Source organism: Streptomyces sp. ISL-94 (assembly GCF_018614075.1).
In the GTDB taxonomy this organism is placed as follows: domain Bacteria; phylum Actinomycetota; class Actinomycetes; order Streptomycetales; family Streptomycetaceae; genus Streptomyces.
On record NZ_JAGGOZ010000069.1, the window covers coordinates 1 to 55,395 of the forward strand.

Annotated in this window: 51 protein-coding genes and 4 pseudogenes (1 of these 55 only partly in view); 20 read left to right on the forward strand and 35 right to left on the reverse strand. The window is 71.8% G+C overall.

Annotated features, from left to right (window positions below):
• Both J7E94_RS21595 and J7E94_RS35475 read right to left on the reverse strand, forming a co-directional pair.
• Positions 1–1,199 (reverse strand): MFS transporter (locus J7E94_RS21595; protein WP_215017906.1); only part of this gene is annotated, 1,199 nt, incomplete at its 3' end.
• A gap of 38 nt (positions 1,200–1,237) precedes the next feature.
• Positions 1,238–1,819: a TetR/AcrR family transcriptional regulator gene (locus tag J7E94_RS35475; protein WP_215017908.1), complete on the reverse strand. Its 582-nt coding sequence runs from the start codon at positions 1,817–1,819 to the stop codon at positions 1,238–1,240.
• 124 nt (positions 1,820–1,943) lie between these two features.
• Between J7E94_RS35475 and J7E94_RS21605 the strand changes: the two genes are divergently transcribed.
• The gene (locus tag J7E94_RS21605; RefSeq protein WP_215017910.1) at positions 1,944–2,111 is read left to right on the forward strand and encodes a DUF6126 family protein; all 168 of its coding nucleotides are present in this window, start codon (positions 1,944–1,946) and stop codon (positions 2,109–2,111) included.
• Between the two features lie 108 nt (positions 2,112–2,219).
• On the forward strand, positions 2,220–2,792 hold the full coding sequence (locus J7E94_RS21610; protein WP_215018052.1) for a DUF6328 family protein: 573 nt from the start codon (positions 2,220–2,222) through the stop codon (positions 2,790–2,792).
• Between the two features lie 21 nt (positions 2,793–2,813).
• Here the strand turns inward: J7E94_RS21610 and J7E94_RS21615 are convergent, their stop codons facing one another.
• The 3 genes and pseudogenes from J7E94_RS21615 to J7E94_RS21625 form a co-directional block, all read right to left on the reverse strand.
• Entirely contained in the window at positions 2,814–3,053 is a 240-nt protein-coding gene (locus J7E94_RS21615; RefSeq protein WP_215017911.1) for a DUF6158 family protein, read from the reverse strand.
• Positions 3,054–3,086: 33 nt separating this feature from the next.
• Positions 3,087–4,253: pseudogene (locus J7E94_RS21620) on the reverse strand (enoyl-CoA hydratase-related protein); the annotation flags it as partial.
• Between the two features lie 115 nt (positions 4,254–4,368).
• Complete coding sequence (locus J7E94_RS21625; protein ID WP_308345416.1) at positions 4,369–5,277, reverse strand: LysR family transcriptional regulator; 909 nt, start codon at positions 5,275–5,277, stop codon at positions 4,369–4,371.
• A gap of 182 nt (positions 5,278–5,459) precedes the next feature.
• Here J7E94_RS21625 and J7E94_RS21630 point away from each other — a divergent pair, with 182 nt between their 5' ends.
• A complete protein-coding gene (locus J7E94_RS21630; RefSeq protein WP_215017915.1) occupies positions 5,460–5,990 on the forward strand; it encodes a DUF6817 domain-containing protein in 531 nt (176 codons plus the stop codon).
• 6 nt (positions 5,991–5,996) lie between these two features.
• On the opposite strand, the gene J7E94_RS21635 is transcribed toward J7E94_RS21630, so the two are convergent.
• Positions 5,997–9,356 (reverse strand): TIM-barrel domain-containing protein, encoded by a 3,360-nt coding sequence (locus J7E94_RS21635; RefSeq protein WP_215017918.1) that lies wholly within the window; start codon positions 9,354–9,356, stop codon positions 5,997–5,999.
• A 409-nt stretch (positions 9,357–9,765) separates the two neighbouring features.
• Here J7E94_RS21635 and J7E94_RS34785 point away from each other — a divergent pair, with 409 nt between their 5' ends.
• From J7E94_RS34785 to J7E94_RS21645, 3 genes are all read left to right on the forward strand, one after another.
• The gene (locus J7E94_RS34785) at positions 9,766–10,152 is read left to right on the forward strand and encodes a hypothetical protein (protein ID WP_251057028.1); all 387 of its coding nucleotides are present in this window, start codon (positions 9,766–9,768) and stop codon (positions 10,150–10,152) included.
• A complete protein-coding gene (locus J7E94_RS34790; protein WP_308345417.1) occupies positions 10,100–10,636 on the forward strand; it encodes a hypothetical protein in 537 nt (178 codons plus the stop codon). Before J7E94_RS34785 ends, J7E94_RS34790 begins: the two co-directional genes overlap by 53 nt.
• Positions 10,637–10,717: 81 nt before the next feature.
• Positions 10,718–10,921: a hypothetical protein gene (locus J7E94_RS21645; protein WP_215017921.1), complete on the forward strand. Its 204-nt coding sequence runs from the start codon at positions 10,718–10,720 to the stop codon at positions 10,919–10,921.
• Here the strand turns inward: J7E94_RS21645 and J7E94_RS21650 are convergent.
• A complete protein-coding gene (locus J7E94_RS21650) occupies positions 10,918–11,697 on the reverse strand; it encodes an NAD(P)H-dependent oxidoreductase (RefSeq protein ID WP_215017923.1) in 780 nt (259 codons plus the stop codon). The two genes, J7E94_RS21645 and J7E94_RS21650, sit on opposite strands and share 4 nt — an antisense overlap.
• 139 nt (positions 11,698–11,836) lie before the next feature.
• Here J7E94_RS21650 and J7E94_RS21655 point away from each other — a divergent pair, with 139 nt between their 5' ends.
• The 4 genes from J7E94_RS21655 to J7E94_RS21670 all read left to right on the forward strand — a co-directional run bounded on the left by J7E94_RS21655 (position 11,837) and on the right by J7E94_RS21670 (position 14,061).
• Positions 11,837–12,685 (forward strand): helix-turn-helix transcriptional regulator, encoded by an 849-nt coding sequence (locus tag J7E94_RS21655; RefSeq protein ID WP_215017925.1) that lies wholly within the window; start codon positions 11,837–11,839, stop codon positions 12,683–12,685.
• Positions 12,686–13,042: 357 nt separating this feature from the next.
• Positions 13,043–13,219 (forward strand): hypothetical protein, encoded by a 177-nt coding sequence (locus J7E94_RS21660; RefSeq protein ID WP_215017927.1) that lies wholly within the window; start codon positions 13,043–13,045, stop codon positions 13,217–13,219.
• A 19-nt stretch (positions 13,220–13,238) separates the two neighbouring features.
• Positions 13,239–13,565 carry a hypothetical protein gene (locus J7E94_RS21665; RefSeq protein WP_215017929.1) on the forward strand — a complete coding sequence of 109 codons (327 nt, stop codon included), beginning with the start codon at positions 13,239–13,241 and terminating at the stop codon, positions 13,563–13,565.
• A 1-nt stretch (position 13,566) separates the two neighbouring features.
• Positions 13,567–14,061: a hypothetical protein gene (locus J7E94_RS21670; protein ID WP_215017931.1), complete on the forward strand. Its 495-nt coding sequence runs from the start codon at positions 13,567–13,569 to the stop codon at positions 14,059–14,061.
• Positions 14,062–14,599: 538 nt separating this feature from the next.
• On the opposite strand, the gene J7E94_RS21675 is transcribed toward J7E94_RS21670, so the two are convergent.
• On the reverse strand, positions 14,600–15,397 hold the full coding sequence (locus J7E94_RS21675; RefSeq protein WP_215017933.1) for a maleylpyruvate isomerase family mycothiol-dependent enzyme: 798 nt from the start codon (positions 15,395–15,397) through the stop codon (positions 14,600–14,602).
• Positions 15,398–16,225: 828 nt separating this feature from the next.
• On the opposite strand from J7E94_RS21675, the gene J7E94_RS21680 reads away from it, so the two are divergent.
• Positions 16,226–17,104, forward strand: a complete 879-nt coding sequence (locus tag J7E94_RS21680) for a helix-hairpin-helix domain-containing protein (protein ID WP_308345418.1) — start codon at positions 16,226–16,228, stop codon at positions 17,102–17,104.
• Here the strand turns inward: J7E94_RS21680 and J7E94_RS21685 are convergent.
• The 3 genes from J7E94_RS21685 to J7E94_RS21695 all read right to left on the reverse strand — a co-directional run bounded on the left by J7E94_RS21685 (position 17,094) and on the right by J7E94_RS21695 (position 19,320).
• Positions 17,094–17,327, reverse strand: coding sequence for a hypothetical protein (locus J7E94_RS21685; protein WP_215017935.1), 234 nt, complete (start codon positions 17,325–17,327; stop codon positions 17,094–17,096). The genes J7E94_RS21680 and J7E94_RS21685 overlap by 11 nt on opposite strands.
• 143 nt (positions 17,328–17,470) lie before the next feature.
• Positions 17,471–18,139 carry a response regulator transcription factor gene (locus J7E94_RS21690; protein ID WP_215017937.1) on the reverse strand — a complete coding sequence of 223 codons (669 nt, stop codon included), beginning with the start codon at positions 18,137–18,139 and terminating at the stop codon, positions 17,471–17,473.
• Positions 18,136–19,320, reverse strand: coding sequence for a sensor histidine kinase (locus J7E94_RS21695; RefSeq protein ID WP_215017939.1), 1,185 nt, complete (start codon positions 19,318–19,320; stop codon positions 18,136–18,138). Before J7E94_RS21695 ends, J7E94_RS21690 begins: the two co-directional genes overlap by 4 nt.
• 277 nt (positions 19,321–19,597) lie before the next feature.
• Here J7E94_RS21695 and J7E94_RS21700 point away from each other — a divergent pair, with 277 nt between their 5' ends.
• A complete protein-coding gene (locus J7E94_RS21700; protein WP_215017941.1) occupies positions 19,598–21,811 on the forward strand; it encodes an MMPL family transporter in 2,214 nt (737 codons plus the stop codon).
• 128 nt (positions 21,812–21,939) lie between these two features.
• On the opposite strand, the gene J7E94_RS21705 is transcribed toward J7E94_RS21700, so the two are convergent.
• From J7E94_RS21705 to J7E94_RS21715, 3 genes are all read right to left on the reverse strand, one after another.
• Complete coding sequence (locus J7E94_RS21705) at positions 21,940–23,733, reverse strand: ABC transporter permease/substrate binding protein (RefSeq protein ID WP_215017944.1); 1,794 nt, start codon at positions 23,731–23,733, stop codon at positions 21,940–21,942.
• On the reverse strand, positions 23,733–24,794 hold the full coding sequence (locus J7E94_RS21710) for a glycine betaine/L-proline ABC transporter ATP-binding protein (protein ID WP_215017947.1): 1,062 nt from the start codon (positions 24,792–24,794) through the stop codon (positions 23,733–23,735). Before J7E94_RS21710 ends, J7E94_RS21705 begins: the two co-directional genes overlap by 1 nt.
• Positions 24,795–24,973: 179 nt before the next feature.
• Positions 24,974–25,915 carry a SigB/SigF/SigG family RNA polymerase sigma factor gene (locus J7E94_RS21715; RefSeq protein ID WP_215017949.1) on the reverse strand — a complete coding sequence of 314 codons (942 nt, stop codon included), beginning with the start codon at positions 25,913–25,915 and terminating at the stop codon, positions 24,974–24,976.
• A 147-nt stretch (positions 25,916–26,062) separates the two neighbouring features.
• On the opposite strand from J7E94_RS21715, the gene J7E94_RS35995 reads away from it, so the two are divergent.
• Entirely contained in the window at positions 26,063–26,596 is a 534-nt protein-coding gene (locus J7E94_RS35995; protein ID WP_215017951.1) for a helix-turn-helix domain-containing protein, read from the forward strand.
• Between the two features lie 178 nt (positions 26,597–26,774).
• On the opposite strand, the gene J7E94_RS21725 is transcribed toward J7E94_RS35995, so the two are convergent.
• On the reverse strand, positions 26,775–27,593 hold the full coding sequence (locus J7E94_RS21725; RefSeq protein ID WP_215017953.1) for a GntR family transcriptional regulator: 819 nt from the start codon (positions 27,591–27,593) through the stop codon (positions 26,775–26,777).
• Between the two features lie 115 nt (positions 27,594–27,708).
• On the reverse strand, positions 27,709–29,421 hold the full coding sequence (locus tag J7E94_RS21730; protein WP_374224482.1) for an IucA/IucC family protein: 1,713 nt from the start codon (positions 29,419–29,421) through the stop codon (positions 27,709–27,711).
• A gap of 107 nt (positions 29,422–29,528) precedes the next feature.
• On the opposite strand from J7E94_RS21730, the gene J7E94_RS21735 reads away from it, so the two are divergent.
• Both J7E94_RS21735 and J7E94_RS21740 read left to right on the forward strand, forming a co-directional pair.
• Entirely contained in the window at positions 29,529–31,043 is a 1,515-nt protein-coding gene (locus J7E94_RS21735) for an IucA/IucC family siderophore biosynthesis protein (RefSeq protein ID WP_215017957.1), read from the forward strand.
• A gap of 33 nt (positions 31,044–31,076) precedes the next feature.
• Positions 31,077–31,760 carry a class I SAM-dependent methyltransferase gene (locus J7E94_RS21740; protein WP_215017959.1) on the forward strand — a complete coding sequence of 228 codons (684 nt, stop codon included), beginning with the start codon at positions 31,077–31,079 and terminating at the stop codon, positions 31,758–31,760.
• Positions 31,761–31,804: 44 nt separating this feature from the next.
• On the opposite strand, the gene J7E94_RS21745 is transcribed toward J7E94_RS21740, so the two are convergent.
• Positions 31,805–32,992 carry a cytochrome P450 gene (locus tag J7E94_RS21745; RefSeq protein ID WP_215017961.1) on the reverse strand — a complete coding sequence of 396 codons (1,188 nt, stop codon included), beginning with the start codon at positions 32,990–32,992 and terminating at the stop codon, positions 31,805–31,807.
• A 146-nt stretch (positions 32,993–33,138) separates the two neighbouring features.
• On the opposite strand from J7E94_RS21745, the pseudogene J7E94_RS36000 reads away from it, so the two are divergent.
• Positions 33,139–33,720 (forward strand): annotated as a pseudogene (locus tag J7E94_RS36000) (FAD-binding oxidoreductase); the annotation flags it as partial.
• 448 nt (positions 33,721–34,168) lie between these two features.
• On the opposite strand, the gene J7E94_RS34800 reads toward J7E94_RS36000, so the two are convergent.
• From J7E94_RS34800 to J7E94_RS21785, 8 genes are all read right to left on the reverse strand, one after another.
• On the reverse strand, positions 34,169–34,885 hold the full coding sequence (locus J7E94_RS34800; protein WP_251057030.1) for a hypothetical protein: 717 nt from the start codon (positions 34,883–34,885) through the stop codon (positions 34,169–34,171).
• Between the two features lie 13 nt (positions 34,886–34,898).
• Positions 34,899–35,573 (reverse strand): pentapeptide repeat-containing protein, encoded by a 675-nt coding sequence (locus J7E94_RS21755; protein WP_215017964.1) that lies wholly within the window; start codon positions 35,571–35,573, stop codon positions 34,899–34,901.
• Between the two features lie 60 nt (positions 35,574–35,633).
• Positions 35,634–35,873, reverse strand: coding sequence for a multiple cyclophane-containing RiPP AmcA (gene amcA, locus J7E94_RS21760; protein WP_215017966.1), 240 nt, complete (start codon positions 35,871–35,873; stop codon positions 35,634–35,636).
• A complete protein-coding gene (gene amcB / locus J7E94_RS21765) occupies positions 35,851–36,969 on the reverse strand; it encodes a cyclophane-forming radical SAM peptide maturase AmcB (RefSeq protein WP_215017969.1) in 1,119 nt (372 codons plus the stop codon). Before amcB ends, amcA begins: the two co-directional genes overlap by 23 nt.
• A gap of 65 nt (positions 36,970–37,034) precedes the next feature.
• On the reverse strand, positions 37,035–37,205 hold the full coding sequence (locus tag J7E94_RS21770) for a hypothetical protein (RefSeq protein WP_215017970.1): 171 nt from the start codon (positions 37,203–37,205) through the stop codon (positions 37,035–37,037).
• Positions 37,202–37,420 (reverse strand): hypothetical protein, encoded by a 219-nt coding sequence (locus J7E94_RS21775; RefSeq protein WP_215017972.1) that lies wholly within the window; start codon positions 37,418–37,420, stop codon positions 37,202–37,204. Before J7E94_RS21775 ends, J7E94_RS21770 begins: the two co-directional genes overlap by 4 nt.
• Positions 37,417–37,626: a hypothetical protein gene (locus tag J7E94_RS21780; RefSeq protein WP_215017974.1), complete on the reverse strand. Its 210-nt coding sequence runs from the start codon at positions 37,624–37,626 to the stop codon at positions 37,417–37,419. Before J7E94_RS21780 ends, J7E94_RS21775 begins: the two co-directional genes overlap by 4 nt.
• Positions 37,627–37,789: 163 nt before the next feature.
• A complete protein-coding gene (locus J7E94_RS21785; RefSeq protein WP_215017976.1) occupies positions 37,790–38,971 on the reverse strand; it encodes a helix-turn-helix domain-containing protein in 1,182 nt (393 codons plus the stop codon).
• A gap of 183 nt (positions 38,972–39,154) precedes the next feature.
• Between J7E94_RS21785 and J7E94_RS21790 the strand changes: the two genes are divergently transcribed.
• Positions 39,155–41,179, forward strand: a complete 2,025-nt coding sequence (locus J7E94_RS21790) for a DUF4231 domain-containing protein (RefSeq protein ID WP_215017978.1) — start codon at positions 39,155–39,157, stop codon at positions 41,177–41,179.
• A gap of 138 nt (positions 41,180–41,317) precedes the next feature.
• On the opposite strand, the gene J7E94_RS21795 is transcribed toward J7E94_RS21790, so the two are convergent.
• The 5 genes from J7E94_RS21795 to J7E94_RS21815 are packed head-to-tail and all read right to left on the reverse strand — an operon-like array spanning position 41,318 to position 47,181.
• The gene (locus tag J7E94_RS21795) at positions 41,318–41,800 is read right to left on the reverse strand and encodes a hypothetical protein (RefSeq protein ID WP_215017981.1); all 483 of its coding nucleotides are present in this window, start codon (positions 41,798–41,800) and stop codon (positions 41,318–41,320) included.
• Positions 41,800–43,998, reverse strand: coding sequence for a hypothetical protein (locus J7E94_RS21800; protein ID WP_215017983.1), 2,199 nt, complete (start codon positions 43,996–43,998; stop codon positions 41,800–41,802). The genes J7E94_RS21795 and J7E94_RS21800 overlap by 1 nt, the downstream gene beginning before the upstream one ends.
• Positions 43,995–44,156 carry a hypothetical protein gene (locus J7E94_RS21805; RefSeq protein WP_215017985.1) on the reverse strand — a complete coding sequence of 54 codons (162 nt, stop codon included), beginning with the start codon at positions 44,154–44,156 and terminating at the stop codon, positions 43,995–43,997. Before J7E94_RS21805 ends, J7E94_RS21800 begins: the two co-directional genes overlap by 4 nt.
• Positions 44,153–45,739: a hypothetical protein gene (locus tag J7E94_RS21810; protein WP_215017987.1), complete on the reverse strand. Its 1,587-nt coding sequence runs from the start codon at positions 45,737–45,739 to the stop codon at positions 44,153–44,155. The genes J7E94_RS21805 and J7E94_RS21810 overlap by 4 nt, the downstream gene beginning before the upstream one ends.
• A complete protein-coding gene (locus J7E94_RS21815; protein ID WP_215017990.1) occupies positions 45,739–47,181 on the reverse strand; it encodes a site-specific integrase in 1,443 nt (480 codons plus the stop codon). The genes J7E94_RS21810 and J7E94_RS21815 overlap by 1 nt, the downstream gene beginning before the upstream one ends.
• 120 nt (positions 47,182–47,301) lie before the next feature.
• Between J7E94_RS21815 and J7E94_RS21820 the strand changes: the two genes are divergently transcribed.
• Both J7E94_RS21820 and J7E94_RS21825 read left to right on the forward strand, forming a co-directional pair.
• Entirely contained in the window at positions 47,302–48,018 is a 717-nt protein-coding gene (locus tag J7E94_RS21820; RefSeq protein WP_215017992.1) for a BBE domain-containing protein, read from the forward strand.
• An 8-nt stretch (positions 48,019–48,026) separates the two neighbouring features.
• On the forward strand, positions 48,027–49,157 hold the full coding sequence (locus J7E94_RS21825; RefSeq protein WP_215017994.1) for a hypothetical protein: 1,131 nt from the start codon (positions 48,027–48,029) through the stop codon (positions 49,155–49,157).
• On the opposite strand, the gene J7E94_RS21830 is transcribed toward J7E94_RS21825, so the two are convergent.
• The 3 genes and pseudogenes from J7E94_RS21830 to J7E94_RS21840 all read right to left on the reverse strand — a co-directional run bounded on the left by J7E94_RS21830 (position 49,111) and on the right by J7E94_RS21840 (position 50,840).
• On the reverse strand, positions 49,111–49,503 hold the full coding sequence (locus J7E94_RS21830; RefSeq protein ID WP_215017997.1) for a hypothetical protein: 393 nt from the start codon (positions 49,501–49,503) through the stop codon (positions 49,111–49,113). The two genes, J7E94_RS21825 and J7E94_RS21830, sit on opposite strands and share 47 nt — an antisense overlap.
• A gap of 79 nt (positions 49,504–49,582) precedes the next feature.
• Positions 49,583–50,166 (reverse strand): annotated as a pseudogene (locus J7E94_RS21835) (HXXEE domain-containing protein).
• Positions 50,163–50,840 (reverse strand): AEC family transporter, encoded by a 678-nt coding sequence (locus J7E94_RS21840; protein WP_215017999.1) that lies wholly within the window; start codon positions 50,838–50,840, stop codon positions 50,163–50,165. The pseudogene J7E94_RS21835 and the gene J7E94_RS21840 overlap by 4 nt, the downstream one beginning before the upstream one ends.
• Here J7E94_RS21840 and J7E94_RS21845 point away from each other — a divergent pair.
• Positions 50,794–51,249, forward strand: a pseudogene (locus J7E94_RS21845) (LuxR C-terminal-related transcriptional regulator); the annotation flags it as partial. The gene J7E94_RS21840 and the pseudogene J7E94_RS21845 overlap by 47 nt on opposite strands.
• A 75-nt stretch (positions 51,250–51,324) precedes the next feature.
• On the opposite strand, the gene J7E94_RS21850 reads toward J7E94_RS21845, so the two are convergent.
• Together J7E94_RS21850 and J7E94_RS21855 are read right to left on the reverse strand one after the other, a co-directional pair.
• On the reverse strand, positions 51,325–52,737 hold the full coding sequence (locus J7E94_RS21850) for an extracellular solute-binding protein (protein WP_215018001.1): 1,413 nt from the start codon (positions 52,735–52,737) through the stop codon (positions 51,325–51,327).
• A protein-coding gene (locus J7E94_RS21855) for a vWA domain-containing protein (protein WP_215018005.1) crosses the window boundary here: on the reverse strand, positions 52,734–55,395 show its 3' portion. It continues 50 nt past the right edge of the window; only the last 2,662 of its 2,712 coding nucleotides appear in the window; its start codon lies beyond the right edge, outside the window; the stop codon is at positions 52,734–52,736. Before J7E94_RS21855 ends, J7E94_RS21850 begins: the two co-directional genes overlap by 4 nt.

The window sequence follows — 55,395 nt, forward strand, 5'->3', positions numbered from 1 at the left end:
ACCACTGCTAGAAACCGCCCCTCGTCCGCGGGGGCGGCGGAGATCAGCGTGACCGAGGCCACGGTGGTCGCGAGTCCGGCACCCAGACCCATGATCGTGAGGGCGGCCGCGAAGGCCGGGTAGCCGAGCTCGGTGAACTGCTGGAAACCCCAGGGCAGGGCCATGCCGGCGGCCAGCACGACCAGTCCGGGGCCGAGCACGTGACGGATCGCGAAGCGCTGCATGAGGGTGGGGGCCGCCATCGAGGCGCAGATCAGCGCGAGCGGCGCCGGCAGCAGGCGCAGGCCGGCCTCGAGCGGGGTGTAGCCCTGGCCGTACTGGAACCACTGCGTGACGAGGAACAGGATCGCGCCCATGCCCATCATGGGCAGGAAGATCGCGGTGGCCGCGACGCTGAAGGCGGGCTTGGTGAAGAGCCGCACCTGGAGCAGCGGGTTGTCCACGCGCAGCTGGCGGCGGACGAAGACGGTCAGCGCCACGGCGGCGAGGACGATCAGGGCCCAGGGCAGCGGGTCGAAGACACCGCTCTTGCCGAGCTGCTTGATGCCGCCGGCGAGGGCGAGCATGCCGACGACGGACTGGCCGACGCCCCACCAGTCCCAGCGGCCCGCGCTGCGCGGGGAGCGCGATTCGGGCAGGTAGCGCACGCCGGCCGCGATGATGAGCGCGGCGACGGGGAGGTTGAGGAGGAAGGCGGAGTGCCATCCGTAGTCCTGGACCAGCAGACCGCCGACGACCGGGCCGAAGGCCATGCCGCCGCCGAGGACGGCCGCCCAGACGGCGAGGGCGAAGGCGCGCTCCTTGGCGTCGGTGAAGACGCTGCGCAGGATCGACAGGGTGGCGGGCATGATGGCCGCGCCGCCGATGCCGAGCAGGGCGCGGGCCGCGATGACGTGCCAGGCCTCGGTGGAGAAGACGGCTGTGAGCGAGGCCAGCGAGAAGATGCCGAAGCCCGCCATGAGCAGCCGCTTGCGCCCCCAGCGGTCGCCGAGCGCGCCGGCCGTGACGAGCAGGCCGGACAGGGCGAGCGCGTAGATGTCGATGATCCACAGCTGCTGTACGGCGCTCGGCCGGAGGTCGCCGACGAGGGAGGGGAAGGCCACGTTGAGGATCGTGGTGTCCATGGAGATGAGCAGGAGGCTGCCGGAGAGGATCGCCAGGACGATCCACCGGCGGGGGTCCGGCACGGGGGTGTGCATGAGGTTCCGTTCAGGGGTGGAGCACGGTGCGGAGCGGGTCAGCGTGCGGGCGCCGGGGGTGGGGGCACCGCGCTGGTACGCGTTCCGCTGAGGAAGGAGGTGAGGACCAGCCGGCCGATCTGGCGGGGGGCGAGATGCCCGTCGCGCACGCCCTCGGCGGCCGCGTCGAGCAGGCCCCAGAGCGAGTACCAGATCCAGTAGGGAGGCAGGTCGGTGCGCAGGCGCCCCAGGCGCTGGCCGAGGGCGAGGAAGGCCAGCGCCCGCTGGTCCTGGCGGTCCACGCCGGCCCGGAACTCCGGGTCCGCGAGCACGGTGGCGTCGCGCGAGGTGAACCCGTACAGGTGGGCTGCGGGCAGCAGGGCCACGACCAGCTCTTCCAGCGCGGCGTCGAAGGCCGCCCCGTCGGCGGTCTCCGCGAGGTCGGCCGGGGCCAGGCATGCGTCGACGACGTGGATCGCGCGGACGGCGACGGCCTTCAGCAGGGCCTCGCGGGTCGCGTAGCGGCGGCTGAGGGTGGCGCGGCTGGTCCCGATTCCGGCGGCGATCTGCACCATCGAGGCGCTGTGGTCGCCGGCGAGGACACGCGCGGCGGCGTCGAGCAGTTCTTCTTCGTGCACCATGACGGATGAGCCTCCTTCGCCTCGAACGATACAAATTTGTCTCACTCGAAGCAAATTTGTTGCACCACCGCCGGCGACGACGCCGTTCGCTACCGTGGGGACGACCATCCCCGGAGAGGCACCCGTGACGGACAAGACCGAGAACACCGCCGCGATCGAAGCGGCGGCGAAGCACGAGAAGTGGAAGGAGAACGGCGTCGCCCTGCGCGCCTTCTTCTGCATCTTCGGCACCCACGTCTTCGCCGGTTTCGTCTGGCTGCTCTTCTACCTGGGCGAGCACGCCCGGAAGTAGGCCGGCCGGGGCCGCGCGCGCAGGCCGCGGGCGGTAGGTGCAGCATGAGGGAGTACCGCCCGGGTGCCCGCCCGGGCGGGCATCGGGCACATCCACCGCGGAGGGGCCATGCGGGACGACGGCAAGGGCGAAGGCAAGGGCGAAGGCAAGGGCGAAGCCGGGGACGGCGGCAGGGATGGCGCCAGGGGCGAGGGGAAGGCCGGCAGGGCGGGAAACGGCAGGAACGAGACCCCCGAGCAGCGTGCGGACCGGCAGTGGCAGGAGCTGGTGCAGGAGATCCGTGTCGCCCAGACCGGCGTACAGATCCTCTTCGGCTTCCTGCTGACGGTCGTCTTCACCCCGCAGTTCCACCGGCTGCCCCAGACGGACAAGACGATCTACGTCGCCACCGTGGTCCTGGCGTCCATGGCCACCGGCGCACTCATCGGCCCCGTCGCCTTCCACCGCATCGTCAAGGGCCGCCGCATCAAGCCCCAGGCCGTCGTCTGGGCCTCACGGCTCACCTTCGCGGGCATCGTCCTGCTGCTCGCCACCCTCACCGCCGCGCTCCTCCTGGTGCTGCGCGTGGCCACCCGCAACGCCGTCGCGCCCTGGCTCGTCACCGGCGTACTGGTCTGGTACGTGCTGTGCTGGTTCGCCCTGCCGCTGTGGGCGCGGGCCCGCTACACCAGGAAAGGCTGACGCCGGCCCGGCCCTGCCGCCCTACTCCCCCGAGCGGGCGCGGGCGCCCGAGCGGGTGCGGGCGGCGGTCTTGGCCCGCTCCGGGTGACGGCGTACGTACTCGTGCTCCAGCTCGTTCATCCGCTTCGTATGGGTGACCAGGGCGTCATCCGACCCGTGCAGCAGCGTCTCGTGGCGCGTGCGGTGGATGGCCTCCAGCTCCTTGAGCAGCCGGCCCTCCTCCAGGTTCTGCGCCGATGGACCGTCGTCGTGCTCCGGCATGACCCGTGCACCTCCTCCACGCCCCAGCGGGCTCTAGCGGGTGTCCGCTTCCATCATCCCCTCCACCCCGTCCTTCCGCCGGTAGGGCAGCGGCGCCGTGTACCGGCCCGGCACCGTGCGCGCGAGGTGCGGCGGGGTGGCGGTCGGGGGCTGCTTGTGCACGAAGGCCCGGCGCAGAGCGTGGTACGGGGCGTGCGGGTCGCGGAAGATCTGGCGCATCCGGGCCAGTTCCGCCTCCCGGTAGGCGGCCAGCGGCCTCTCGGCCTCGTCGCGGTCGCGCTGTGCCTTCTTGGCGGCGATCCGGGCGGAGGTGGCGGGCAGAGCCGCCAGCCGGGCCGCGAGCCGCGCCGTCTCGGCGGCGAAGGCCTGGGGCGCGCAGGGCACCGTACGGTCGACCAGCCCGAGCCGGTGCGCGGCCTCGGCGCTCAGCGGCAGGACCTCCGCGGTCAGGCGTTCCGCGACGCCGGTGCCGGCGCGCCGCGGCAGGGTGTACGTCCCGTACGCGCAGACGTCGAGGCCCATCAGGCGGTGGTGCGGGTTCAGCACGGCCCCGGAACGGCACCAGACCTCGTCGGCGGCGAAGGCGAGCATGGCCCCGCCGGCGGCGGCGTTCCCGCCGAGGGCGGAGACGACCAGGCGGTCGGTGGTGGTGAGGACGGCCTCGACCAGGTCGTACAGGGCGTTGGCGTTGGCCCAGGACTCCTCGGCCGGGTCGGCGGCCGCCTCGATGATGCCCAGGTGCATGCCGTGAGAGAAGAGGTCGCGGCCGCCGCCGAGGACGAGGACCGCGGTGGGGCGGGCACAGGCGATCCGGTAGGCGTTCAGCAGGCGCCGGCAGTGCGCGGTGCTCATGGCGCCGCCGGGGAAGGAGAAGCCGAGGAAGCCGGTCTGCCCTTCCTCGCGGTAGCCGATGTCGGACCAGGTGCGGCGGCGCGGGTCGGTGTGGAGCGGAGCGGGGTGCTCCCGCAGCGGGGGCAGCCGGTCGCCGAGCGCCACGGTGGCGGGCAGTTTGGGGGCGGCGGGCTCTCCCGGTGCGCGCGCGGCCCGGAGTTCGGGGATCCAGACGGCGCCGTCGACGGTGGCCCGGCAGACCGCGCCCGCCCGCGTGGCCAGCAGCTTCCCGGGGCGGCCGCGCAGGCGGTCCTCGAGGTGGCCGCCGTGCAGGTACCACTCGCCGCCGAGCAGTTCGTCCCGTACGCCGCCCGCGTCACTGCTGCCCTGCGTCGCTGCTGCTCCGCGTCACCGCTGCCCCGCGTCACCGCTCGCTGCGTCACCGCTCGCTGCGTCACCGCTCGCTGCGTCACCGCTCGCTGCGTCACTGCTGCCCGGCGGCTCGGGCCCGGCAGTTGCGGGCGACCTCGGCGGCGAAGGCGCGGCCGGGCGGGGCCAGGGCGGACCAGCGGCGGACCGCCCAGCCGACCGCGAGGGGCGGCAGAGCGGGGATGGGGACCAGGCGGATCGGGCCGTCGGTGCCGGGGACGCGCCAGCCGGGGAGCGCGGGCACGACGGCATGGCCCAAGCCCAATTCGGCCAGGAGCAGGGCGGTGTCCCAGTCGGCGACGCTGGTGTCGGACCGTACGCGGATGCCGGATTCCGCGAGGGCGGCGTCGAGGTGGGCGCGGGAAGCGGAGTTCTCCGGAAGCCGGATGTGGCGGATTCCGGCGAGGTCGGCGGGGTCGATCCGGGAGCGGGCGGCGAGGGGGTCGTCGGCGCCGACGGCGAGCACCCAGGGCAGTTCCATGACGGGGCGCTGCTCGATGCCTCGGACCGGGCCGCCGATGGTGATCCAGGCGAGGTCGAGGTCGTCGGCGGCGAGGGCGTCGAAGCAGCTGCGGCTGGAGTTCTCGGTCTGGAACTCCAGGCTGACCCCGGGATGCCGGCGGCGGAAGGCGACAACGGCCTCGGACATGAAGTGCCGGACGGTGGTGGCGCCGGTGGTGACGCGCACCGAGCCGCCGTCTCCCCGTACGAGGTGGTCCAGGCGGCGCAGGGCGCCGTCGAGGCCGGCGATGCCGTCGGCGGCGGCCGCCTGGAGGATGCGGCCGGCTTCGGTGGGCACCACCCCGCGGGCGTGGCGTTCCAGCAGGCTCGCCCCGGTCTCCTTCTCCAGCCGGCGCACGTGCTGGCTGACGGCCGACTGGGTGCGGCCGAGGTCGCGGGCCACGGCGCTGAGGCTTCCGGCGCGGCACACGGCCACGAACACGCGCAGGTCGTCGAGGGTCACGAGACCCAAGATATCTCTTGGGTGAGGTGCGCAAATCGGAGGATTGACTTGGGTGTTGGGGAGGATCACGATCGGTGCAGGGCTCGGGCGGCAACCCGCTCCGGCCTTCGCCACAGGGATCCGGACCCCGGCGGAGGCGGGGACGGGTGTCGACCCACCACCGCCCCCGAAAGGAGGGTCCCGTGCCGGACCAGGTCGTCGCATGGCTCCGGGAGCTCGGCGCGAGCCGCATCGAGCACCCCGGCGGGACCCTCCTCGCCCACCTGGTACGGGTCCGGGACCTGCTCGGCTCGTGGGGAGCCCGGCCCGCGCTCCAGCGGGCGGGCCTGTGCCACGCGCTCTACGGGACGGACGGGTTCGCCTCCGCCCTGCTGCCGCTCGATCGGAGGGCCGAGCCGGCCGCGGTGATCGGCGTGGAGGCTGAGGAGATCGTGTACCTCTACGCCGCCTGCGACCGGGCGGCGTCCTATCCGTCCCTCGCCGACCGGGAGGCGGCCTTCCGGGACCGGTTCACCGGCCGGGTCCACTCCCCCGCGGTTTCGTTGCGCCGTGACCTCGCCGAGCTGTCGGCGGCCAACGAGCTCGACCTCGCCCGGACCGACCCGGCGTTCCGCGCGGCGTGGGGAGCCGAACTGCCGGCGTTGTTCGGCTCGTTCCGCCCGGTGCTGAGCGAGCCGGCCTGGCGGGAGTGCCAGGCCGTGCTCGGCGGCTGACCGCTGTCAGGGCGTGAAGGTCCAGCGCTGGGCAGGGGTGTTGTCGCAGGAGGTACGGGTGAGCGGGGTGCCGTTGGCGGTGGCGGAGCCGGCCGGGGTGAGGCACTGGCCGGCGTTGCGCAGGGTGCTCTGGGGGCCTGCCTGCCAGGTCTGGCCGGCGCTGCCGTCGCAGGCCTGGATGCTCACGCGGGAGGCGTTCGCGGCGTCGAGGCAGACCCCGGCCAGGCCGGTGAGGCGGCCGTCGGGCTGGAGGGTCCAGCGCTGGTTGGGGCCGCCGTGGCAGGTGTACAGGGTGGGTTCGGTGCCCGGGGTGGTGGCGCTGTGCGGGAGGTCCACGCAGGTGGCGGAAGCGGCGTTGACGAGGGTGGCGTCAGCGGGGAGCGGGGCGGGGCGGCCGGTGAGGGTGATCTCGGCGGCGCTGGTCCAGGGGCCGCGGCCGCCCGCCTCGGTCAGGGCCTTGAGGCGGAGGTAGCGGCCCGTTCTGGCGGCCAGCGGGACGTTCTTGGCCGCCGAGGTGTCGGCGAAGGTGCCGGTCGCCACCGGGGTGCCCCAGTCGGCGGTGGTGTCGGAGAGGTAGACCTCGTAGCCGCCGATGCGGCCGTTGACGCCGCCGTCCTGGCGGGGCAGGTAGCCGAGGCCGTCCACCGCGTAACGGGTGCCGAGGTCGATCTGGATCTCGTGCGGGAGCGCGGCGGGCTTCCCGGAGGACCAGGCGGTGTGCCACATGGTGGCCGGGTCGCCGTCGAAGGCGTTGACGGCGGCGCCGTTCTCGGCGCTCGTCTCCTGGCTGTCGGCGAAGGCCAGGGACCAGCCGGCCGGGGGGATGGGTGAGGAGGAGGGCAGGGGCTGGGCCGGAGGGACGGTGGTGCCGACCGCCGAGATGCTGAACGCGCCCGACTTCGCACCGGTCTTGATCCAGAGGACGCCGGACCGGTCGGACGGGTCGAAGAACCATCCCGTCGCGGCCGCGTCGTAGGCGGCCTTGGAGGTCAGGCGCGCCAGGGCGGCTCCGTCGGCCGTGAGGGCGGTGGGCGCGGAGGCGACGTGGAGGGTGAACTCGTAGCCGCGGGAGGCCGGCTTTCCGGTGTAGCTGCCGGTGGGGGCGGAGACGGAGACGTTGACCGTGCCGGAGCCGGCCGTGGGGGCGGTGACGTCCACCCGCTGGCGGGCGTAGGCCCCGGACTGGTGGGCGCGGGTGAGGCCGTCGTCCTCGTAGAGGCTGAAGGAGCCGGCGCCGCGCGGGTGGATGTCGTAGGTGAGGGTGGAGACGGGCTTCTCACCGGTGTGGTTCATCTGCGGCCACATCGGCACGATGCCGCCGCCCTTGACGAAGAGGGGCAGGGTGTCGAGGGGGGCCTGGTAGCCGTTCAGCCAGCCCGGACCGGCGTACGTCTTCCCCGTCCAGTAGTCCGTCCAGCTCCCGGCGGGGAGGTAGATCCCGTCGCGGACGGAGGTGTCCGAGACGACGGGCGCAACGAGGAGGGAGTCGCCGGCCATGAACTGGCCGCTGGTGAGGTTCCCGCGGGCCACCGGGTCGTCCGGGTATTCGAGGACCATCGCACGGGTGCTGGGGACGCCGGTCTCGTGCGCGACGCGGCTCATCGTGTACAGGTACGGCATCAGCCGCATCTTGAGCTGGAGGTACTTGCGGTTGATGGACAGGTAAGGCTCGGCGAAGCGCCAGGGCTGCTTGTCCTGGTATCCGGCGGACGGGTTGGTCGCGCCCCAGCCGGACATGGTCATGAAGGCGGGGGTGAAGGCCTTCCACTGGAGGTCGCGGGTGTAGGTCTTGGGGCTGCCGCCGAAGATGCCGTCGACGTCACCCGAGGCGTAGTTGAGGCCGGAGAGGCCCGCGCCGGTGATGGCGGGGACGTGCCAGCGCATGCCGTCCCAGGTGCCGTTGGTGTCGCCGGTCCAGACGACGGCGTTGCGCTGGGTGCCGGCCCAGCCGTCGACGGTCCAGACGTAGCGTCGGGCGTCGGAGTTCTTCTCGATGCCGTCGACGGCCTGCTGGACACCGTTGAAGGCGTACTTGTAGCCGCTGCCGATCCAGGCCACGTCGGTCTTCACGCCGCGGCTGCCGGCCGTGCCCACCTCGTCGGCGATGGAGCCGAGGCCGGTGGAGGTCCACAGGCCGGTCTGGAAGCCCTTGGCCTTCAGCGCGTCCACCGTGGACTTGAGGGGTGCGGTGTAGCCGCAGCCGTAGCCGTCGTTGGGCAGGAACCAGCCCGAGGGCATGTCGGCGGCGCGGGCGTCGGTCGCGTAGCCGACGACATCGGGGGTGGTCTGGTGCCGGAGGCGGTTGTGGTCGCCCTGGTAGTCGGGGTTGGAGGCGTTGAAGCAGTCGGCGTTGCCCAGTTCGAAGCCCCACATCGGGGCCATGAACGGCTTGCCGCTGACGTCGGTGTAGGCGTCGAGCACGCCTTTGAGGGAGTCGCCGGTGAAGTACCAGGCGTCGAAGCGCTTCTCGTCGTGGGTGAGGGTGGAGGGGGCGTTGAAACCGTACGAGCCGGGGGCCCAGGTGTTGCGCATGACGCCGTAGCCGTTGGTGGACATGTAGAAGGGCGCAGGGCTGGCGTTGTTGTTCTCGCGCCACTTGTTGTCGACCGCGACGGGGACGGTCTTGCCGCGCAGGGCCCATTCGCCCAAGCGCAGGCCGGTGCCGTAGAACTGCTCGTCCGCGCCGCGGGCGAGGTACTGGGTGGTCTGGCTGTTGGTCCAGCTGGTGGGCTGGGTCTCCTGCCAGACGAGGGTGGTGTTGTCGGCGCGGTAGACGGAGAACTGGAGGGGCGATTTGTGGACCCGGATGGACAGGGCTCCGGTGGTGATCCGGTAGTAGGCGCCGGCGTCGGAATAGCTCGTGGTGACGGAGCCGAAGTCGGTGGTGGGGGCGAGGTCCGTGCCGGCCGGGTCGTTGGTGAAGGCCCCGTCGGGCGAGAGCCAGAGCCGGAAGATGTCGGCGCGGGCGACGACCACGCGGGCCTTGGCGCCGCTGGAGGCGGTGACGGTGAAGGTGTTCCCGGTCTGGGTGAATCCGGTGACCGTGCCCGCCGTGGCGGTGGCCCCGGCGGGGGCCGCGGCGGCGGGTGGGGCGAGGGGTCCGGCGGCGGCCAGGCCCGCTACGGCGAGGGCGGCGGCGAGCAGGGCGGCGAGCGGGGAGCGCCGCCGCCGCAGCGGTGCCCGGCGGCGGCCTTGGCCCTGCCCGCGGCCCTGCCCGCGGCCCTGCCCGCGGCCGGGGCCGCCGCCGGGGCCGCCGCCGGGGCTGCTGGCGGGGCTGCTGCCGGGGCTGTTGCCGGGACTACTGCCGGGACTGCTGCCTGCGCTGCCGTACCGGCCTGGGCTCCTGCGGATGCTTGGCAGTCTCATGGGGCACTCCTCGTGCGGTCCGGATCGCGGACACATCGCTTTGGCATGCGCCTGGCAAGATAGCGCTCCATGGAGGCGAATTGAAGGAAGTTGCTCGAAGTTGCTTGTCATCAAGCAGCTTTGAACACCCGTCAGCTCGACGGTCCCGCCGGAGGCGCGACGCAGACCGCCCGGGGACCGCCTGGCCGGAAGCCGACCTCCCCACCGGGGAGGAGCGGCGCTTCGCGCCGTGCGGCGAGGTGATCGGGACGGACGGCGCCACGACGCCGGCACCGACGCGGGCCTGGCCCCGGGCACCAGCCGCCGGCGGCGCACCGAGACGGGCGCGGGCCCTGGTCGAAATCCCGACAGAACAGGCTCTGGCCTGCGCACACGCGTCATTGTCAGACCCCTGCGCAAAGATCTCGGCATGACGACGACCACTGCTTCCGCCCTGGCCACCCGTGACGAGTACGCCGATGCGATCGGCGCCGCCCTCAGGGCGTCGGCCGCCTACTACGGCTCCGGCGAATCCGCCCTGGACGATGCCTCGTTCGACCTCCTCCTCGGCTTGATCAAGGCGTACGAGGAGCGGTACCCGGAGCACACCGACCCCGCCTCGCCGACGGGGAAGGTGGCCGGCGGCGCCGTCCCGGCCGGGGACGTCCCGCACACGGCGGCGATGCTTTCGCTGGGCAACGTGTTCGGCCCGCAGCCGGCTGGTGCAGTTGGTCACCCGGGGCAACGGGACGGGCGGCGAGGACGTGTCGCACGCGATCGGGACGATCGCCGGTCTCCCCCGGGAACTGGCCACTGACGCCTCCTTCGAGGTGCGTGGCGAAGTGCGGCTGACGGCGGAGCAGTTCGAGCGCGCGAACGCGATACGGGCCGAACACGGGGCCGGACCGTTCTCCAACCCCCGCAACGGCGCGGCCGGCACGCTGCGGGCCAAGGGGCGCCCGTACACGGTGGAGATGAGCTTCTGGGCCTTCGGCGCGGTCGAGCTCGACGGCGGCACCGCGCTTGCGGGCGCCGGCCACGCGGAGGTCATGGCCCGCGTCGCGGCGGCGGGCATCCGCACGGCGGCCGACACCCCCGCCGGGCTGACGGTGGTGGACACCATCGCCGGGGTGCAGGAGCAGGTCGACCGCATCGCCGCACTCCGCGCCCGCCTGCCCTTCGGGATCGACGGGGTGGTCGTCAAGGTGGACGCCCTGGCGGAACAGGCCGCGGCCGGCACCGGCTCACGCCACCCGCACTGGGCGACCGCGTACAAGCTGCCGGTTCTGCCGCAGCTTTGAAGGCAGTGTTCTTTGTTGAGGTCCACTTTGAATGCCCAGCTCTGGCGGGCAGCTGAACTACGGTCTGTAGCAACACCTCTGTTGCACTTCTCGGGCTGGGTGGACTACGGACGCGCGAACCTCGTTCCCTCCGGCAGTGCACCCTTCCGCGACAGCAGGCACCGCGCGCCCGAGGAACCCGCCCGCACACCCTGGCCGGTGGCGCTCACCCTCACGGCCGCCACGGCCCTCGGGCTGCTCCTCGGGTTCGCGCCCCAGCTCGTCCTGTCCATCGCCGGCGGTTAGCCGCGTACGTGCAGCCCGAAACCCGTGCGGCCCGCGGGCTCCAGCCCCTCCTTCAGGTGCAGCGAGGGGATCTCGTAGTCACCGAAGTTCTGCCGCCGGAACGCGATCGGCTCGGTCGACTCCAGGGTGAGCAGGCGCTCCTCCCAGGCCTTGGCGACGTCCTGGTAGTCCTCGCCGGTCATCCGGTCGGCGCCGTACTGCACGAACGGCGGCAGTGCCTCTATGCCCGGGTAGTAGAGGATGCCGTGGTGGATCGGGAACAGCAGGTCGTCGATGGGGCCGTTGATCCCGCGAGCGGCGTAATGCGACTCCGGGCCGCCGACGGTCACCGACAGCAGAGCCTTCCTGCCCGCGAGGGTGCCTTCGCCGAAGCGCTCGCCGTACTTCGTGTCGCTGTGCTCGCCGACGCCGTACGCGAAGCGGTAGGTGAACACCCGGTCCACCCAGCCTTTGAGGATCGCGGGCATCGTGTACCACCACAGCGGGAACTGGAAGATGATCGTGTCGGCCCACAGGAGCTTCTCCTGCTCGGCGAGGACGTCCGGGGTGAGCGTCCCGGCGTTGAAGGCCCGGCCCGAGTCCGCGGCGACCTTCAGTGGACTTGAGGCGGCGGGGCCGTAGTCCGCGGCGTCCACGACCGCCTTCCAGTTCATCGCGTACAGATCGCTCACCCGCACCTCGTGCCCGGCGGTCTCCAGCGTGGACACCGCGAGGTCCTTCAGCGAGCTGTTGAGCGACTTCGGCTCCGGGTGGGCGTGGACGATCAGCGTCTTCATGGGAACTCCTTCGGATCGGATGCCTTCGATCCTGGGCTCCGCGGCGCCCGGCGTTCAGGGGCGCCTCTTCCGTCGGACGGGACTTCCTGGTACTGGCAGGGCCACCTTCACGGGGCAACACCGAGGCCATACTGGGGATATGAACGATCTTGCAGGGTTCCTGCGGACCCGGCGTTCCCGGGTCGACCCGGCGGCCGTCGGCATCCCCACAGACAGCCGCCGCCGGGTCGAAGGGCTGCGCCGCGAAGAGGTCGCGCACCTGTCCGGAGTCAGCGTCGACTACTACGTACGCCTGGAGCAGGGCCGCGCGACCCAGCCCTCCGAGCAGGTCCTCGACGCCCTCGCCCGCGTCCTCGGCCTCGACGAGACCGAACGCGGGCACCTCTACCGGCTCGCCCGGCAGCGCCGCCGCCGCGCGAAGGCGCCGGGCGGCCGGGTCCGGCCGGAGCTGCTGCGCGTCCTCGACCTGGTCGCCGACGCACCCGCGCTGATCATGGACCACCGCCTGGACGTGCTCGCCGGGAACCGCCTTGCCGGGCTCCTCTACGGCCGGCCGATGCCGGGCCTGAACACCGCCCGGCACATCTTCCTTGAGGAGGCCGAGCGCGGCCTTTACGCGGACTGGGAGAAATGCACCCTCGACGTGGTCGGGCACCTGCGCCTGGCCGCCGGCAAATACCCCGAGGACCCCCGCCTGGCCTCGCTCATCGGCGAGCTGGCGATGGGCAGCGAGCGCTTCCGCCGCCTCTGGGCCCGCGCAGACGTGCGCGCCCGCACACATGGCCGCAAGGCGTACCGGCACCCGCTGGTCGGACTGCTGGAACTGCACCAGGAGAACTTCGCACTATCGGACGAATCAGGCTCGGAGCTGCTGGTGCTGTCCGCGGCCCCCGGCAGCCCCGCCGAGGACGGGCTGCGCCTGCTCGCGGGTCTGGGCGCGGACAGCGGTGACGCGCATGCCGCAGCGAACGCTCGGGTCCGCGAGTAACTCAACAACGCCCACCCACCGCCGGGAACGCCTCAACACTGACGGCTTTCCGGTCCCCGGCCTACTTTGCGGCTGGTGACACGATTCTTACCGACACCCCAATGCAGGCCGGCTCGCGGAGGAATCAGCTCCTGAAGCCTCAGGAAGCAGTCATCACAAGATTGCCGACAGGGCCGAATGACGTAACCGTCGATGGGAGCGGTAGGTGCTGGTTCTTCAGGGCAGGCGTCGGGGCCGACGGGGCATGACTCGGACCCTGGCCGAGTCCTCTTCCTGGTCTGTCACCGACCGAAGTTCCAGGCTGAGAAGGTTGACCGCGGTCGCATAGAACTGAAGACGTTCTTCGAGGAACCGCGCATGCGCCTGCAACTCGGCGTACTTCTTCTTGAGCTCTTGGTGTTCGTCCTGTCCTCGAACGTGCGCGATCCGCTTGGTTTCTTCGGTAGCGGCTCGAGTCTGGAAGAGTTCCTTGAGGTCTTGATGTTGATGAGTCAGGTGCCAGCGTTGAACGTCAGCCTCGATAGCCAGTTCTGACCGCCGACTGGAGAATCTGTTGCGCCAGCAGGCCAAGCACCTGCACGTCCAGGCGGCGAACTACTGCTGGTTCCGCGACCCGTCCAAGGCCCTGTGCCTGAAGCTGGCCGGCACTCCCGGCGCGGACCGACCTCTGGCAGGCATGTGCGATTCGGCTCGCTGCCCGCAAGCCACACACCACCCCTGCCACCTGCCGGTATGGCAGAGTCAGGCCGCCAACCACAAGGTGTTCCTGGCCAAACCGCGCTTCCCGAAAGGCGAGAAGACCCGACTCATGCCGGAGTTGGAGCGGGCCCAGCGGGTGGTAGACGAGATCATCGCGGCCAGCGCGGCCGGAGGGGAATGAGATGGCCAGGATCAGCGACGAGACCCGCACCCGCAACGAGCAGGCAATCCGCGCGGCGATGGACCGGCTCCTGCGTGGAGACCTGCCGTCCGGAGGCAAGACCGACCTCAAGACCCTGGCCGCCGAGGCCGGGGTGACCCGCACCGGCTTTTACCCGAAGAAGAACCGCGACGGCACCACCCGGCCCGGCCCCTACCAGCACCTCGCCGAGGAGTTCGAACGGCGCCTGAATGCCCTCCAGGACGCCGGGGAGATCGTCGACCCCAGAGACGGGCAGATCGCCCGCCTGAAGGCCGACAACGCCGATCTGCGCGAGCGCCTGAGCCGCCGGGAGGCGCGGATCGCGGAGCTGACCGAGTTCCAGACCCTCTCGCTGTCGCGGCTCGCCGCCCAGCACGACGAAATCCGGCGCCTTCGCCAGGCCTTGGAACACCCGGAGAGCATCACGACCCTGCGCGTGCGGGCCCGGGTCGACCCGAACCGGCCTCCCCGATAGGGCCGCTCTCCGGCGGCGGGCCGTGAAACCTGCTGTCCGACCCAGCCGGACCGGTCGGCCGCAACCCGGCGGCCGACCCGTTGATGGGGCTCTTTGAATTTCCCCACCCGGTACTCGGGTGTTGGCCAGACCCGCTCGCGGTAGTTCCCCACGCTGGAACAGGCGGTGGGTACACCGATGGCGAGAGCGGAGGTCGCCGCTGAGCGGGTTGGGGAGGAGAGCAGCTACCTATGGCCTACCTGACAAATGATCATCTGGCGGGTTCGTGGGACCAGGAGCGCGGCCAGGGGTCGGCCTCGACGCAGAACCGCCGGCTCGCTGGATACGGAGAGCGAGCCGGTCGGCGGTTGCCCGGCTGTCGATGGCCTCGTCTCTGATCGTGCGGAGGTCGTGAGTTCGAGCTCTGACCAGGTAGACGGTCGGCTTGGTGACGCCCCGAGGCCGCCTCGCGGGTTTGAGCCCGGTGCCGCGACTGACGAACCTGGCGAAGAGTCGTGTCCTACCGGCTCGAGGCGCGGCCAACCGCCCCCGCTACGTCCTACTCCTCCGGCTCCCAGGCGCGGAGCAGGTCGAGCAGCCCTGCGTCTCCGTCAACGTGCAAGGAGTCGGCCGGGATACGGTCGTACAAGTAGAGGACCAACTCACTGGCCGTGCCATGGATGGAGGCGCCGGCTGCGTCCGAGTCCTCGCCGGTCGCGGCAGTGGGCGCGGGGATGCGGGTGGAGCGTGCGCCGTCGCCGTCGACCGTGAGGCGCCAGGAGTGGCCCTCGGCGGTCTGGAAGTCGAAGGCCGTGGGCTTGTGCGGCCAGGCGCTGGGCGTCGCGACGCAGGTGAACAGGAACTCCTCGACACCGTCGAGGGCGACCTCGGCCGGCAGCGGCTGCGGGGCGCCCGCGGCGAGCTGGGCGTCGTAGGTGTGCACCGCGCTCTCCTGGACCCGGTGCCGGGCGACTCCGCCAGAGGTCCGCGGCGTCTGCAGGGCACTCCACCACGCCCAGCAGCCGGCGTCCGGGCCCGCCTCCCGCAGGGCGCTCAGCAGAAGCTGCGTCGACGCGGCCAGCCAGGCCAGCAGGGCCTCACGCTCCCGCGGCACTTCCAGAGCGGCGCGCGCAGCGGTGGCCTCGGCCGGGGGAGCGTCGGCAGGCCCCGCGCCGACGATGGCGGCCCAGAAACGGTCTCCCCCACCCAGGTGCTTCACCAGATCGAACAGCGTCCACTCGGGGCAGGTCGGCACCTGTGCGTCGAGACTGGGCGCGGAGGCGACCGCGGCGCGGAAGGCGGTCGACCGTTCATCGATCAGTCGCAGCAGGTCAGGGAACTCAAGATTCTTTTCCACGCCGGATGTCTATCACCGTGCTCCGGTGATAGGACAGCGATTTTCACAGTCGCCGCCGGTTGGCCATTGCGGACGTCGTCCTCGCCTCCCACCGCTCGGGTGACAAGCTGCGCACTGCTGCGAGGACGCTGGTGGTGGCGGTACGCCCGGCGTCGGGCCTGTGGGTGCTCTGGCCTCGCCGCGCGGCCGGGCACCTCGGCGACGTGACGTCCACCCGGTGCGCGCGGTCATGCTGCCGCTCGATGTGATGGACGCGGAGGTCACGACGGCGGGGGAGGACCGGTCGGGTCGGGAGTTCATGTCACGCCAGGAGAACCGGCCGGGCCGGGTCCGGCGGGTCCAGCGCCGCCTGGGCGCCGGCGGGGGCCGGGGACACCGGCCACCCGGCAACCCGACGACCCGACGACCCGACGACCCGAGCTTCCACCGCAAGGCATCGCTGTTGCAATGGAACAATTGTCACGAACTGGGAAGACAGTCATTTCAGCCATGCGAACCGTTGATAGCCGGAGGAGCCCCTGCCGGGGCTTCCGCGCGGTTGGAAGCCCCTCACGTCCAGCGGAAGGGCGCTCTTGCCGCCGTCCGGCCAGACGTAGCGAAGCGGGCGCGGCACTGTCGGATCGGCCGAAGGCCGATGCACCCGCCACCCAGGGTGTGACCTCCGCCACTCCAATGGCCCTCGCATGCCGGTGCAATGCGACATGCGCAGACAGGGAGGCGCCTCGGGCCGCGCCGAACTGACTGCCACTCAACGAGACATGATTACTGCGGGACACGGCGTGTGCCGCGATACCGGGGGATGTCATCCCGCGCGTCGAGGCCCCGGTGGTGGAGCTGCGCACCGGCGCGGAGCGTCCGATCGAGCCGCCGGCCGTGTGCCCGGGGTGCGCGGGGGAGATAGACCGCTCCCAGGAGCGGTGGCGCTGCGCGCAGCCGGCCGACTGCGGGCGGATCGCGGCGATCCTGTACGCGGCCGGGCGCGACCAGCTCGACATCGACGGCCTGGGTGAGCGGTACGTACGGGCGCTGGTGGAGGCCGGGCAGGTCCGGGATGTGGCAGATCTGTTCACGCTGGACCACGCGCGGCTCGCCCAGGCCGCCGGGAGCGAGAAGCGGGCCGCGAAGCTGGTGGAGCGGATCGAGGCGGCGAAGGCCCTCCCGCTCTCCCGGGTGTTCTGCGCGCTCGGCATCCTGGGGACCGGGCGGGGCATGTCCCGGCGGATCGCGCGGCACTTCGGGACCATGGAGGCCGTCCGGGCCGCCGACGCGGCCGCGATGACCGCGGTGGAGCTGGTGGGCGCCACCAAGGCGGCCGGGATCGTCGCCCAGGTGGCGGAGCTGGGGCCCGTCATCGACAAGCTCGCCGCCGCCGGGGTCAACCTGACGGAGCCGTCGGCCGCAACTGCCGGCCCCGGCGACGGCAGCCAGAACGGGGACGGGGAGCGCGAAGGGCCGCTGGCCGGTCAGACCGTGGTGGTCACGGGACGGATGGCGGGCGCGCTGGCGGCGTACGACACCCGTGACAAGGTGCGCGAGCTGATCGAGCGGGCGGGCGGGAAGTCGGCGAGCGGCATATCCGGGCGGACCACCCTCCTGGTGGCGGGCGAGAAGGCGGGCGGCAAGGTCGCCAAGGCCGAGGAGGCCGGGATCGAGATCCTCGGCGAGGAGGCGTTCGCCGAGCGGATCGCCGCCTTCCTCACCCGCTGACGCGCTGGTCGGCTCCCGCGGGGGTGACGGCCAGGACGGGCGGAGCCGGGGTGGACCACCGGTGGCCGCAGGGGTCGAAGACCAGCACCACCGGCTGTCCCGGCCGCTGGCGCCAGGAAATGCGTTCCGGCGCGCCGTAGCACACCGGACAGCAGGGCAGCGGGCTGGGCCCCGGCAGGCGGCCGGGTGCGGCCGCGAGGGGCGTGGAGTGCGGATCGCGCATGGGGGCTCCCTGGTCGTGCCGTTGGGCTGATGGCACTGTGCCATGGACGGGCCCTTGTCCGCACGGGCGAATCATCCAGTGTTTTGGCTGGTCAGAGGTGGGGTCGCCAGGGGGATTCCGGTCTTCTTGCGGGCACTTGGTGATCAACCGCGCCTGCCGCCGGCCTCCACCAGGCCCGATTCGTACGCCGCGATGACCGCCTGGGCGCGGTCGCGGACGCCCAGCTTGCCGAAGATGCCGGTGATGTGGTTCTTGACCGTGGAGACACTGATGTCCAGGTCCAGGGCGATCTCGGTGTTGTCGAGGCCGGTGGCCAGCAGCTGCCAGATCTCCAGCTCGCGCGGGGTGAGCTCGGGCGGGACCCCGGCGGCGGCCGGCCGGGCGCGGGCGGAGGTCCGTACGTAGGTGGACAGCAGCCGGGTGAGGAGCCGGGGCGCGACGGCGGCCTCGCCACCGTGGACGATGCGGACCGCGGCGCCCAGTTCCTCCGGGGAGATGTCCTTGGGCAGGAAGCCGTAGGCGCCGGCGCGCAGGGCGGCGACGACGTACTCGTCCATGTCGAAGGTGCTGAGGGCCAGCACGCGGGTGCCGGGGAGCGTCCGGGCCAGTTCCGCGGTGGCCTGTACTCCGTCGAGGACCGGCATCCGGATGTCCATGACGACCACGTCGGGCCGCAGTTCACGGGCGAGGGCGACGGCCTGGGAGCCGTCCTCGGCCTCGCCCACCACCTCCAACTCCGGGTCGGGTGCCAGGATCAGGGCCAGGCCCCGCCGGACCAGCGGCTGGTCGTCGGCGATGAGCACGCGGATCATCGGTGTCGCTCCCCTCCCTCGCCGCCCCCGGCGCCTCCCGGGACCGGGAGCCGGGCCGCCACCCTGAATCCACCGCCGTCGACTGCGGCGGCCTCCAGGGTGCCGCCCTGCAGGGCGACGCGCTCGTGCATTCCGAGCAGACCGTACCCGGGGGCCGCCGCGGGCCGCGAAACCGGCGGCGGGGCGCCCGCGCCGTCGTCGCACACCTCGACGGCGACCTCGTCCTGTCGATACGTCAGCCGTACGTGGGCCCGGGCCCGTCCCGCGTGCTTGCGGGTGTTGGTCAGCGCCTCCTGCACGATCCGGAAGAGGGTGAGGCCCACGCTGGGCGGCAGCGGGCGGACCGGCCCGTCGACGGTGAACTCCGTCTCCGTACCGGCCAGCCGCGACTCGTTGACGATCCGCTCCAGGTCGCCCGTGCCCGGCTGGGGCGCCGGAGGGGTCTCCTCCGCCTCCTCTCCGGCCCGTAGTACGTCGAGGAGTTGGCGCATCTCGCGCAAGGCGATGCGCCCCGACTCCTCCAGGGTGACCAGCGCCTCGCGCGCCGCCTGGGTGTCGTGCGCCAGGTTGGCCCGTGCGCCGCCGGCCATCAGCTGCATGGCGGTGATGTGGTGGGCGACGATGTCGTGCAGTTCTCGGGCGATCCGCCGGCGTTCCTCGGCGACCGCGCGCTCGGCCTGCAAGGCGTGATGGGCCGCGACCTCCCGCTGCCAGCGGTTCACGATCAGGGCCGCGCCGATGACCAGGGCCCCGGCCACCGCGTTGGCGGCGACGGACCAGGCGGAGGGCAGCAGCATGCCGCCCTGGCCCACCGAGGGCATCGGGACGGTCACGAGGAAGGCGCCCACGACCACGGCGGGACGGCACATCCTGACCACCGAGTAGAGCGCGACGGCGAGGCCGAGCGGGAAGTGCGGTAGCACGTCCTGGAGGGCCAGATTGGGCACCACCCCCAGGGCCAGCACCGCCGCGAGCACGGCGACCGGGTGGCTGCGCCGGGCGAGCAGGCACATTGCCGCCACCACGAGGGCGCAGGCGGCCGAGAGGGTGAGCGGCATCCCCTCGGACTGGGTGCCGACCGAGAAGCCGAGCAGGTCCACCGCGGCGGCTCCGATGGCCACCAGTGCGTCATTGCGCGTCCAGCGCAGCCTGTCGGCGCTTTTACCCACGCTGTCGTCCATCCCTGCCCGGCCCTCCCCCGCCGGCCGGCCTCCCGCCGGTGCGGGGGCGGTTCGCGCCGGTTCCTGATGATCCATTCTGACAGCCGGGCCCTGCGGTGCCACCGCCCTGGAGGCCGGTACCCGACCAGGACCAGGGTCCTGGGTCGGGGCCGCGGTCCGGACCCTGCTCCCGGAATGCGGCTCCTCCCCTGCCCCGACGATTCGCGGGCCGGGGGCTGATGGTCTGGAGATCCGCCGGGGACTCCCGGTGTCATGTCACACAGACCGGAGGATTCACGTGATCCGCGCCCTGACCGGATTCTCGACGAGGAGTCCGTGGAAGGTGATCGCCCTGTGGACAGTGCTGGGCGTCGCACTGACCTTCCTGGGCCAGGCGCTGGTGTTCCGCGCCACGCAGAGCAGCGCCGGCGATTTCCTGCCCGCGACCTACGATTCGGCCGCCGCCCTGAAGGTCGCCGAGGAGAAGTTCGGGGCCGAGCCGGGCGCCAACCCGCTGACCGTGCTGGTGGCCAGGCCGGACGGCGCGCAGCTGGGGGCCGAGGACGAGCGGCGCATCGACGAGGAGGCCGCGAAGCTGGCCCGCCACCGGATCGCCATGCCCGAGTCCGAGGACGAGCTGCCCTTCGCCCAGGACCATTCGCAAGTCCCCCGGATCAGCCCGGCGATGACGGCTCCCGACCGGACGTTTCGTCTGCTGGCCGTGGAGCTGACCGGGAATCCCCAGGATCCGGGGATGCAGGGCACCTACCGGGCCTTCCGCGACCACGCCCGGGCCCAGTTCGCGGAGGCGGGGCTGCGGACCGGATTCACCGGCGGGCTCGCCGACAGCGTGGACAGCGCCGATGCCGGGAAGACCCGGTCCCAGGTCATCGGCATCGTGATGCTCGCGGTGATCGTGCTGCTGCACGTGCTGGTGTTCCGCAGCCTGCTCGCCGCGCTGCTGCCGCTGCTCCTCGTCTCCATCGTCGGCGGCGCCGCGACGGGTACGGTGGTCGGCGTCGCGATGCTGACCGGGACCGACCTCGATCCGTCCACCCCGCAGCTGATCAATGTCGTCCTCGTGGGCATCGGCATCGACTACTTCCTCTTCCTGCTCTTCCGCTTCCGAGAGCAGTTGCGCCTGCGGCCCGAGCAGTCGGGGCGCGCCGCGGCGGCCGAGGTCGGCGGGCGCGTGGGGACGGCGGTGACCTCGGCGGCGCTGACCATCGTCGCCGCGTTCGCGACGCTCGGGGTGGCCTCCTTCGGCCAGTTCCGGGTACTCGGTCCGGCCATCGCCGTGGCCGTACTGGTGATGCTGCTCGGCAGCCTCACCCTGATGCCGGCTCTGCTCGCCGTCACCGGGCGCAGGATGTTCTGGCCCTCGCGCGGCTGGAAGCACGATCCCCGCGGGGGCTGGGCCGCCCGGCTGGGCGAGCGCCTGGCGCGGCGGCCCCTCGCGGCCGCCCTGGTCTGCGTGGCGCTCCTGGGCGCCCTGGCCGCGGGAGTCGCCGGGATGCGGATGGACTACGGGTCCGGCGGCGCGGGTGGCGAGCGCACGGCCGCCGCGGCCACCGCGGCCGAGATCTCGCGTGCGCTGCCCGCCGGGGTGTCGGACCCGATCAGCGTCTACGTCACCGCGTCGGACGGCGTACCGCTGACGGCCGAGCGGGTCGGTGCCCTGTCCGGGGCGCTGGCCCGGGTGGACGGCGTGGGCCGGGTCGCCCCGACCGTGCTGAGCGAGGACCGGCGGGCGGCGCGGATCGACCTGTTCCCGAACGCCGGTCCGAACGGCCAGGAGGCCCGCGATCTGGCCTCCGGGCCGGTCCGGCAGGCGGTCGCCGCGCACCGGCCCGCGGGCACCGAGGCGCATGTGGGGGGAACCGCCGCGGTGTTCGCCGACATTTCGACCGCCGTGGACAAGGACCTGCGGCTGGTGTTCCCGGTGGCGGCGGCGCTGATCGCGCTGATCCTGTTCCTGCTGCTGCGGAGCCTGCTCGCCCCGCTGATCCTGATGCTCGCGGTGGGGCTGGGGTTCGCCGCGACGCTGGGCGCCTCGACGCTCGTGTTCCAGCGGGCGCTGGACCAGCCGGGTGTGGGGTTCACGCTGCCGCTGGTGCTGTTCCTGTTCGTCGTCGCGCTGGGCACCGACTACAACATCCTGGTGAGCGACCGGATCCGGGAGGAGATGGAGCGGCCCGGTCCGGCCCGCGCGGCGGTGGCCCGCGCCGTGCGGCACACCGCGCCGGCCGTGGCGACGGCCGGACTGGTGCTGGCCGCCTCCTTCGGGAGCCTCGCCGTCAACCCGGCCCCGGCGACCCAGCAGATCGGCTTCGCGACGGCGCTCGGGATCGTGCTCTCGGCCTTCGTCCTGTCGATCGTCCTGGTGCCCGCCTGCGCGGCGCTTCTGGGCCGGTCCCTCTGGTGGCCGTCCAGGCCCCGGCCCGCCGCGCTCCACGACGGCCCGCCGCGGACCGGTCCGGCGGAGGCACCGGACCGCGTGCTGGTGCGCTGACGCACCGCCCGGACGTGCGAAGGCGCCGGCGCGCGCAGGACCGTAGGGGTCCCGCGCGCACCGGCGCCTTCGCCGTGGTCGTAGCCGTGCCGTAGCCGTAGCCGTAGCCGTAGCCGTAGCCGTAGCCGTCAGGACAGCTTGTCGATCTCCGGGTGGTCCTTCAGCCAGGCGCGGACCGCCTGCTGCTCCTTGCCCTTGCCGGTGTCCTGGATCCTCGCCTCCAGGCTGGTGAGCTGCTCCTCGGTGAGCTTGAAGGAGCGCAGCCAGGCGGCCACCTCGGGCTCGTCGGCGGCGAAGCCCTTGCGGGCGAGGGTGTGGATCCCGTCGCCCTTGCCCCAGACGCCCTTCGGATCCTCCAGCTTGGCCAGCTCGTACGAGGAGTACGCCCAGTGCGGCGACCACAGGACGGTGACCACCGGCTCCTTCTTGTCGTAGGCGCGCTTGAGCTCGGCGAGCATGCCGGGGGTGGAGCCGTCGACGACCTGGTACTCACCCTCCAGGCCGTACTCCTTGAGCACCTTGTCCTTCAGGATGGACATGGCCCCGGCGCTCGGCTCGATGCCGATGATCCGTCCCTTGAACTGCCCGGACTTGCCCTTGAGGTCGGCGAGCGAGCGGACGTCCTTCACGTAGGAGGGCACGGACAGCTCCAGTGAGGTGGAGCCGTACCAGGAGCCGAGGTCCTCCAGCTTGTTGCCGTACTTCTCCCAGTACTGGGCGTGGGTGACGGGCAGCCAGGCGTCGGTCTGGAAGTCGATCTGGCCGCCGGCCAGGCCGGTGTAGAGCGCTCCGGCCTCCAACTGGCGGGCGTCGACCTTGAAGCCGCGCCGCTCCAGGAGCTCCTTCCACAGGAAGGTGGAGGCGATGCCCTCGTCCCAGGGGATGTAGCCGAGGGAGACCGTGCGGCCCTTGCCGGTGTTCGCGGCGCCCGTCGGTCCCTCCCCGGCGGGGGAGCCGCCGAAGGTGTGCAGGGCGCCCGCGACGAGGGCCAGTACGACGGCCCCGGTGACGGCGTAGGCGGGCTGGGGGCGGTGGCTCCACAGCTTGGCCGGGCCGGTGGCGGCGGACCGTGCCTTGCCGAGGGCGCGCCGGCCGAGCGGGGAGACCTGGCGGCCCAGCGCGCCGGTCATCCGGTCCAGGTACATGGCGAGGATGACGATGGAGATGCCCGCCTCGAAGCCGAGGCCGATGTCGACGTTGCCGATGGCCCGGTAGACGGCGCCGCCGAGGCCGCCGCCGCCCACCATGCCGGCGATGACGACCATGGACAGGCCGAGCATGATGACCTGGTTGACGCCCGCCATGATGGTGGGCAGGGCCAGCGGCAGCTGGACGCGGACGAGGGTGTCGCGCGGGGTGGTGCCGAAGGCGTTCGCCGCCTCGACCAGTTCCGCGTCGACCTGGCGGATGCCGAGTTCGGTCATCCGTACGCCCGGCGGCAGCGAGAAGATGATGGTCGCGATGATGCCGGGCACCACGCCCACCCCGAAGAAGATGATGCCGGGGATGAGGTAGACCATGGCCGGCATGGTCTGCATGAAGTCCAGGACCGGCCGCAGGACGGCGCTGACCCGGTCGGAGCGCGAGGCCCAGATGCCGAGCGGGATCGCGAACACCAGGGTGACGAGGGTGGCGACGAGAACCAGGGACAGCGTGGACATGGCGTCGGCCCACAGATCGACGGAGTCGACGAGCGCGAGGCCGGCGAAGGCGAGCAGGCCCGCGAGGAGACCGCGCAGCCACCAGGCGGCGACGGCCAGGATGCCCGCGAACAGCAGGGGTGCGGGCGCGGACAAGACCGCGTCGATGCCGTCGTAGAGGCCGGTGACGAGCGCGCTGACGGCGTCGAACAGCCAGAACAGGTGGCGCTGGAGGAAGTCGACACCGCTGTCGACCCAGGCGCCGAGGTGCAGGCGGGGCATCAGGCTGCCACCTCCGCGCAGGCCATGGGGGGCCGGTGTTCGTCGCCGAGGAAGGCGATGAGGCGGTCCTGCGGTATGGAGCCGATCACGGCTCCGTCCGTGTCGGTGACGGCGACCGGGTGCGGGACGCGGGCGCTGACCGCGCACAGGTCGGCGAGCGGGGTGTCGGCCTGGACGGTGGGGCAGTGGCAGGCGTCCGCGTCGAGGGAAGGCTCGTCCATGACGGCATCGGCCGTAAGCACTCGCGAACGGTCCACGTCCTGGATGAAGGAGGCGACGTAGTCGTCGGCGGGGCGGGTCAGGATGTCCTCGGCGGTGCCCTGCTGGACGATGCGGCCGTCGCGCATGACGGCGATGCCGTCGCCCAGGCGCATGGCCTCGTTGAGGTCGTGGGTGATGAAGACGATGGTCTTCTTCAGCCGCCGCTGGAGTTCGAGGAGCTGGTCCTGCATGTCGCGGCGGATCAGCGGGTCGAGGGCGCTGAAGGACTCGTCCATCAGCAGCAGGTCGGCGTCGGTGGCCAGGGCGCGGGCCAGGCCGACGCGCTGCTGCATGCCGCCTGAGAGCTCGTCCGGCCAGGACTTCTCCCAGCCGCCGAGCCCGCACAGCGCCAGGGCCTCGGCGGCCCGGCGTTCGCGCTCGGCCCGGGGGACGCCCTGGACCTCCAGTCCGTAGCCGGCATTCTCCAGGACGTCGCGGTGCGGGAACAGCGCGAAGTGCTGGAAGACCATGCTGATCTTGGTGGAGCGTACGCGGCGCAGCTCGCGGGCGCCCAGCGTGGTGAGGTCCTCGCCATCGAAGAGGATGCGCCCCGCGGTGGGTTCCAGCAGCCCGTTGAGCATGCGCAGCAGGGTGGACTTGCCGGATCCCGACAGGCCCATCACGACGAAGATCTGGCCGGGCTCGACGCGGAAGGAGGCGTCGATGACGGCGGCCGTCGCGCCGTCCGCGCGCAGCTCCTCGCGGCCGGCGCCGCCTTCGAGCGCGCGGACCGCGGCCGCCGTGTCGTCCGGGCGTCTGCCGAAGACCTTGTAGACGTGCTCGGCCTGGAGCGTGGACACATACACCTCGCGGGTCGTACCGGGTACGGCACGCACCGGAACCGGCCGGCGGGCCGTGGAGCGGGACGGGATCCGCCCGCGTGCGCCGTGCCTCCGGCTCGTTTCGCCGGAGTGCATGGTTCCGCTCCAGCGGCCCCCCTGCCCGGTCTTTACCCGAGCAAACGCAAAGGTGATCTAGCTCACGCGCCGGACCTGGAGACCGGCCCGGACTCGTCGGCCAGCATCGAGTCGCGCAGATGGCCGAGAAGCCGGGTGAGCAGCCGGGAGACCTGCATCTGCGAGATGCCGAGCGCGTCCCCGATCTGGGCTTGCGTCAGCTCCTCACCGAACCGCATCTGGAGCATGCGGCGCTCGCGGTCGGTGAGCTGCTCCAGCAGCGGCGCCAGGGTCTGGATGTCCTCGACCAGCTCCATGGCCGGCTCCTCCTCGCCCATGACGTCGGCGAGGGTGTGGGTCTCGGTGGAGCCGCCGCCGTAGTCGGCGTGCGCGGTGGGCGGGGCGTCCAGGGAGCCGCTGGTGTGGCCGTTCGCCGCGACGAGACCCTCTATGACCTCCTCCTCCGAGAGATCGAGGTGGTCGGCGAGGTCCGCGACGGTGGGCGAGCGGTCGAGTGTGACGGTCAGCACTTCCTTGGCCTTCGCTATGTCGATGCGCAGCTCCTGGAGCCGACGCGGGACACGGACGGCCCAGGTGGTGTCGCGGAAGTGCCGCTTGATCTCGCCTGTGATGTACGGCATGGCGAGCGTGGAGAACTCGTTCTCACGGGTCGGGTCGAAGCGGTCGATGGCCTTGATGAGGCCGATGGTGCCGACCTGGACGATGTCCTCGATGTCAGCGCCGTCGCCGCGGTTGCGGAAGCGGCGCACTGCGTACTGGACGAGTGAGGCGTTCATCTCAATGAGGGTGTTGCGGACGTACTGGTACTCCGGGGTGCCCTCGGTCAGTTCGCGCAGCCGCCGGAAGAAGGCCTTCGAGAGCTCCCTCGCGTCCGCGGGGGCCACCTCCCGGGGCTCCTCGATCCGGGGCAGGCCCGCGATGCGGGCGGCTTCGGAGGCGCGGCGGGGCTGGGGGACCGGGGTGCGGGTGGCGGCGGTACGGGAGGACGGGGCAGGGACCGGCATGGGGGTTCGCTCCTTGGGCTGGTCGGCTTGCGGCGCGGGACCTTGACTGCCGTAGATGGTGGCCCTGTTCTTCTCGTACGTCAAGAATTACCGGAAATTCTTTTCACGTCTTGCGTCACGTGAATCGTGTATCGCATCATGACCGGCATGGGGAGCATGCCGCAGCGTCAGAACTGGACATTCCTGACTAATCACGCCCGCGTCCTGGTGACCATCGCCCGGGACCCGGCCGTACGGCTCAGGGATGTGGCCGCGGTGTGCGGCCTGACCGAACGCACCGTGCAGACGATCGTCACCGACCTGGAGGCGGACGGGTACCTGCGGCGTGTCCGCGACGGCCGGCGCAACCGGTACGAGATCTCTCCGGGAGCCGTCTTCCGTCACCCGGCCGAGGCGGGCGTCCAAGTGGCCGGACTGCTGGCCCTCCTGACCGGCGCCTCCGCGGCTCCGGACGCGTCGGCCCGGGAATTCGCCGCGACCCCGAGCCCACCGGCCCGGGATTACGCCGCGGCCCCGGGCGCGCCGGTCCGGGAATACGCCGCGACCCCGGGCACGGCGGCCCGGGAATACGCCGCGGCCCCGGGCACGCCGGTCCGGGACCTCGCCGCGACCCCCGGAGCGCCGGTCCGGGACAGGGCCGCGACCCCCGGAGCGCCGGTCCGGGATCTCGCCGTGGACTGAGAGCGCCCTCACCACCTACGCCTCCACCGGTTCGGTCATCAATCCCGGCCCCGGCACCGCCAACCGGCTCCTCTACGCGGGCGGTTCCGCGCAGCGGCCGCCCGGGAAGCGGTTCGCGCACACCAGGGACTACCCGGTGGCCGACCTGGCGACCGTCGACTCCCCCGTGACCGTGAACTCATGGGCGCTGCGCTTCTGAGCCCTTCACGGAGTACGAGCGCTCCGGGTCACGGTGGAAGGTCAGCCGGTCCCAGGTGGGGAAGGCCAGGTCGGTGACGGCCAGCAGCCGGCCGGAGCCGTCGTACAGGGTGCGGCGCACGGTCAGGCCGCAGGCCCGGGAGGCGGCGGTGGGCGGATGGGTGGTGCGGGTCATCGTGAGGGTCTCGGTGACCCGCCCCTCCCCTGCCGCGCGGTCGAGCCAGCGGTGCAGCGGCCCCGGGTCCTCGTCGCGGACCGCGGCCGGCCGGTCGCGGTAGCGGGCCAGTTCGGGGCTGCCCGCGACGGCGCCCGGGCTCAGGTACGTGACGGCGTGCGTGAGGGTTTCGCCCGCCGGGCCGTGCTCGCGGCGGTGGTGGACCAGGGTGCGGTCCCCGCCGCTCATGCCGAGCAGTGCGGCGAGCGAGGGCGGCACGGTGACGCGCGTGAGCCAGCTCTGGGCGAGGACGGCGGGGGGAACGGGGGTGGGGGCGGCGATGGGCGCGGGTGCCTGTACGGCGACCGCGACGGCGACGCCCTCGCCGCGCGTGGCACCCGGGGCCCCGGCGGCGGGGCGGGTGCCGCGGCGGCCCGTGACGATGAGGCCGTCCTCGCGCAACTGCTGGAGCGCGGCCCTGATGGTCTGCCGGTTGACCTGGTAGCGGGCGGCCAGGCTGCGTTCGGAGGGCAGTGTGCCGCCGGGGGTGTGCGCGGCGCGGTCGAGCTCGTGCCGCAGCGCTGCGGCGATCCGCTGGTACTTGGGCATGGCGGCCGGGCCGCCGCCCCGCGAAGGGGAGGGCATGGCTTCTCCTCTGACGGGTGGTCAAGGACTGCGCGGTCTGCCCGAACAACCTAGCATTGGTCTATACCTTTAGGTGAGAGGAGTCGGGGACCTGCGGCCATCTTGGCCGGTTTCCCTACCCCCGCAGCGGGTTCGGCAGCGGCAGGTAGCGGGCGTCCGCGCCGTCCGCCCCGGTCCACCGCAGGAGCAGGTTGGTCTTGGCCGGCAGGGCCGGAGCGGCGAGGAGCTCCGCGATCTCGGGCAGCCCGTACGCGGCGTCGTAGCGCAGGAACTCCTCCCGTACGGCCGGCCACACGAACGGCGAGATGTCCGGATGCCGCTCGGCCAGCGCCCCCGCGATCTCCGCCAGGTGGTTGACCACCAGGCAGTAGACCAGCCGCTGCCAGGCCGCCGGGCGGTCCAGGTCGGGCACGAGCTTGACCCCCTCCGCGTCGCGGAACAGCGCCTGCGCCGGCAGGCCGGCCGCGTCGACGGCGACCAGGGTGTTCTGGAGGTGGGCCTCCAGAACGATGCCGTGCCGGGCGAACAGCTCCAGCACCGGCGGCACCACCAGGCGCAGGTACGCCCGCCACCAGGCGGCCGGGTCGGCGGTGCTCGCCAGCGGGCTCCCGGCGTAGCCCTCGGCGAGCGCGGCGGCCAGCAGCGGGGTGGACCCGGGCGCGGCGTGGGCGTGCAGGCCGTCGCGGACCAGGACGGCGAGTTCCTCGAAGGCGAAACCGGCCGTGCGGTAGCCGCGGTCGGCGAGCCAGGCGGCGTCCGCCGCGTCCGGGCCGGTCCGGCGCAGCGCGCCGAAGCCCGCCTCGACCGCCGCGTCGGTGCGACGCAGCTTCAGCAGGTCGTGCCGCCACAGCCGGCGCACGTCGTTGGTGATCCGGACGTCGAGGCTGAACTTCACGAACAGGTCGGCGCCCGGCCGCGGCACGTACAGCGTGCGGATCGAGGCGGTCGGCCAGGCCGGCAGGCGGCTCTCCCCCAGCCGCAGCAGCCGCCCGTCGGCGAAGGCCTCGCGCACCGGCGACCGGGAGCCGACCAGGTCGAGCTGCCAGGGGTGGGCGGGCAGCAGCCGGTAGCCGGCGGGCGGGCGCGGCCCGTCCAGGGCGTCCACGAGCGAGTCGACGGCGTCGGCGGCGGCCGGGCCGCCCTCCTCGGCGACCTGGTCCTCGCGGAGCCCCAGGAAGACCAGCGGGAAACGGGCGTGGGCCTCGGGTGCGTACGGCAGCCAGCTCCCGGCCGGGCCCCCGCCCCGCGCTTTGGGGGCCGGGTGGTGCGGGTGGCCCATGACCAGGGACTGCTCGGAGAGCAGATACGGGTCCGCCGGGGGCTCGGCGACCGCGCGGGCGGCCAGCAGCGCGGCGATGGCGTTGCGGCTGTCGTCGATCTCGACCGGGAGTTCGTCGTTCGGGATGCCGGTGTACCGGAGCAGCTCTCCTGCGGTCAGTTTGACCAGTTCGGTGTGGCCGAGCGGCTGCCAGCCGTCCGCCGTGCACAGTTCGGGGCGTACGGGCCGGCGGCCGCCGTGCACCCGGAGCAGCCGCCCGCTCCCGCGCAGCCGGTGGACGGCCGCGCCGGGCCCGCCGGACGCCCCGGCGGACTCGGAGGTCCCGGCCGACTCGGAGGTCCCGGCCGACTCGGAGGTCCCGGCCGACTCGGAGGTCCCGGCCGACTCGGAGGTCCCGGCCGACTCGGAGGTCCCGGCCGACTCGGAGGCCTGGGCCGACTCGGCCGGCCCTACGGGCTCCGCGGCCTCGCGGAGCAGGCAGTTCAGGAGCGGCGTGGCGGCGTACGCGTCGGCGGCGGCGTTGAGATCCACTGGTTCCATTCGGTCCATCCGGCGCCGGAGGATCGCGGGACGCGCCCACCGGCCGTGATCTTCAGTATCCGCGATGATGGCGTGACCACGCTGTGATGCGACAACCCGACGTGCGGAGCCCCAGCATGCATCTTCCCGCCTCCCCGGCCGAGGAGGCCGTCGCCGCCGGGCTGGACGCGGTACGCCCCGCGCTCGGGCCCTCGTACGAGGCCGCGCTGCCCGGCGCCCGCGCCGCCGTGCTGACCCGGCTGTGGCGGGCGCTCGCCTTCGAACCGCTGCCGTGGGTGGTGGGCCGGGAGCGGGGGCCGGGCGGCCTGGCGCTGCGGCTCGCCGGGGGCGGCCGGCTGGAGGGACCGCCGCCGGATCCGTACGCGACCGAGCCGTACGTGGACGAGCTGCTGCTCGACGGCCGGCCCCACCGGCAGGCCGCACGGCTGGTGGCGGCGCTGGGGGTGCCGCACGGGGAGGAGTTCACCGCCGAGCTGGACGGCAGCACCGCCTCCCTGGCCCTGTCCCGGGCCGGCCAGCCGCCCGCCGGGCGGGACGGCGCCCCGCGGAGCACCTGGGAGTGGGAGCAGCGGGTGGTCGACGGGCATCCGTACCACCCCAACTGCCGCTCCCGGCCCGGCTTCTCGGTGGCCGAGCAGCTGGCGTACGCACCCGAGCACCGGCCGGTGGTGGAGCTCGGGCTGGTCGCCGTACGGGCCGAGGAGTGCCTGGTCACCGACGGCTGGCCGGCGGAGCTCCGGGACGGGGGGCGGATCCTGGTCCCGGTGCATCCGTGGCAGGCCGCGCACGCGCTGAAGCACGAGCGGGTGCGCGGCTCCTTCGCGGCGCACCCGCTGATGGCCCTGCGCACGCTCGCGCCGGCGGCGGGCGGGGCGCACGTCAAGACGGCTCTGAGCACCCGGCTGACCTCCTCCGTCCGGGACATCTCCGTCTACTCCATCGAGACGGCGGCGGCCGTGTCCGCCTTCGCCCAGAGCCTGTCCGAGCGGCTCGACGGCCGTCTGCACGTCACGCGCACCCTGGGCGCGGCGACCGCGCACAGCCCGGACCTCGCGGCCGTGCTGCGCGAGCCGCCGGAGGTGTTCGCGGACGCCGCCGCCGGTGAGCGGGTGCTCCCGGTGGGGGCGCTGGGCGCCTTCCCGCCGGCGCGTTCGGCGGCCTGGCGGGCCGAGTTCGCCCGGCTGGCGCTGGAGGTGTGCCTGCGGGTGCTGGAGCTCGGGGTGGCCCTGGAGGCCCACGGCCAGAACCTCCTCCTCGTCCTCTCCGCCACCGACGCCCCGGTCCGGCTGGTCTACCGCGATCTCGCCGACATCCGGATCAGCCCGGCGCGGCTGGTCCGGCACGGCCTGCCGGTGCCGCCGCTGTCCGGCCGGCTGGTCACCGATGACGTGACCGTCCTGCGGCGCAAGCTGTTCGGGTCCCTGCTGACGGGAGCGCTCGGCGCCACGGCCGGCTCGGCGGCCGCCTTCGCCGAGGCCCTGTCCGAGGCCGCCGGACTGCCGCCCACCGCCGACACCGAGGCGCTGCTGACGGATCCGCTGCCCACCAAGGCGCTCACGCTGATGCGGCTGAGCCCCGGGATCCAGGGCGACCAGTGGGCGGAGCTGCCCCATCCGGCGGCCGGGGGGTGAGACTCGGCGCCGGTCGGGCTACTGTCCAGGGGCATGACAGAGACCTCGTACCTGAGTTCCGTACGGACGTCCTATGACACCGTCGCCGTCGACTACGCCCGGCTGCTCATCGGGGAGTTGGAACGCAAGCCGCTCGAACGGGCCATGCTGGCAGCGTTCGCGGAGTGTGTGCGCGGCAGCGGCGAGGGCGGCGGCGCGGGCCGCGCGGTGGCGGATCTCGGCTGCGGTCCGGGCCGCGTGACGGCGCATCTGGACGGCCTGGGCGTGCGGGCCTTCGGCGTCGACCTCTCCCCGGCGATGGTGGCGGTGGCCCGCCGGACCTATCCGGGGCTGCGGTTCGAGGTGGGTTCGATGGCCGCGCTCGACATCGCGGACGAGGTCCTGGGCGGGGTGCTGGCCTGGTACTCCACGGTGCACACCCCGCTCCCGGAACTCCCGCTGCTGTTCGCGGAGTTCGCCCGCGTTCTGACGCCGGGCGGCTACGTACTGATCGCCTTCAAGGCGGGCGACGAACGCATCCGCCTGGAGCACGCGTACGGCCACCCGGTCGCCCTCGACGTGTACTGGACACCCCCGGACCGTATGGCCGCCCTCCTGACGGACGCAGGCCTGACGGAGGTGGCGCGCCTGATCCGCGAACCGGACGCCCCCGAACGCTGCCCCCAGGGTTTCCTGCTGGCCCGCAAGGCGCCGGAGGGCGATGTCAGTGGCCCGTGAGACAGTCGGACTGCCGACCGGCCCGCGCCCCCGCCCTGTCGCGCCTACCAGCGGAGGGGGAGGCGCGTCACGCCGCGCATGAGGGTGCCCGGGAGCCAGTCGGGCGGGGCGGTGTCCGGGGTCGGCGAGAGGTCGGGGAAGCGTTCGAGCAGGGACCGGATCGCGATGCGGCCCTCCATGCGGGCCAGTGGGGCACCGAGGCAGAAGTGGATGCCGTGGCCGAAGGCCAGGTGGCCCTGGGCCGGGCGGCGGATGTCGAAGACGTCCGGCTCCGCGAAACGGGACGGGTCGCGGTCCGCCGCGGCGAGGGCGACCACCACCGAGGAGCCCGCCTCGACGCGGGTGCCGCCGATCTCCAGGTCCGCGCGGGCGAAGCGGTATGTGGCGTGCTGTACCGGCCCGTCGTAGCGGAGCATCTCCTCCACCGCGCCGTCGATCAGGCCGTCCGGATCCGCGCGCAGGGCCGCCAGCTGGCCGGGGTGGGCGAGCAGGGCCCGTATCCCGTTGCCGATCAGGTTGACCGTGGTCTCGTGGCCAGCGACCAGCAGCAGGAAGGCCATCCCGATCAGCTCCTCCGGGGAGAGCTGGTCGCCGTCCTCGTCGCGGGTCCGGATCAGGGCGCTGAGCAGGTCCTCCCCGGGGATCTTGGCCTTGGCCTCGACGAGTTCGAAGAGGTATGCGGTCATGTGCTCCAGGACACGGCCGTCCGTGCCCGCCGGATCCACCGGGGCCACGATTTCGCCGGACCAGTAGCGGAAACGCTCCCGGTCCAGGTCGGGGACGCCCAGGAGTTCGCAGATGACGGTCATCGGCAGCGGTACGGCCAGGGCCGCGATGAGGTCGGCCCGGCGGTCCGCAGCGGCCTCCATCGCGTCCAGCAGCCCGTCGGTGACCTCCTGGACCCGCGGCCGCAGGGCCTCGATGCGGCGGGGCGTGAACTCGCGGGCCACCAGGCGGCGCAGCCGCGTGTGGTGGGGCGGGTCCGCCTCCAGCATGTTACTGGCGGCCGCGCTCGCGGGGTTGTTCCCGAACAGCTCCGCGCCGAGCCAGTTCTTCGACAGTGCCGGGTGGTTCAGGGCCTGCCGGGCCTCTTCGTGGCCGACGACCAGCCACGACCGGTCGCCGCCCAGCATCACCCGGTGGACGGGCCCGGCGGAGCGCAGCGCGGCGTAGAAGGGGTACGGGTCGGCGTTGAACTCTTCGGCGTGCGCGCCGAGATCCACGAGGGGCATGGGGGAAGGGTACGACCGCCACCCCTGGGACCGGACCGGATATATGACCAGCCGAATCGTTCCGCCTGTGCGCCGTCCGGGGGGCAAGCCGCGGTGTGTGGGCCCGCCTTCACCGCGATCGGCCCCGGCGGTGGCAGGAAGGAGGTATGAGTCTCCATCGCCGCCGGGTCCTGGGAGCCGCGGCCGCGGCCCTCGTCTCCTGCCTCGGGGCGGCGGCGGCCCGGGGCCCGGACTACGGCGCACTCGCCCGCGCGATCGACGGGCGGGTGGTCCTCCCGGGCGACCGGGACTACCCCGAGGCCCGGCAGCTGTTCCAGCCCCGGTACGACTCCGTGGCTCCGGGGGCGGTGGCCTACCCCGCGCACGCCGGTGACGTGGCCGTCTGCCTGGACTTCGCCCGCCGCTCCGCCGTGCCCGTGGTCCCGCGGGGCGGCGGCCACAGCTACGCCGGGTGGTCCACCTGCGCCGCCGGCCTGGTCGTCGACGCCGGCGCCATGGCCGGCGTCGCGGTCGAGGGGGACGGCGTACGGATCGGGGCGGGGGCCCGGCTCGGGGAGGTGAACTCCGCCCTCGCCGGGCGGGGGCTCGCCGTCCCGACCGGCCTGTGCCCCTCCGTCGGCATCGCCGGACTCACCCTGGGCGGCGGTCTGGGCATGGCCTCGCGGGCGTACGGAACCACCTCCGACCGGCTCACCGGCGCCCGGGTGGTCACCCCCGACGGGTCCGTCCGCGAGGTGTCCGCCGACCGCGATCCGGAGCTGTACTGGGCCCTGCGCGGCGGCGGGGGGCGGCAACTTCGGGGTGGTCACCGAACTCCGCTTCCTCACCCACCCGGCGGGCGACTGCGCCTTCGCCGAACTCCGCTGGCCCGACGCCGACTCGGCGGCGGTGCTGGGCGGCTGGCAGCGCTGGCTGTCCGCACTGCCGGACCCGTTTATCCCCGCACTGATCGTGTCCCCCGCTGGTCATGTCCCACAGCGGGCCCGTCGACACAGCCCCCGATGTCGCGTACGGAACGGGTCACGGTGTCGCATTCGACGCCACCGAACAGTACAGCAAAGTGGTCAGCATCACACCCAAGAGTGAACGGCCCGACCCCGAGACCGAAGCCGGACAGTGCTGCGCCCCACTCCCGGTGGCGCTGGGGTGGGGCGCGTGTGTGCGCCGGAGCGGTGATCAGACGAGGGACGGCAGGGTGCCGCGGTGCCAGTGGCCGAGCCAGAAGGCCATGGCCGAGGGCTCGACCTGGTCTTCGGTGGAACCGTCGTGCAGCAGGTACTCCGTGGGGGCGATGTAGCCCTCGCCAGGGGCGAGGCGGATCCGGATGCATCGGATGGGGTGGTCCGCTGCAACGTGGGCGCGGTAGTCGTCAGTGCCGGGGTAGCGGTGCGCGTAGTCCTCGGGGTGGACGGCTCGGCAGACGGCTTGGGCGTCGAGGGCTCCCAGCAGGATGTACCGGGTCCCGGGGCCCAAATTCAGGGCGAGGCGGCGCCGGCCGGTCGCCTTCTGCCCGTACTTGAGCTTGTCCCAGTTGTCGAGGTGAAGGCCGATGAGGCGGCCGTCCTGGTAGTTGTCGGTCGTGGTGAGCATGTCGGGCTTGGCGAGGGCCTGGCCGAGGTACTGGGCCTGACCGTCGCCCATGTGCTGGGCCAGGTCTTCCAGGCTCTCGCCGGTCGGTGCTGGCGGCCGGACGATCTCCACCAGTGTGCTCGGTGGGGTCCACGGCGGGGCGGTCAGCGCTTGGGCGGCGGCCTCGCTCAGTGGCTGCCACTGCCTGGACGGTACGACTGCCCCGTCTTCGAAGGCGGGATCCCCGCTGACGGTGCGGACCGAGGTGAAGTTGCACCGGGCCCGCAAGGCGTCGTGGTCGGTGAAGGCTACGTGTAAGGGCACGGCTTCTCCTGGGTCAGTCGTCGCCGAGGGTCATGTCGAGTTCGTTCACGAGGGCCTCGGCGAGGTCGCTCTGCTGGCCGTGGCCGATGCGGACCTTGACCAGGTTGGCGACGCCGCGGATTGTGGAGAGGTCGTTGCCGCGCAGGTCGGTGTCCCGGTAGCGGCCGGTACCGAACTCGGTGAGCCTGAACGTGCAGTCGGAGAACACGACGTCGGACAGGTCGCACTCGGTGAACGTGGCTTCGGTGAAGGTGCAGCCGACGAAGGCAACGGGCCCCGCGGCGCGGACCTTCTCGAAGGTGGCGTAATCGAATTTGCAGCCCTCGAACAGGACGTCATCGAGCACCAGGCCGTCCAGGGCGGCGCCCATCAGCTTGCAGTCACGCAGGAGGACCCGGGTCAGCTTGCTCTCGTTCCAGCGGACGGACCCGAGATCGCTGCCGGTGATCTCCACACCGTGCAGGTTCATGCCCTCGAACTCGGTCCGCTTGGACCTCAGGCCGGTGATGCGGCCGGTGATGAGCTGGGTGTCCGTGAGGTCGAGCGACCGCAGGTCGGCCTCGCCAAAGGCGAAGTCCTGGACGGTGCCGCGCGGGCTGTCGAGGCCGTCGACGGCGGACAGGTACAGGCCAGGCTCGTCCAGGCCGGGCAGGGTGACGGCGACGCGGCCGAAGGTGCGGGTGGCCATGCTGTGCTCCTCCAAGGTGGTGCCGGGGCGACCCTCGGTGCGGAGGGCCGCCCCGACGGGCTACTTGTTCTTCCAGTTGTCCCAGGTAGGCCGATTGTCGAACGTGGGCTGCGGGTTGTCCCACGTGGGCCGGTTGTCGAAGGTGGCCGCGGCCGTGACCTGGTTGTCGAACTCGTGGTTGCTCCAGTCGTTGTCCCAGCGGGCGACAGACGTGGAGCCGGCGGCCTCCAGCAGAGACGTGAACCCCGGGGCCAAGTCCATCACGAGCGAGGTGGCGTCAGGGGCGGTGCCTGCGGACATGTCGCGTCACTCCTTCAAGTAGGGCGATCTTCGAGGTGGTGCAGTACGAGGTACGGGTGCCGTCCATGCGGCCCCCGTGCTCGAAATACCGGTTCGCGGGATGCGCCCCTCCGCAGAAGGCGAAGGTGGGGCAAGTAGCGCGGCAGGTGTCCACGCCGTCCCAGAACTCGGTGATCCAGGGGGTGCGCTTCTCGGCTTCGGCGACCAGGACGTCCAGGCCGTCCTTGAGCACGTTGCCGGTAGTGAAGTCGCCGAACCGGTCGTCGGTGAACCCGGCCAGCTCGGGGGAGAGCATGACCACGCCGCCGTCATAGGCGACGGTCGGCAGCGGATCCCACGGCGAGGACGCGGGCAGAGGCGCGGTCTCGTGTCCCTGGAGGACGGCCCCGGCGAAGTTGAGTACCCGCTGTACCTCCCGCAGCCGCATGACGGGGTTGATCCGCCAGGCATCCGCGAGGGCCGCCCAGAACTCGGCCGCCCGCACGGGGTCGGCGTCCTTGGAACCGGTGTTGACGCCCTCCTCCTCTTCGACGTTGACGCCGAGGGTGGTCACGCCCAGCTCGGCGAAGAACTCGTAGAAGCGGGCGGCGTCGGCCGGGTCGGGATCGGAGACCACGGCGATAGCGGAGTAGGGGATGCCGTGGCGGCGCAGCCGCTCGATCGCCCGCATGGTGACGCGAAATCCCGGGTGGCCGGCGAGCGTGATCCGGTGGGTGTTCATGTCCTCGGGGCCGTCGATGCTGACGCCCACGTGCACGTCGTGCTCCAGCAGGAACTCACACCATGCGTCATCTACGAGTGCGGCGTTCGTCTGCACGGAGTGCTGCACGCCCTTGAAAGGGGCCATGAGCGACGCCAGATGTTCGCGGCTGGTGGCCAGCGGCTCCCCGCCGTGCCACACAACCTCGAACGCCGGATCGTTGGCCGCCCACGGGTTGACGGCCGCGGCCACAGCCTCGGCGACGGCCGCTGGCATCAGGTGCTTCATTTTTCGGAACGGCAGGTAGCAGTACGTGCAGTCCATGGGGAGGCACTGCGTGGTCGGCTGCATGATCACGGACCGGGGGACGGCCGCGAGCCGTAAGGGGGTGTGCATCGCGCTCCTCTCGGTGCGAGCGAGTGGTGCCTTGGAGGCCACCAGGTGGGCAACTTGTGGGCCGCCTACGAGAGCGGTTCAACGTCCGGCGCGGTGGCCGGAGGGGGTGCGCTCGCCGACGTGGCGAGGTCGACGGCGTGGCCGCTGAGGACGATGGCGGGACCAGCGAGGCCGATCGCGATGAGGGCACCGATCATGCCCCAGCCGGGATCCGGTAAGTGACTCCGGTCGGTCATCTCGGGTCCGCCTGGCGCAGGGCCTGGTGGTCGGACACGACCCATTCCCGTCCGCCGCCCTCGGGCCGCAGGAAGACGGCGGAGTCGATGACCTTGCGGGAGGCAGGGTCTTCCCACGGGCCGACGAACTGCACGACGGCCTCGACTTCCTTGGCGACGTCCAGGACGCGGGCGCCTTCGTAGACCCAGGACGGGACATCCTTGCGGCAGCTCACTGGTCGTTCCCCTCGCCAGCCAGCCCGGCGAAGAACCGTCCGGCCCCTCGGCCGGCGCGGGTCTGGAGGGCGGGGCTGGGGTCGGGGCCGAAGGCGTCCGACCAGGCGTCCGACCAGGCGTCCGACCAGGCGTCCGCGGTGAGCCTCGGCTCCGGCTGGTCCTGGAACTGTCGGGCGAGGGGGCGACGGGGTAAGGGCTTGGTCACGGCGTACTCCTCGGACGGGAGGGGCAGCCGGTCCCGAAGGGGGCCACGGAGACCGGCTGCCCGCGGGCTCATCCAGAGTGATCGCGCCGTTGCGGGGAGTGAAGAGCTGGGGCGTAGCACTACCGCGATCCGTGCAGAGCCCGAGTGCTACGTGCGGTAGCAGTTACGCGAGTGTGGCCCCAATGATCTTTGCGATTTTCCGGGAACGGGAGGTCGTGGCATGGCCGGCCCGCTGGGCGATGACGCCGGGCAGAGTCTGGTGGCGCACCCATTCCGGGTGCGCTTGGCACACCGTCAGCAGCGTGTCCAAGCAAGTGTCGTACTGCTTGGTGGCGCACTGGGCGAGGGCGATGTCAAGCTGAAGCCGGTTGTGTGCGGCCGGATGCAGAGCCGACCAGTCGTGCACCGACGTGGCGAGGTGCAGGGCCTTGCTGGCTTTTCCGGTGGACACCGCGATTCCGACGGCCTGAGCGGTGACGGCGGCGGGGCCGAACGCGGTGCCGTTGACCATGACGTCGCGGCCCAGCCTGGCGGCGATGGCGGAGCCCTGGGAGAGGAGGTCTTCGGCGGCGGCGGTGTTCTCCTGGCGGGCTGCGACGACGGCCGCGAAGGTGACGTGCCAGCCGTAGGTTGCGAGCAGTACCGGATCACGGTCGCCATAGGTCGGTTCGATGCTCGTGTAGGAGACGGCCGCGGTGCGCTCGGCTTCGTCAAGGCGGGCGTCACGCAGGTAGATCCACGAACGGCCGGAGGCAACGGAGGCTTCCCGCACGGGATCGCCGCCCTGCCGGGCCTGGTCGGCGGCGTGGCCGATGGCGGCGTACGCGAGATCGCGGGCGCCGAGCTGGTTGGCGACGTACGAGGCCAGGCGGTAGGCGTCGGCAAGGACTCCGCGTGCGGTCATGCGGCGGTCGTGGCCGGCGTCCGCGAGGGCCGCCGCGGCATCCTTGACGCAGGACGTGGCGAACTGCCCAGCCACCCCGATACGCCCAGCCCGATAGGCATCCCATCCCGCCACAAGATCGGCAGCAAAGTCGACGGGTTCCCTGTCGGTGCCGATCCCCGCTGCGGTGTCGTGGACCGTACGCGATAGTTCGCGCAGGGTGGTCCGGTCGTCCGCGAGCATCGCCCGCCTGGGGGCCTGCTGACCCACGATCACGGAGATGTCCGCGCCCAGGGCGTGGGCGAGCCGCAGGAGGGTGGGCAGGGAGAGCTGTCCACGATCCTGCTCAGCCTTGCGGATAGTGGCGATGGACAGACCGGCGCCTTCGGCAAGTTCTTCCTGGGTGACGGCACCGCGAAGCAGTTTGATCCGCTGGCCGGTGGTGTGCTGGTTCCACTGCATGGCGTCCCCTTCGTCTACCAGGACGGTACCGCTCGGACAGGAACGGGTGGGAGGTCCGCCCTGAAACCGCAGATGCCCCCGCGCCGTTGCTCTGGTCGGTTGACCCGCAGACCGCCAGCAACAAGGCCCAGCCAACTCCTTAGGTTCTAGGGTTCGTCGCAATACCACAGATCAGGTGGTGCGATGTTCGAGATCCGCAAGAACCAAGTGGCGGACCGCAGCCTCGGGCAGGTGAACTTCCGCTGCACGCCTGGTGGTTACCACCCGGTGGCGTCCTTCACTACAGGTAGCCTTTCCGTTGCCCCCGGCGCCACCTACCGGACACCAAGACCACCACCACAAGGGGGGAGCCCTGCCGTGCCCGACTCCACGCCTCCCACTGACCATCCGCCGGCGAGTGGGGCTGATGCCTACGCCCCATGGGTGTTCGCCATCCTGGAACGACTCAAATACGGCGAGCAAGTCCTCACGCGTGAAGACGCATTCAAGCCATGCCCTGCTGCGGATCCGCCGATTACCTGGGGGGATGTCGAAGTATTCCTTGCGACCGCTTTCATGGCTGACGTGGAATGGCTAAAGCCCTGGTTTGTTTACCCGCACACCGCAGATCCGACCAGGGCCGTTGTTCGGTACAACCACAGAGACGGCGGCGAGAGCGTTTGGAAAGGCGTCCGGATCCGCAAGCATCTGCCGACCGTGCGTGTTCCGACGTGGGGAGATGTCATCTCTCATGTGCTCACGAGCATGGCGGCCCTGTACCAGACAGTTCCTGACACTCGGAAATCTCCCAGAGGGATCGCGACAGTCTCCGATCCCGATCATTACCCGCAGGCGGGCCCCGAGGGGAATAACGAGACGGACCCGGAGGACTACGTGATTGAAGACGACGACCAAGAGGACGAGGAGGGCGCGGCACTGGAGGGGGCCGCGATCGAGATTGGAGGAACTGCGGGCAGCTCCGCCGACTATGAGCCATGGGTATTCGAGATCATTGAACAACTCAAGCACAACGGCCTTAACCTCGAACGCGACGCCGCGTTTATTCCGTATCCGGGGCCTGTGGACTGGAGGGTCATCGATGACTTCCTGAGTGCAGATGGGATGGACGCCTATTACGAATTACATCCCAATAAATCTTGGCGCGTTTACCCGGATCGACGAAATCCTAAAATTGCACTTCTTCGCGTCCACCACTATTTGAATGCTATCGATGATGACATGATAACCACATGGTCTTCATCCCCCATATCGGACCACTGGCCGACTTTCGAATCTCCCACATGGGGCGAAGTGGTCTCCCATACTTTGTCGAGCCTGAACAGGATGTATAACAACAACACCCAGGCAGAGTCCAGCGTCAAAATCCCCGACGGAGAAAACCGACCGCCACGGCGCACGACCGAACAGCAAATCGAGTGGATGCAGGACTACCACCGATCGGCCGCCTCTTTCCGTAGCCGGATACGGCTTTCCCGCATATCTCGGTCTCTCGTCGTGGGTTCCGCCCTGACCACCTTCCTGGTTGTTGTCGGTGCACTTTCCGTAAACGCCGCCATGTGGCGCCAGTTCGACATGCGCCCCTACAACATCGCTGGGGGCGTGTTCCTCGCGCCGCTGCTGGCCATGTTCGGCATCGGCTGGCGAATGGACACCGGCCAGCCAGAGGGTGAGAAGCCGAAGTCGGTTGCCATGCTAAAACTCGAACTTGACCTCTTAGAGGAGCGGCGCATTCTGGCAGCCGCACAGAACGAACGGTCCTTGACAGATCGCCAGCGTTCCTACCGGGAGTCGATCCCGCAGGAGATCGATCGACTACGGCGCGAGACCAGGTATTACCGGCGAGTGCATAACTTCTTCCAGTGGGGCCTGTTCGCCGCTGCGGTGACCATGTCGGTAACTGCCGCGGTCTATGACCCGCCGCAGCCTGGTAAAGCAATCCTGATTGGACTGGCGGCTTTCGTCAGTTTCACCACGGCAGTAACCGGATATTTCAAGTTCCGGGAACGTGCATTCAACTTGCAACAGACCTCCGATGCCATCGACCAGCAGGTCACTGCCTATGACCTGGGCATCAACCCCTACAACCAGGGGGATGCGGCGGCTAACCTGGAGAGGCTTGCCGAGACTGTGGAGTCGCTGCGCGTGGAACAGCGCAAGCGCGAGCAGCAGCTGGAGCAGCCACACCAAGGGCAGCAAGAAGTCATCTGACCTTCGCGGCCAACCTGGTACGCCCTTGCGCTTCTGGTTATGGCCACCATCGTGGGCCGTTCGATACGGCGAGAACCCATGCCCGACTGGCACGACAGCGCCCCGCCCCCGGCGTGGGGGGCTGGGCGAAGGTGGTGGTTACGCGGGGCCTGGGCGGCCACCCACGGGCAGCGTGCGTACGTTTCCGGCGCCGTCGAGGGCTTTGCGTAGCCGTTGGATCTCCTCGTGCTGGGCCGCCAGCCGGGACACGGCGCGGGTGCGGAACTCGGTCAGCTCGGTGATGGTGTCGTTCCGCTGGGCGACCCGGGTCCGCAGCTGTTCCACCTCGCCCTTCAACCGGGTGATCTGGGCGTCCCGGGGGTCGGTGATCTCCCCGGCTTCCTGCTTGGCCCGTACGCGCCGCTCGAACTCCTCGGCGAGATGCTGGTACGGGCCGGGCCGCTCGTTCCCGGCCCGGTCCTTCTTCGGGTAGAAGCCGGTCCGGGACACGCCGGCCTCGGCGGCCAGGGTCTTCAGGTCGCACCGGCCGCCGGGCGGGAGTTCGCCGCGCAGCAGGCGGTCCATGGCGGCCTGGATCGCCTGTTCGTGGTGCTGCTTCGTCTCTTCGCTGATCCGTGCCATCACTGCTCCTTCGACGTGCCGGTGCCGGCGGCGGCGTCGATCTCTTCCAGGACCCGGACGGTGCGGTCCAGGTCGGCGCGTACGCGGTCGCGTGCGTCTTTGTGGCCGCGGGGGATGCTGCCGAGGAACACCTTCGTCTTCTGGGCGTTGTCCGCCCACACCGGCCTGTGACAGGGGTGGTGGGTGGCCTGCGGGCATCGGGAGGAGTCGCACAGCCCGGCCATGGGCTTGGAGTCGGCGGTGATCTCGGTGCCTGCGATCTTCAGGCAGAGCGCCTTGTGGGGGTCCATGAACCAGCAGTAGTTTGCCGTGCCGACGTGGAGGTACTGGGCCTGGTGCCGCAGCAGGTTGACCAGCTGGCGGTCCGAGTCCATCGTCTTCGGCTCCCCCGCCGGATGGTCCTTCAGTGCGGCGTCCACGTGCGTGAACGTGGCGATGACGTCGCGGGCGCCGGGGCCGGACGGCATGATCCCGGCCTGGAAGTCCCGGAACGCGGCCGCGGTCAGCTCCATGTGGTGCTCGGTCTCTTGCTCCCCGACCTCGGCGAGGAAGATCCCCTGGGCGCCGCCGGGCCGGTGGGCGTAGCCCTCGGTCGTGGCTACCTGCACGTGTTTGAGATGGATCTTCGCGGCGATCATCCCACCGGGCCGGTAGGCCAGGGCCATGGACAGGGTTCGGCGGAGCATCCGCGCGTTGACCGGTCCGTCCGGAATTGAGGTAAGGCCGAGGCGGGCGCCTTCGGGACCGTTCACCCAGTCCCGAAAGTTCCGGTAGACCTGCGACGTGTTGAGGAGCTGCATACCGAACACGGCGCCGTGCAGTGCACCGCTTCGGCGGGCGATCTGGGCCCCGAGCGCTACGGCCTTCCAGGCTTCTTCGATCACCACCCATTCTTCTGGTAGGCCGCCGAACTCCTGCCCCTTGATCACCCGGGATGCGAGCCGGTAGCGCATGGCCCCGCTGCATGCAGGGGTGGGCGGAAGGCAGGAGTCTTCGGTAAGTTCGGCCAGTTCACTGGCCCTCATCCCGCTCACGGTGGACGTGATCAACATGCAGGCGTGCTGCACGACGCGGCCGAGGTGCCGCAGCTGGTCATGGTCAAGGGGAAGCATGCACGGCACCGTGCCGGCCTTGTCGGCGCGCTGAACCATGGCCGCCTGGCGGCCGATGATGTCCTGTACGCCGACCTTGGCCACGGCGTCTTCAAGGAGTGGGCGGAAGAAGGCCCGCTGCTCCTCATTCATCACCCGCTGGTTGGCGCCCTCGCGGATCAGATGGTCCAGGTGCACTTCCAGCAAAGGGTCTGACGGCGACCAGCCGTTCGCCGACACACGACGTGCGGAGTCCTTACGGGCCATGCGAGGGAGCGGAACGCCATTGCGTACGTAGTTCCCGATGTGGGCGGAGAACCGGTACTTCTCCTGGTCAGTCAGGTTATGACCTTGGATCATGGTGGGCTTGGCCGCCATGCGGGCGTCGTTCCGTTCGATCTCTTCGGCCACGTGCGGACCGATCGTCTCGACTATCCAGAGCGCGGCGGACAACATCGGCTGGAGCACATGGTCCGGTACCGGGCCGACCTTGTTCCCCTGACTCGGTTTCCAGCCGGTGACGTCGGCCGCCGTGCGGCCGCCCCAGGGCTGGAAAGCTGGAGCGTAGGCATCGTGGGTGAACAGCTCTCGGTACATGGCCAGGTACTGGACGGGGACGATGTGGTTGATGACGGTTGCCGGAGACCGGTTCCCGTCACCTCTCACACGGGGTGTGACCAATGCCAGGTAGCGGTCGCAGTGCTCTTGCCCCACATCGGTGAGGGTGCGGACACCGTCAGCGGACAGCCAGTTCAACCAGTTGGCCAGGTGCTGGACCGTGTCGTACATGCCGCTGATCGCCTTCGGCGTGCGGAAGGAGTCCGGCAGCACGGCCACCCGTTCATCGGTCGGGGCGAGAAGCGACAGGACCAGCTCTTTCGCCACGACCCGCCACACCGGATCCACGATGATGGAGAAGTCCCACCGCAGCCGGAACCGGGCCAGGTACTTCGGGGCACCGGCCAGTCCCGACAAGTCCCACAGGTCATCATCGAACTGTGCCCCCGGCGCCTCAGGCTTCAGCTCCAGCCCTGCCACCTGGCAGACTTCCAGGCCCGCGAACAGTGACCGGCGGGCATGCACCATGTGGTTCTTCGTGGCCGTCATACGGTCATCTCCTCGGGGCGCACGGGTACCTCTTCGTCGGTGTCGGTCACGCTGGCCGCCGCCTGTTCCAGGACGGCGGCGGGGAAGGCGGGCAGGATGTCCCGGTCCAGCCGGTCGGCGTACGGACCGAACACGGCCACGAACTGGGCGGTGGTCATCTGCCGGTACTGCCGCGCGAAGAGGCGTGCAGGCGCAGCAGGTTCGGCGCGTGCCGGGGCATGAACACGGCCAGGGGGCACAGCAGGCACACCCATGGCCGGGCCGGGCAGGGCTTCCCGGCCGGGCCGTGAAGGCCGGCCAGCTGGTCCTTGCACGACGCGGTGAACACGTCGCGCTCCCCGCCCAGAAGCTCGGCCAGGGCGCCGTCGCTGACGCCGAGGTCGGCCGCCACCGCCGGGAGGTCGACCGCTGCGCGGGCCGCCGCCTCCAGGGTGAGCACGACCGGCGGGAGGGCCCGCCGCAGGAGGTCGGACTGGCTCTCCTCAATGATCGTTTCGACCGCATCCATCTGGGCCGGGGTCTGCGCTGTCAGGTAGCGGTCGCCCTCCACGGCGGTCGTGTGGTTCGGGTCGATCGCCGTATTGCCTGTCCACCCCTTCCGGCTCAGGGTGTTCACGTAGGTCGTCCGGATCCGGGACATGTGGAGGAGCAACGGCTTCCCGGAGTCATCGACCAGCCCCAGCTGCGCGGCGAGCCCGCTCTTTTGAGCCGACTGGTTCACTTTGAATTTGGCCGGGCCGCTGATGGTGTACCCGGATGTTCGGCGCTCACGTCCGCTGGGTTGGCGGAGCCGTAGCCACAGTTCCTCGCGCACGTCCTCGTCGGCGTGCCTGCGAAGGAGGGCCGAGTGTTCCAGCCATCGCTCGATGAGCCGGACCGGGCGGCCGGTGAGGTTGACAGACTCGGGGCCGCGGCGGCCTTTGATGTAGTCCAGGAGTACGGAGGCGTCGCCGGACCACGTCACGTCACCGAGGCCGAGTCCGGCGATTCCGTCGGGCACCACACCGGTGTAGACGCCGAGGAGCATCCGATACGCGGCGGCGATCTTGCCCGACGGGTACAGCGCATCTTGGATCTGAGCACGACCCACCTGTTCCACACTGAAGCGCGTACAGCCGACGCTCGCCGTGAGCGCTCGGGTGGACATCGGCCCGTACTCCATGAGTTCGTGGGCCACGTTCGCCGGGGTAACGCCCCCGCCGCGGGGGTCTTGGCCCGCTTCTGCGGCCGCCACTGCGCGCTGATGGTCTGCCCAGCTCTGCCGTACGACCGACCGCAGGGCGTCGGTGATGCGCTGCCACTCGGCCTCGGTGTAGGGCTGGAGCGGCGTTGTTTTGGGTCGCACCTTGTTGGGGCGTCCGTTCAGGAAGCGGACGACGTCCGGCGCCAGGGTGCCGCTGGTCTGGTGCGCGGCGCGGAGCAGGGCCCGCGCCATGTCGGCGCGGTAGATGCTTGCGGCCAGCCAGTACCGCAGGAGGAGCGGGCGCGTCAGATCGGACATGCCACCGGTGAATCCTTCGTCGGCCAGCCAGCGGACCATTCTGCGCAGGCCGGTCGCGTACTGGGCGGCCGTGCCCCGGGCCGCGATCGTCCCGTGGGGGTGGACCAGCTCGGGGAACCCGGCGATCAGCTCGGCGACCAGCGGCTGGTTCGGCAGGGTGTCGAACGCGGTCACGTACCGGCTTCCGTCGGGGAAGACGAATTCGACGCGTAGGGGGTCGTGGTGGATGTGGGCGGGCATCAGATGTCGTCTCCGAACTCGGCGGCAGCTTCGGCCTCGGCGTCGTCGTCGGCGCGGCCGGTGCTGGTGTAGGCGTCGCGGTAGATCCGCTGGACGTCGAGGCGCCTCAGGTAGATTTCCGTCGTCGTGACGGAGGAGTGACCGAGGAGATCCCGAAGGATCATCAGCGGGTCCGTCTTGGTCAGGTAGAGGGCCAGGCCGGCGTCCCCGCCGGTGTCGTTGATCAGCGCGGCGGCGCGCTGGTAGTAGCCCTGGACCAGGGCTTCCAGGGTCTCCATGGCGAAGGTGTGGCGCAGCGCGTGGGCGTGCACGGTGGGGAACCGGGGCTCGAACCGGTCGCGGATGCGCTGGGATGTGCGCCGGAAGACGGTGTCCCAGTCCACGAACGGGGTCCCCGCGGACTGCACGGCGACCAGCGGTGACGTGCCGTCCGCCTTGACCAGCCGCAGGCGCTCGGCGGGTCCGAGGAGCCGCCACGGTATCCGGTGCCCGTTGATCCGGCCGCCCTCCCAGTCGGCCTGTTCCACCATCAGCGGCGGCCCGAGGCGGGCCGGCGGCCGGTAGGGGGCCCGGCCGACGGCGGCGTGCCGGTCCAGCTCCACGTACTGGTGGACGTCGGCCAGCGCCCCATGGCTGGTCCAGGTGGCCCTGGCCTTGTTCCCCTTCGTCGTGGCCTCGGCGATCGGGAACCAGACCGGCACGGGCGTCCGCCGCGCGGGCAGGGCGGGGAGCTCGTAGGTCAGCAGGTAGGTGAACTCCTGGGCGCGCAGTCCCGAGGCGACGGCGAGGCCGCCCATGGAGCCGTTGCGGGACAGCTCCCGCCCCCGGAAGGAGTCGTCCGGTGCTCCGTCCGGGTCGAGACCGGCGAGGGCCCGCAGGAAGAGGTCCCGGAATCCGGGCTCCAGGTATTTCATGGTCGCGTGCGGTTGAGCCCGGCGGACAGTCGCCGTGTTACGGCGGGTCTCCACCGGGCCTGAGTCTTTGGAGTACCGGGAGCCCATGGCGTACGTGAACGGAACCTTCGAGCAGTGATCGTTGTCGACGGCCCACGTGTAGAAGCTGGACAGGACCGTGATCCGCTGATTCCAGGTGGAGCCGTCCCAGCGCGCTTCGATGGGGCCGGCCAGCCGGTACTCGGCGAATGCTCCGAGCGCGGCCCGAAGGTCCTCGCGTTCACCGAACGGGTGGACCGACCGGGACGCCAGGAACTCCAGCCAGCTGCGGACGGCCTGGGCGTACGACTTCCACGACTTCGCCGCCGGTACCCCGCTGATCGGAAGTTCCCTCAGCCAGGCGTTCACCGCGACCGTGGGGCGTGGCCCGTTCTCGTCCTCGAACCTCAGATCGTCATCGACCAGGACCGGCATGTTCTCCCGGATCAGGGGTTCTCGGCCCAGATCCCAGGACTCCCACCCGTCGCGGGTGAAGTAGGTCAGCAGCATGCCAACACTCTAGACATTGCAACACAGTTGGCGGGAGTGGATAGAGGAACAGTTGCACTCCCGCCTAGCCGTCTAATGCGACAGTGTCAGAGTGCAGGGATTAACCCGTTCTGGAGCCAGGTGGAGTTCACCCTCGAAGCCGGCTCGCCCGCCGCGCCCCCGGAGGTCCGGGTGGTGTGCCTCGACGGACGCCCGGAGCTGGAACGGCAGTTGACACGGCTGTCGGACCTGGTCGGCCGGCCGGTGCGGGACAGCCGGCTCGTCGAACGGAGCTACGGGGACACCGTACGGGCCATGTCGGGCTGCGCGGAGCGGAGTCCGGCGCAGTGCCGGCTGCCGGGAACACTGCCCGGCCGGGACCCTCAGGGCCTGCTCGGCAGGGACTCGTACGCCGCCCGCTCCGACTTCTGGCCGGGTGCCGGGCTGCCGGACGCGGCCGTCCGTGCCGTGCTGGCCGCCGTCGGGCGGTACCGGCAGGCCGTGCCGCCCGGCGGCCTCGGGGTGGTCCAGTTCGACGGGGTCTGCGGCGGGGCCGTGAACCGGGTCGCGGCCGCCGCCACTGCCTTCGTACACCGCGACAGCGCCTTCCTCGCCCAGTACCTCGCCTACTGGCCCGAGTCCGCGACCGCCGACGAAGTGGCCCGGCACCAGGGCTGGCTCGACGGGCTCTGGCAGGACCTGCGGCCCTGGGCGGGCGGCCGGGCGTACCAGAACTACCCGGACCCCCGGCTGACCGGCTGGCGCGAGGCCTACTACGGCCCGAACCTCCCCCGGCTGGCGGAGGTCCGGCGCACCTACGATCCCGACCGGCTCTTCCGCTTCCCCCAGGCACTCTAGGAGCTCCCGTGCGACGTACGTTGACCATGGCCGCGGCGGCCGCCGCCCTGCTGGTGCCGGGAGGGCCGCTGCCCGTCGCCGAGGCCGGGAGCGCCGCCGCCCCGGTGGCGAGGCACTGGACCGCGCGCGAGGCGCAGTCCTTCTGGACCGCCGAACGGATGGCCGCCTCCGCGCCGCTGCCCCCCGATCCGGAGCCGGCAGCGCCCCCGGCGCCCGAGCCGGCGACCGCTTCTCCGGCGCCCGAGCCGGCCGCGGCCCCGGCCCCCTCTCCGTCGCCTTCCCCCGCGTCGGCTCCCTCCCCGGCCCCGTCCTCGGAGCCGGCGGGTGCGGCCCCCACGCCGCCACCGAGCCCGAGCCCGACACCGAGCCCGACCCCGGCCGCCCGCCCCCTGCCCGCCTGGCTGCCGGCCGCCGGCCCCGGTGTCGGGCAGGACTTCAACGGCGTCCCCGTCGTCGGCCGGATGTTCGTGGTCAAGGCCGGCGGGGCGTACTTCTGCACCGCGAGCGTGGTCGCCTCACCCCGCCACAACCTCGTGCTCAGCGCGGCGCACTGCCTGCTCGGCTCCGACACCCGGCAGATCGCCTTCGTCCCGCAGTACACGCACGCCAATCCGCAGCCCTACGGGATGTTCCCGGTCCTGCGGGACTCGGCCGGCCACTCCAAGATCTGGATCGACCCGCGCTACCGGTCCCAGGGCCCTGACCGCGCGGCCACCCTCGACGTGGCCTTCGCACAAGTGGGGCCGGACGCCGACGGCTTCCCCGTGGAGGAGGTGGTCGGCGGCAACCGCCTGGTCACCGGGGCCGGCTACGTGCACCCGGGCATCTCGCTGATCGGATATCCGGCTTCCGCCGCGCGCCCGCGGCTGTGCGTCAACCGGACGACGAAGTTCACCAGCAAGGACCCGAGGATCCCCGGATCGTTCCTGCGGATCGACTGCACCGGCTATCCCGGCGGGACCAGCGGCGGCCCGTTCCTGGCCCGCTACGACGCACGGACCGGGACCGGTGACGTGGTCGGGGTCATCGGCGGCTGGAAGACGGGCGGAGACACCGCCGACACCTCCTACAGCTCCTACTTCGGCACGGACATCAGGAAGTTGTACGAGAAGGCGGTTGCCGGGGCAAAGGCGGGGTGAGCGCCCGGACCCAGCGGGTCCGGCGCGGGTTGCCGACCGTGCGCGGGGTCGCCGGGAGCCCGTCGGCGGTCAGCGGGTCGGCGGGCGCGAGCCCGAGCCGGCGGCGCAGGTCGGCGAGGGCCGCGTGGACGGGCGCGAGGACGAGCTCGACGCCCGGGTCGATGGAGGCGAGGGCGTGCGCGGTGGTCTCGATCGCCTCGGCGGCGTCCTCGGCGGCGGTCCGGCTCCACCCTCCGGGCGCCCCGGTCCCCCAGGGCACGACGGTGTCGTAGAGGTGGCAGGCGGCATCGGCCACGGCGTCGGCCTGTTCCCGGACACCCGGCGCCGCGATGGTCGGCAGTTCCATGCCGGGTCAACGAGCGGGTCCCTGGCGGGGGTGCGACCGAGTGCTGCCGGGGCGCCGACCCTGGCCCGCTCCCCCGGCGCTATCCCGCGGATGCGCCCCGGCGTATGCGGCGGGCCACGGCGTGTGCGGCGGCGGTGGCGGCCCCGGCGAGGGCCAGGCCCCGGAGCGCGTCGCGGGTCGGCGTGGGCCGCAGGACCCCGGCGCGGCCCAGCCGGCCGCGGGCCCAGAGGGTGAAGGGGACGACCAGGAGGGGCGAGGTGACCACCCCCGGGGTGTAGCCGCGGGTGGCGGCGGACTGCCCGAGGTGGACGAGCCCGTGCAGGCCGAAGCCGCTCAGGGCGCTCTGGTAGAACGCGGAACGCCCGCCGGTGCGCAGCCCGTCGGCGGAGGCCGCGGCGACGACGAGGCCCATGAGGCCGACGGCGGCGGCTCGAACTCGCGCCCGTCCACGCGTTCGAGCCGCCGCCAGACCCGGTCGGGCACGCGGGGGTGGCGCTCGCGCAGGACGGGGACCCGGGTGCGGGACCAGCGCGCCATGGTGGCCACCTCCTCCAGGTCGTGCACGGCCCAGGCCGCCAGCAGGCCCAGGGTCGCGAGTACGGGCGCGGAGGCGGGCCGCTCGTGGGCCGGCCGCTCGTGGGCGGGCTGTTTCGATTCGCTCATGAGGCCACAGTCTGCAACCAGAGGGGCAGCAGCAGGAGGGATACGAGCGAGCTCTTGATCACTATGGACGCGGAGAGTGCGACGCCCACGTCGTAGCGCTGGGCGAAGACGAACAGGTTCTGCGGGGTCGGCATCGCGGCGATCAGGACGAGGTACGCGAGCCACTCGCCCCGCACCCCGAAGACCGCTCCGCACACCGCCCAGGTGAGCAGCGGGAACACCAGGCACTTGAAGCCGATGAGCGCCAGCTCCTCGCGCGTGGTGCCCCGAAGGTCGAGGCCGGCGCCGCCGAGGTGGAGGCCGAGGGCGAACAGGGCCACCGGGGAGGCGCTGTCCCCGACGAAGGCGGCTCCGTCCAGGACCACCGCGGGGAGGTGTACCGAGAGCAGGTTGAGCAGGATCCCCGCGTTGCAGGCCAGGACGAGCGGTGTGGCGAGCGAGGCGCCAACCGCCCGGGCCAGGCGCCTTCCCGGGCCGCGCCCCGCGGGATCCGGCCGGCCGAGTTCCATCAGGGAGATGACGGCGAGGGACAGGACGCACACCTGGAAGAGCAGGATCGGGAAGATCGGGGCCGCCGTCCCGAACACGGTGATGAAGACGGGGACGGCGAAGTAGGCGGTGTTCCCCGGGGTCGTGCACCGGCCGAAGGTGCTGATGCTGACCACCTTCGACATCGACGACTACGTGTACGAGGCGCTGCGCGCCGGCGCCTCCGGATTCCTGCTGAAGGACGCGCCGCCGGCCGATCTGATCGCGGCGGTACGGGTGGTCGCGTCGGGCGAGGCGCTGCTGGCGCCCTCGGTGACCCGGCGGCTGATCGCGGACTTCGTCCAGCAGCGGCCTGCGCCGCGCAAGGACCCGGCGCTGCGGCTGAACGGCCTCACCCCGCGGGAGACCGAGGTACTGGAGCTCATCGCGCGCGGGCTCTCGAACCAGGAGATCGCCGGTCACCTGGTGGTGGCGGAGCAGACGGTCAAGACGCACATCGGCCGGGTGCTGGCCAAGCTGGACCTGCGCGACCGCGCCCAGGCGGTGATCTTCGCCTACGAGGCGGGTCTGGTCCGCCCGGGCGACGCGCGCTGACCTCTTCCCCTCCATGAGGCGGCATCCGGGAACTGACCGACGCGTTCGGGCGGCCCGGGCATCACGGGACTGCGGTCATTTCGGTGGCAGTGCCCTTCTCAGGTCCGCGTCCAGATCCTTGGCGAGTTGCGCGCTGGAGGGTGGCTTGGCGCCTTGGAGCCGGGCCAGTTCGGCGGTGAACGTCTGGGTGAACGCGCCGTAGAGGGGGGTGCGCGGCCGCTGGACGGCCTTCTTCAGGGCGGGCAGCAGGGTGCCGCGCGCGTATCCGGGGCGGCCCTGCGCGTCCCGTGGCATCCGGTCGGTGCGCTCGCCCGTCGGGGAAGGGGTGGCCTGGCCGGCCGGATTGGCCGCCTTGCAGGTCAGGTTGTCGTCCTCGTACGCCGAGATCCTGGTGGCCGCGAACCCGGCGTCCAGCAGGCAGCGTTCGCTGCGCCTGCCGGTGAGGAACCCGACGAGGTCCTGGGCGGCGGTGCTTCGCCGCGACCCCCGGGCCATGGCCAGGTTCTGGCCGCCCAGCACCGCGCTGCCCGGCAGGGGGGCCACGCCGAGCTGCTGCTCGGACAGGGACTGGTGGAGCGTGCGGTAGGCGTACGGCCAGTGGCGGAGGAAGGCGGTACGGCCGCCCGCGAAGTCGGTGAGCGTGTCCGCCTCGTCGGAGTGGACGGCGTCCGGCAGGGTGTAGGCGGCCTGGGTGCGGTTGCGCAGCTCGTCCAGTCCCGCCTTCAAGTCGTCCACGGAACCCGCGTAGCGGCCCTCCTTGTCGGTGAGGGCGAGCCCGTCGGCGGCGGAGGCGAAGGCCTCGACGCCGTTCACCGTGAGGCCTTCGTACGAGGCGTCGAGCTGCGCGGTCCAGCCCTTCTCGTAGGCGTCGGGCTTCTTCTTGGCCGCGTCGAGAGCGCCGATCAGCTGCTGGACGACGGGCCAGTCGGTGCCCTTGCCGAGGTCGGTGTCCGTGACGCCCGCGCTCTTGAGGTAGTCGCGGCGGTAGAAGAGCAGCCCTACGTCGCTGTTGAAGGGGACGGCGTACAGCCTGTCCCGCCAGCGGGCGGTGGCGGCGACCGAGGGGATGACGTCCTGGTCGACCAGCTCGTCGGGGAGCGGCTGGACGAGACCCGCGGCGGCGAACTCCGGCACCCAGGTCACGTCGAGGTTGACCACGTCGTACTCGGCGCCGCCGGATTGCAGTGCGCCGAGCAGCTGGCTGCGCTGCTGGTCCGCCGAGCCCGGCAGCTCGACCAGGCGGGCCCGCTGGGATGAGCCCTTGCGCTGCTGCTCCTGGTTCCATTCCTCGATCAGCTGCTGGCGGATGCCGCCCTTGCCGGTCACGTCCCGGCCGCTGGCCAGCACGATGTCGCCCGGCTGGTCGGCGGCGCCCGAAGTCGCGGACTTCTCGCCGCCGGATCCGCCGCCGTCGCACCCCGCGGCGAACAGCAGGACGAGGAGCATCGCGGACGCGCCGCGCCTCAGCCGTACGGGGCCGCGCCTCATCCTTCGTCCCCCGTTCCGGTCCTGGCGACCTCGTCCCGCAGCCGGGCGACGAGATCGCTCTTGGTGTCCAGGCAGCGGCCGCCGCTCGCCTCGGAAACGGCTGCGTCCGGTTTGCCCTTGTCGCAACCGCCGCTGTCGAGGGACGCCATGACCACCGGTGTCTTCTTCTCCCGCGCGGACAGCAGCAGATCGCTGAGCCGGCCGGCCTCGGTCAGCCGGTTGTTGTCCTCGTCATCCGTGATGTAGACGATCAGCTGTGGACGGTGGTCGTCCGTACGGCGCCGTCCCATCTCTTCCAAAGCCGCGACCAGCGCCTTGTAGGGGTCGGCTTCCAGGTCCTTGACCCGGGCGTTGGCGGCGATGGTGCGCTGTGCCTCCTCGCGCCGGTGGTTGCCGAACTGCAGCACTTCGCTGTACGCGCGAGGGCTGCCCGGCTCCGCGGCGACCGCCCAGACGCCGTACTCGTCGTGCTCGCCGAGCCCCGCGAGGGACTGGGCGATGATGCCGGGGGCTCCGCCGGGGCCCTCCCACAGGCCGCCCATGGACCCGGAGGAGTCGAGCAGGAAGAGCACCCGGCCCGGCCCGTTGGCCTCCCGGTAGCCCTTCAGCGCCGCGGTCATCGCGGACGGGAGGGCGGCGCCGGTGAGCGGGCCGGGGTTTTCCAGGGCCCCGAACTCGGCGAAGGCGACGTCGGTGCCGGCGGAGGGTCCGGTGCCGTTGCCGAGGGGCCGGTGCCCGGCTGCCGCGCTCCGGAAACCGTCCTTCCCGAATACGGCGAGCCCGCCTCGGGCCTCCGGCGCGGAGCTCGCCGCTCCCTTCTTCCCGGCCGCCTCCTTACCGGTCAGCCACGCGCGGAACCGCTCCACGGCATCGTCCCGCGCGTCCTTGTCCAGGTCGGCACCCAGCCAGCGCACCCGTACGAACGTCGGGGTGAGGCCCGGGACGTCGACGGGGTACTCGGCCATCCTCCGGGCCCGCGTCGCACTGTCGCAGCCCACTCCGGCTTTCAGCAGGAACTCCGGCACCAGGGCGGTGGTCCGCTCGTCCACGGCCTCGTCGTCGGGCAGGGTGCACAGCAGGTCCCCACCGGTGCGCGAGGGCGGTCCCGCCTGGGCTACGCCGCGTTCGGCGGCGGCCGGGTCCGGCGCGCCCGCACCGTACAGGCCGACCGTCGCGAGCAGGCCGGAGTCGGTGTTCTCCGGGTCCGTGCGCCGTATCTCGGCCCTCGGCTCGCGCTTCCTGAGCGCCTCGGTCAAGGCCGCCAGACCTCCCACCCGCTCGGCGACCGCCTCCGCCGCTATGTTCTGCGGCACGGCGAGCACGACCGGCGAGTACGCGAAGGGCTCGGGATCGGCCTCCAGCGCGGCATAGGTCCGCTCGGTGGAAGCGGGACGGGCTCGGTCGACGCTCGGGATCGAGGCCGGAATCCAGATGTCCGGCTGAGGACCGATGTCGCGCTGCGGGTTGTTGTCGTCGCCCGTCGGCCGCTGCCAGGGGTCGGACTGCCGGTTGAACGCGGCGACAGCAGCAGCGGCTCCGGCGCTGTAGACGGTGATGCCGCTGCGCCTGCACCCGTCGTCCGTCCTGTTCTCGTCCGACATCAGATACGCCTCCGCAGCCCTGCGGACGGTGGGCTCGAGATCGGGGTCGGTGAGGAGCCGCAGTTCGAGCGGCGGCTTGCAGGCGGGCTTGTCGTCGAGGAGGGCGAGGCCGGTGGCGACGAGGCCGGCGATCGCCGCGGGCACGCCGATGGCGGCCGCCAGCTTCCGGCCGGTGAGGGGACCGAGCCCACTGCGCCGGCCGAGGCCGCCGGGTCTCCGGCCAGGAACGCGGCCTTCGGGAGGCCGTAAGCCCGCCGGCGGGCCTGGCGATTGCGGCGTGCCGCCGCCCCCTTCCGGGCCGGGTACCGGCGGCGGGAGCTTGCCCGACGCAAGGACAGGAGGGGCGGCGAGCAGCACGTCGGCGCCCGACGTGGCCGAGCGGCTCTGCGGCTCCCACGGCTCGGAGGGCTCGCGCAGCGTCGTGTGGTGCGCGGACATGTATCCCCTGAGCTGGTCGGCCAGGTCGTCGAAGCCGACCTCGCCGCCCTGTCCGCGAAGGCCGTCACTCAGTAGGCGGACGAGCTGCGCGGTGAACGGCGTGGGTGTGTCCGCGTCGCCCGCGTCGATGCGGTTGTTGGCCTGGACGCACATCAGCAGCGAGATCCGCTGCCGTTGGGCGGCGCCGAGGGCGTCCCATGCCCCCGAGGCGTTGCCCGCGTAGCAGCAGTCGAGGATGACGACCACCTGCTCCGCTCTGGCTCCGGACAATACGGTGAGGACGCTCTTCCAGGGCGCGGCGCCGAGGAACACGGACTCGGTGCCCGGGACGATCTTCGCCCGCCGCATCAGCAGCCAGAGCTCGTCACCGGTGCTGGGTACGGCTCCGTGGCCGGAGAAGTAGAGCAGGAGCAGCCCTTGGGCCGCGTCGACCGCGTTCTCCAGCTGCCGGTCGAACTGGTCCACGGTGCGCGGCCGGGTGACGGTGATCTCGTCCTCGGCGAACACCCCGCCCTCCTGGAGCGACCGTTCGAGCCCGGCCAGATTGTGCTCGACCGCCTTGAGGTCGCCGGACACTCCGACGGGGTGTTCGGGCTGTTTGAAGTCGTAGTCGGGGACT

Excerpts from the sequence above, each read along its gene's own strand:
- J7E94_RS35475 (WP_215017908.1), bottom strand. The coding sequence starts at position 1,819 with ATGGTGCACGAAGAAGAACTGCTCGACGCCGCCGCGCGTGTCCTCGCC.
- J7E94_RS21610 (WP_215018052.1), top strand. The coding sequence starts at position 2,220 with ATGCGGGACGACGGCAAGGGCGAAGGCAAGGGCGAAGGCAAGGGCGAA.
- J7E94_RS21615 (WP_215017911.1), bottom strand. The coding sequence starts at position 3,053 with ATGCCGGAGCACGACGACGGTCCATCGGCGCAGAACCTGGAGGAGGGC.
- J7E94_RS21635 (WP_215017918.1), bottom strand. The coding sequence starts at position 9,356 with ATGAGACTGCCAAGCATCCGCAGGAGCCCAGGCCGGTACGGCAGCGCA.
- J7E94_RS34785 (WP_251057028.1), top strand. The coding sequence starts at position 9,766 with ATGACGACGACCACTGCTTCCGCCCTGGCCACCCGTGACGAGTACGCC.
- J7E94_RS21650 (WP_215017923.1), bottom strand. The coding sequence starts at position 11,697 with ATGAAGACGCTGATCGTCCACGCCCACCCGGAGCCGAAGTCGCTCAAC.
- J7E94_RS21655 (WP_215017925.1), top strand. The coding sequence starts at position 11,837 with ATGAACGATCTTGCAGGGTTCCTGCGGACCCGGCGTTCCCGGGTCGAC.
- J7E94_RS21660 (WP_215017927.1), top strand. The coding sequence starts at position 13,043 with ATGCGCCTGCAACTCGGCGTACTTCTTCTTGAGCTCTTGGTGTTCGTC.
- J7E94_RS21670 (WP_215017931.1), top strand. The coding sequence starts at position 13,567 with ATGGCCAGGATCAGCGACGAGACCCGCACCCGCAACGAGCAGGCAATC.
- J7E94_RS21685 (WP_215017935.1), bottom strand. The coding sequence starts at position 17,327 with ATGCGCGATCCGCACTCCACGCCCCTCGCGGCCGCACCCGGCCGCCTG.
- J7E94_RS21690 (WP_215017937.1), bottom strand. The coding sequence starts at position 18,139 with ATGATCCGCGTGCTCATCGCCGACGACCAGCCGCTGGTCCGGCGGGGC.
- J7E94_RS21695 (WP_215017939.1), bottom strand. The coding sequence starts at position 19,320 with ATGGACGACAGCGTGGGTAAAAGCGCCGACAGGCTGCGCTGGACGCGC.
- J7E94_RS21705 (WP_215017944.1), bottom strand. The coding sequence starts at position 23,733 with ATGCCCCGCCTGCACCTCGGCGCCTGGGTCGACAGCGGTGTCGACTTC.
- J7E94_RS21715 (WP_215017949.1), bottom strand. The coding sequence starts at position 25,915 with ATGCCGGTCCCTGCCCCGTCCTCCCGTACCGCCGCCACCCGCACCCCG.
- J7E94_RS35995 (WP_215017951.1), top strand. The coding sequence starts at position 26,063 with ATGGGGAGCATGCCGCAGCGTCAGAACTGGACATTCCTGACTAATCAC.
- J7E94_RS21725 (WP_215017953.1), bottom strand. The coding sequence starts at position 27,593 with ATGCCCTCCCCTTCGCGGGGCGGCGGCCCGGCCGCCATGCCCAAGTAC.
- J7E94_RS21730 (WP_374224482.1), bottom strand. The coding sequence starts at position 29,421 with ATGGACCGAATGGAACCAGTGGATCTCAACGCCGCCGCCGACGCGTAC.
- J7E94_RS21735 (WP_215017957.1), top strand. The coding sequence starts at position 29,529 with ATGCATCTTCCCGCCTCCCCGGCCGAGGAGGCCGTCGCCGCCGGGCTG.
- J7E94_RS21740 (WP_215017959.1), top strand. The coding sequence starts at position 31,077 with ATGACAGAGACCTCGTACCTGAGTTCCGTACGGACGTCCTATGACACC.
- J7E94_RS21745 (WP_215017961.1), bottom strand. The coding sequence starts at position 32,992 with ATGCCCCTCGTGGATCTCGGCGCGCACGCCGAAGAGTTCAACGCCGAC.
- J7E94_RS21755 (WP_215017964.1), bottom strand. The coding sequence starts at position 35,573 with ATGGCCACCCGCACCTTCGGCCGCGTCGCCGTCACCCTGCCCGGCCTG.
- amcA (WP_215017966.1), bottom strand. The coding sequence starts at position 35,873 with ATGTCCGCAGGCACCGCCCCTGACGCCACCTCGCTCGTGATGGACTTG.
- amcB (WP_215017969.1), bottom strand. The coding sequence starts at position 36,969 with ATGCACACCCCCTTACGGCTCGCGGCCGTCCCCCGGTCCGTGATCATG.
- J7E94_RS21770 (WP_215017970.1), bottom strand. The coding sequence starts at position 37,205 with ATGACCGACCGGAGTCACTTACCGGATCCCGGCTGGGGCATGATCGGT.
- J7E94_RS21785 (WP_215017976.1), bottom strand. The coding sequence starts at position 38,971 with ATGCAGTGGAACCAGCACACCACCGGCCAGCGGATCAAACTGCTTCGC.
- J7E94_RS21790 (WP_215017978.1), top strand. The coding sequence starts at position 39,155 with ATGTTCGAGATCCGCAAGAACCAAGTGGCGGACCGCAGCCTCGGGCAG.
- J7E94_RS21795 (WP_215017981.1), bottom strand. The coding sequence starts at position 41,800 with ATGGCACGGATCAGCGAAGAGACGAAGCAGCACCACGAACAGGCGATC.
- J7E94_RS21800 (WP_215017983.1), bottom strand. The coding sequence starts at position 43,998 with ATGACGGCCACGAAGAACCACATGGTGCATGCCCGCCGGTCACTGTTC.
- J7E94_RS21805 (WP_215017985.1), bottom strand. The coding sequence starts at position 44,156 with ATGACCACCGCCCAGTTCGTGGCCGTGTTCGGTCCGTACGCCGACCGG.
- J7E94_RS21810 (WP_215017987.1), bottom strand. The coding sequence starts at position 45,739 with ATGCCCGCCCACATCCACCACGACCCCCTACGCGTCGAATTCGTCTTC.
- J7E94_RS21815 (WP_215017990.1), bottom strand. The coding sequence starts at position 47,181 with ATGCTGCTGACCTACTTCACCCGCGACGGGTGGGAGTCCTGGGATCTG.
- J7E94_RS21830 (WP_215017997.1), bottom strand. The coding sequence starts at position 49,503 with ATGGAACTGCCGACCATCGCGGCGCCGGGTGTCCGGGAACAGGCCGAC.
- J7E94_RS21840 (WP_215017999.1), bottom strand. The coding sequence starts at position 50,840 with ATGTCGAAGGTGGTCAGCATCAGCACCTTCGGCCGGTGCACGACCCCG.
- J7E94_RS21850 (WP_215018001.1), bottom strand. The coding sequence starts at position 52,737 with ATGAGGCGCGGCCCCGTACGGCTGAGGCGCGGCGCGTCCGCGATGCTC.